This window comes from Paenibacillus sp. N22P23 (assembly GCF_059383735.1).
Window position 1 is genome coordinate 115,169 of the sequence record NZ_JBXENT010000003.1, and the last position, 57,671, is coordinate 172,839.

The following is a 57,671-nucleotide window of genomic DNA, read 5'->3' on the forward strand; positions in this document are numbered from 1 at the left end:
GAGCGCATGGTCAGACACTCGGCCGCCAACGGAATGGAAGAACAGTATCCGCTCCTTCAGCGCAAGCAGCAGCTCGTCGTAGCTCTCAATGCTGCTTCGGCCTGAAGCCTCAGCCAGCTTCGCGATATAACCGACGAAAGGCGCGCGATTAATCTCCAGTACCTTATCTGGACGGAACGAAGGCAGCACGCGGAAGCCTAAATCCGGTTCCTGTGCCAGCAGCACATGATGCTCCAGCGAATCGATCGGATCATCCGTCGTGCAGACCACTTCCACGCCTGCGTCACGAATGAAATCTCGTACAGCATAACCGCCGCCGCGCAGCTTGGCATTCGCCTTCTCCCAGATGACCGGTGCGTTCTTCTCATTGATCAGCTCTTCGATGCCGAACAATCGGCGAAGCTCCAGATGCGACCAATGATAGAGCGGATTGCCAAGCGTCATCGGCACCGTCCGTGCCCATGCCAAGAAACGGTCATAATCGCTGACCCCTTCGCCGCCGGTAATGTACTTCTCCTCAACACCATTCGCTCGCATTGCCCGCCATTTGTAATGATCGCCATACAGCCAAACTTCTGTCAGGTTGTTATAGCTTTTATTCTCATAAATATCCTGCTGACTCAGGTGACAGTGATAATCCAGAATCGGCATTGCCTTCGCATATTCATGATAGAGCCGCTTTGCTGTCTCGTTATGTAGTAAAAAATCATCATCCATAAAATTACGCATTGTCGGATGTACCACCTTCCACTAAAGTCCGTATCTCTTCTCAGCATAACGCAATATTTGCTGAATATCGTGACATATTTTGCTCAAAGTGATGGTTTATTCACCTATCTTGCGCTAAAGTAGAGATAAATGTATGCTAGGATCGCAAGGAGGATACCGAATGAAGCTCACCGTCGACGAACCGCTCTCCTATGGAGATGAGGAAGGCGATTTCTATATACAGCATGTGCATCGGACGAAGGCGTTTGGACGTAACAATCACTTTCATCCTACTTATGAAATCTATTATTTGGTGTCGGGGCAGCGTGTACATTTTATCGAGGACCGCTCCTACTCCCTTGCATCCGGTGACTTGGTGCTGGTGAACAAACAAGTCGTCCACAACTCTTCTGAGCTCGGTCCACCGGAACATGAACGGATCGTTATTAATTTCAGTGATGCCTTTCTGGGAACGGAGCATCCCTACTATGACCCGCTCCTGCTTCAACCATTCAGTCATAACGCGCTGCTGCTTAACCTCACGCCGCAAGAACAGTTACATATCCGACAGCTTCTTGGCAAAATGATCACAGAAGCCGCCGAGCAGCGGCCCGGCTTCGAAACCTATCTGCGGCTGCTGCTGACAGAACTCCTGCTATTCGCGGCAAGGCATCCCGGACCGACGTACTCCGAATCTACCAAACCCGAACAGCCGACTGCTCTCCATCACAAGATATCCGAGGTCGCCTTGCACATCAACGAGCATTATGACGCCAAACTTGCGCTTGCCGAGCTTGCCAAACAATTCTTCATGAGCCCCTATTATCTCAGCCGCAGCTTCAAGACCGTCACCGGCTTTACGCTAATCGAATACGTTCATTTGACGCGCATTCGCGAGGCGCAGCGTTTGCTCAAGGAGACTGATCTTAAAGTCATCGTCGTTGCGGAGCGCACCGGATTCGAGAACACGGGGCATTTTGACCGCATCTTCAAGAAATTGACCGGCATGACGCCGCTTGCTTACCGCAAAATGAATCCGTTATAAGCAAGTAAGCGATGGAATAGTTTTCCAAGTTCACGGAACGGCATAAAAGCCCACTTCCCACCTGTAACGGTTGTGACAGTGGTTATTTGGCCTAAAAAGCCAGGTTTTATTTTCTAACGGTTGCCAGCGGGCTTATTTTGACATTTTTCCAATAGAATCAATCATTATGCAGTGAATAACCACGCTCACAACCGTTAGCATTTTAAAAAGTGCTCATTTCATGAAATAAACACGCTGGCAACCGTTAAACATCAATAGGCCATAACGGAATCGAAATTGCGACCGAACAGCCGCTCATGACCGCAGTTATGCAGAACATGAAGAAGATTGCCCTCAGACAACCCGAAACGAAAAGAAACCCGACGTTACACAACGTTGGGTTTCTCTAAGATCGGACGCGATGGAAGAACTTCCTCCATCGCTCTCCCCGAGCTATTATTTCATTCGATACTCCCCGGCGCTCATCCCGGCATAGCTCTTGAACCGCTTATAAAACCAATCCAGCTCGCCATAACCGACAGCCTCTGCAATCTCGTACACCTTCTTATCCGATTGTCTGAGCAGCTCCTTCGCCTTCTCCATGCGCACCTTAAGCAGATAATCGTTGAACGACTCTTCTGTTCCGGCCTTGAATACCTTACCCAAATAATTCGGGTTCAAAAAAACCTGCTGCGCGATACTTCGTAAGCTGATGTTGGTGTGATACTGCTCCTGAACGAGCTTCTTCACCGTTGTAACCAGCGTGCTCGGCTGCAGCTGCTTGAGTCCGCATAACCGCGTTCGCACAACCATAGCCTTTCGGCTTACGAGAAGCTGCAGCTCCTCCATCGTCTTACATTTCATGACCCGTTCGTAATCGCCAAGCTCATACTCGAAGAGACCGTCGGCACTAGCGCCGAGCTCCCTGACAAGCTGCTGCAATTGGACGAGCAGCTCCAGCACGCTCTTACGAACGACACTTCCCGCTGCTTGCTCCGCTTTGAAGCCTTCCCATAAGCGAACAATAGCATCTTCTACCTGCTGCTCATCCTGCAAATTGGAAATCGTCTCAAGCACGCTTGCCTGCAGCTTCCCTGTACTTTGGAAACCACCGCCGCCGCCTGTATGCTCCATCGCATTTCTGCCAAGCAGGATCGAGCCGCTGCCCACCAGAAATTTTCCGTCGAGCGCTTCCTCTGCTGCGGCGAATGATAACGCGAGCTCTCTCCCATTTGAGGCCAGGCTCCCAACGCCGATGCTGATCGTTTCTTTCGCATTCACGGCAACGGCGTCCCTCAGCTTCCCAGCGAATGCTTGCAGCCCCTCACCTTCAAATTCGTCCTGCTGCCCCATGATGATGATGCCGTATCGTTCCTCGGTCATTTCGAACACCAGACCAAACCCGCCGCACAGCTCCTCCAGAATATTGCGCACCGCATAACGTTTCAGCTCAGCATCATGCTCGGTTAGTGCCATACTTGGCGAAGAGAGTGAATCCATCTCCACGAGCAGTGTACGAAGCGGCCCTGTTTCTATGCCGCTGCCAATGGCTCTTATCGCATCCTCGTACTCGCTTCGGCTGACCGGACCATGCGCAAGCTTCCGCAGCACTTGATCGCGAAGGGCAGATAAGCCCAGATGATGCTGTCGCTGAAACGACCTCTTCTCCGATATGCTCTGGCCAATCCGCTCCAAGATGGCGATTAATTCTTCTTCCTCGACAGGCTTCAACAAGTAATCATGGACGCCCATCTTGAGTCCTTGCCGTGCATATTCAAAGTCTTCATACCCGCTGAGAATAATGACGGGCACGTCCGTGAATTCCCGCAGCTTGGCAATCAACTCCAGCCCATTCATCGTTGGCATACGAATGTCCGTCAACACCAGCGAATAGTGGTTTCGCTGCATTAGCTCAAGCGCGCGTCGACCGTCTTCTGCCTCTGCTCTGATTTGGAAGCCGCAGGCCTCCCAATCAATGACATATTTAAGCGATTCTCTCGCGAGCGGCTCATCTTCCACGATTAGTACGCTATACATCTGTTTCGCCTCCATTATCCGCCTGCTGCATGGGAATGAATATCGTCACTTTCGTTCCTGCATCTTGCTCACTTTGCACGGTCAGCCCATAGCTGTCCCCATATCTGACCTTCAACCGCCGATTCACGTTGCGAAGGCCGATATTGGAGGTGACCTCCAGCGAATCCTGCTGCAAGCCGGCTTTAATTTCGGTTAGACGCTCGGGCGGCATGCCGAGACCATCGTCTTCTACGATGATATGAAGCGTCCCCTCCACCAACTCGCCTTTAATCTGAATGCGGGAGTGCGTCGGGCTCAGCTCTACCCCATGGGTGATCGCATTTTCAACCAATGGCTGAATGCACAATTTAGGTAAAGTAACGGCAAGCGCTTCCGAAGGGATATCGATGGCAAACGTAAATTTATCACCGAATCGATGCTGCTGGATTTGCAAATAAATCGAGATAAACTCCATTTCTTCGCTCAGCGTAATCGTAGGGCCGCCATTACGCAGCATCATGCGGAACGACTTCGCCAGAAGCCCAACGACTTTGGCCGTATCCCGCTCGCCTGCAATCAGCAGCTTGCCTCGGATCATATTCAGCACATTGAACAGAAAATGTGGATTGATTTGCGTCTGCAGCGCGTACAGCTCCACTTCCTTCGTCCGCAGTGCTTGCTCCTTCTGATCGATTTCCGACTGATACACCTCTTGGATGAGCTGTCCGACCCGCTGCACCATCAAATTGAACATTTGACCCAGCTGCGCAACCTCATCCTTGCCCTTTACCTCGACGAAACTCTGAAAATTATCCTTATGCACCCGCTTCATCCGAAACGACAGCTCTGTCAACCGGCGCGTCAACCCTACCGATATCGTTGAAATGAAGAGCGCAGAAACGACGATTGCCAGCAGGAACAAGAGAATCGAGAGCGAGCGAAGCTGTTCGATCTTCGGCATCAGCTCGTTAATCGGAATAAAGGTTAGTACCTTCATCCCTCGCACGGAGTTGTGAGATTCGAGCGTCTGAAACATAATCTGATAGCTGTTATGCTCATCCTCGTAGCTGAAGCTTCCCGCTGTTTCCTTTGTGATTTTCGAATAGAAAGGCAGCTCCTTTAATTGCTGAATCCCACCGGTCTGCGCACTGTCAATGAGCACTGTACCATCTGCCAGCGAGAAAATAAAACGCTTACTTTTACTCTCCACATTAATAAGCTCCGATAACACACGAAGCTGGATTTCAATCGAGACGACGTTCGGGGAAGCCGGGTCGAAATTGTTCATCCGTTTGCGGAAGCTGAACACCGGTTTATGCTCAAGCAGCGGTGTGTAAGGTCCGGTCCAGTAGCCGCCAATTCGATTATTGAACACCTTGCGGTACCAGTCGCTTTGCCTTGTCTCCTGATCGATCAGAAACACATTTGCGAATAGAAAGGTGGGGTTATCGGTATATAAGTTGAGATGAGAGATCGCTTTAGTCGCTTGGACGGCAGAAATAAAAGGCTGGTAATAGTCAAAATACGTATCGTACGCTTCCTGCTGATCCTTATATTGCTTCTGAAGCTTCTCATTCAAGGAAGAATTCAAAAATAAAGTGTTGGCATTCTCCTCATAGGAGCTAAGCTTGTTATCAAAGTTAGCACTTACCTGAGACAGAGAGAGTTCGGCATTCTCGATGATATGCTCATAGACCAAGTCGCTGCTGCGTTTCATGAGCACATACGTAAGTGAGCCCAGCAGAAGCAAAACAACGAATAAGTTGGCTACGATCAGCTTTGTCCGTATTTTCATGTCGCGGCTACCTCGCACCTTTCGTGGCTGTTCGTTTCTCACTCATTCGCTTTACCCAAGCTCATTTCCTCCCGCAGCAGCACGAAACATACTCCTTGCCCGCGGATGGCGCGAACAAGGAGTATGAATCATTTCTACAAGACGATTATTGGCCTAAAATAGCATTGTATTTGGTCGAAAAGTCAGCCCATAGCTGCGTATAAGCAGCTTCAACCTTCTTAAGACCGTTCTTATTAATAGCATCTGTCATATCGCTCCAATTGGAGTCGAACGCAGCATCATCCTTCGACATGATGACCTTCGGTAAGTACTTACGCCAAGTATCATCAATCTTCTGCTCTTCTACTTTAGTCGTATCCGGAGGCGTCAACTGCCAGATATAACCCGGCACATACTCAACCGGCGGCAAGAAATCTGCCCATACTTGCTTGCCGTACTTCGCCAGCACTTCTTTGGTCATGTCATCATAGTTGGCGATAACCATGTCTTTCGTAAGCGGTGTGGAATAATCGCCATCAGCCAGCTTCGCGCCATTGCCGATGCCAAACCAGGAGAAGTTGCCTGTTCCGATGCCGTGGAAGCCTTCTTTGTAATCCGTATCCGGATCTGCAAGACGCTGTTGAATCAGCTCCGGCTTCAGCACGCGATGACCGTCTTTCACATCGAAGTGCGTGCCTTCAATTCCCCACTGGGTTAGAATTTGCCCTTCATCGGAGAAGAGGAAATCAATCATCTGAATCATGCGCTCCGGGTTCTTCGCATTCTTGCTGATCGTCCATTGATAGCTTCCCGCTTGCGTCGGCGTCAGCGTGTTGGAGTGATCCTCCGTGCCTTCCGAGAAATAAATCGGTATATGGGCAAAAGCACGCTCCGGGTGACCCGAATTACGCAGCGAGGCTTCAGCGTCACCTAAAAACCAGCCCGGTGAATAAGCAGCAAGGACGCGGCCTTGTGCGGCTTTCGTTGCAATGTTGTCGAGCGAGAAAGCTTCTTTGTCGAACAGCCCGTTATTATACAGCTTGTTCAGGAATTTCAGGTATGCCTTGGATTCCTCAGAAACCGGATTGTACGTTACATTGCCGTTTGCATCAATTCGGGAACGGTCATGGTCAGGCAATCCCAGCGCATTGATGACCGGGTTGTTGAACTCAATCTTCATCGTCCAGCTGGCCATGGAAGCGGCGAACCCAATCGTATCCTTTCCGTCGATCTGCGGATGCTTATCGGCATAGGCTTTGATCACATCGTAGAGCTGATCGAAGGTTTTGATTTCCGGATAACCGGCTTCCTTCAGTACATCGTACTGCACGACGAAGTTTGCGCTGGCGTTGGCTGCCGCTTCTTCGCTCTTGTTGACGCCGGACAAGGAGTAGATATTGCCGTCTTTGTCTTTGAGCAGGTTGAAGTACTTGCCATACTTTTCTTTAATGTTCGGACCATATTTGTCGATCAGATCGTTTAGCGGAATAATGGCACCGGCATCTTTAAACTTCTGCGTGTAGTTGGCATCGAGAACAACGACATCCGGATAGTCGCCGGCCGCCAGCCACAGATCCCATTTCTGAAACTGATCGCCCACGGAGAGATCATATTTTAGTGACACGCCTGTTTTATCTGTAATCGCTTTCGTAATTGGCGTTTCCCATTTCAGCTTGTCATCTGCCGTGTTGATCGTAAACTCGATTGGACTTAAGTCCGGTGCAGCAGGCTCAGCAGTGGCATTATTGCCGGCAGCGGCCTCATCGGTCGTGCCATTGTTTGCTGCGTTATTCGTGTTCTTCGTCAATTCACTTGCTGCCCCGTCGTTATTATTGTTATTGGAGGAACCGCAGCCTGAGACAAGCGCTGCAAGTACGGTAATGATGAGTCCGAGTGTAAGTCTGCGTTTCAATCTTCTACCCTTCATCGTTAGACTCCCTTTCAATCATCGTTTTGTATATATCAACGGATCGATCGCTCCGTTTGATATCTTCTTAGATCTCCGGCTGCGCAGCCGGTTATTCCTTAATGGCAGCCAATGTGACGCCTTTGACGAAGTACCTTTGCAAGAATGGATAGACTAGTAGAATCGGCATCGTAACCACTATGGTCAGCGCGGCCCGAATCGTATCGGGATTGGACTGAATCGCTTTGCCGTCCACATGTTCATTCGCATTCGCTACTTGGCTTACACTTTGCAACAGTATCTTCTGCAGTTCGAACTGCAGCAGGCTTAGGTCCGGATTCCGGCTGGCATAGAGATTGTTATCAAACCAAGAATTCCAGTGGCCAACCGCGATAAATAACGTAATGGTCGAAATAACCGGCAAGCTGATCGGGACCACAATCCGAAACAGCGTCTGGAAGTCAGTCGCTCCGTCGATATGCGCCGATTCTACCAGTCCTTCCGGGAGCTGATCGAAGTAGCTGCGAATGATGATAACATTGAACACCCCGATTAAACCGGGAATGATATAGACGGCAAAATGATTCATTAACCCCAAGTTCTTGATCAGCAGATAGGTTGGAATGAGGCCGCCATTCACGTAGAGCGTAATGACCAAGATGACATTAAACGCTTTGCGGAATATGAATTGCTTGCGGCTTAGCGTATAGGCGATCATGACGGTACCCGTAACACCGAGCACAGTACCTAGTACGGTACGAATAACGGAACGGACAGCCGACCACGCGAGCGCATCATCACTCAATATCGCTCTGTAATTCATTAGTGTCCATTCTCTGGGCAGGAGCGTTATTCCTCCCTTCAAGGAATCGAGCGGATCGTTAAGCGACACCGCAATGAGGTTCAAGAAGGGAAACAAGGTTGCCATGCCGATGAGAAGCAGCAGCGTATAGTTAAAGGTGTTGAACGCATATGCGCCCCACGCCTGATTGCGATCCATGCTTAACCACCCTCCTTTTCTTGTCGGTGCTGAACTAGATTAATCGGCTTTGATTCGTTTTCTTGGCCAAATAATTGACGGCTAGCACCATCACTACGCTTACAACCGATTTAAACATGCTGATCGCAACCCCGAACGAGAAGTCTCCAAGCTGTGTCGAGTAGCGCAGCGCATACAGATCAAGCACCTCGGAATAATCAACGACGATCGGATTGCCAAGCAAATACTGCGACTCGAAGCCGCCCTGTATGATCCAGCCTACATTTAAGATAAGCAGTAGAATAGCGGTCGGCATGATGCCGGGAATAGAGATGTACCACATCTTCTGAAAGCGGCTCGCTCCATCGACCTCCGCCGCTTCATACTGCTCGGGATTCAGCCCTACCAAGACCGCTAAGTAGATGATGGTGCTCCAGCCCAGCTCCTTCCACAGGCTGACCGTCGTATGGATGAACCAGAACCATTTTTCCTCGCCCATGAAATAGAGTGGTTCCTGAATAATGCCAAGCTTCATCAGAATGCGGTTAAGCATGCCGTCATCCGGTGAGAGCATGGTGAGCGTAATGTTCGCAATGACGACCCAGGATACAAAATGAGGGATGTAGGTAATCGTTTGGATAACCCGCTTGAACCAGACGAACCTGACCTCATTAAGCAGCAGTGCCAGCGCAATGGCGCATACGAAACCGGCGATCAGCTGCAGCAGCCCCATCGCAAGCGTGTTGCGGAGTACATGGTAGAACTGCTCGTCTTGGAAAAGTGCGACGAAATTATCGAAACCGACGAAGGGACTCTGTTTGATCCCTTTGCCAAGCGTGTACCGCTGAAACGCCATAATCCATCCCCAGAGCGGGACATACGAGAACAGGACGATCAGGAGGACGAACGGAACAGACATGTAGATCAGCTGTCTTTGCATGATGACTTTCCTGCCGAAGCTGCGTTTGTTTGGTGCTGTATCTTGCCTAGTTGATGCCATTGATTTCACACTGCCGTACTCCTTTCTACCCTGTTTCTCATCCGTGTTGTTCTAGTTTTATTATGCAGGGGGCGCGCAGCACCAACAACCTGATAAACTGCAACTTATCACCCTAGTAGCGGGTGATCCTTGCGGAAGAGAAACACGCCATTACCAGGTAACTCGATCGTGCCCACTGCTATGGTTTGCTCCGTTGTAAGTTCATATAACGGCTCTATGAGCGTGATGGATTGACGGTCAGTACCATGATTGATTGCGAAAATATATTCCCGGCCCTCGCCGCTTACCCTTCGCGTGAGCTCGATGCTTTCGGGGACTTGGATGCCTTGAATCGGCGCTACATCGGCATCAGCGCAGATTCGATCCATAAGAGCATTCATTAAGGCAGGCTGCGGCTCCATGCCCAAGTAATAGGCGGCGCCTTGACCATACCGGTTGCATGTTGCGGCAGGCGATCCGGTGTAGTAGTCTTCGTTAAACGTGGCGATAGGTTCCGCCGTCTCGGGCTGGATGACGTCATACCAGGTCTGTGCGTGGTAGGCGTTATGTGGGTCATGGAGTAGAACGCTGCGCGTTTGACCTTCACGCAGAATGCCGTAGTCGGTAATCGAAATGCCCAGGAGCTCCCGATAAATGCCGGGCAGTGTTTGATCCGACATCCTGTTGTCCCACAGCCGGGAACCGGAACGGAAGTCGAGCAGAACTGTGCCGCCTTGCGCCGTATACTCGTAAATTCGCTGCTTGGCTTCCGGCTTTGACAGCATATAGTGCGGCAGGATGACGATACGATATCGGCCGAAATCCGCCTCATCGGACAGAAGATCAACCGGAATATGACGGTCATAGAAATAGCGATAATAGCCCTTGAGATGGCGGATATACCGGTGGCCCATGACCTGAGGCTGAATATCCATGACCCATTCATTCTCGTAGGAACGAATGATCGCGACTTCTGCTCCTGCGCAGCTGCCTTCGATGAGAGGCATGACTCGCTTCAGCTCCTCACCTACCTGCTTCACTTCTTCATACCGCCTGCCCGGAATGCCGTCATGCGGCAGAATGCCATGCCAGAACTGCTCCGCGCCGAAAAGACATGTCCGCCAGCGGAAATAGACGATCGCATCGGCACCGTGGGCGACCGAATGATAGGTCCATCTGCGAAGCTCCCCCGGACGCGGCGTTGGGAACATGATGTTGCCGCCGGGCGCGCCGCTTTGATGCTCCAGCACCCAGAAGGGGCTTTGCTTCACGCCGCGGGCCATATCGAGCTGAATTGCGCTTTCGCGGGGGTCCGGTTGATCGGTAAAACAAAGATTGGGATAGATGTCCCAGGAAGCGAAATCCAGATCCTTGGACAGCTCGAAGCTGTTTATCTCGTTCATCTCCGACCACATGTTATGGGTAACGGGCTGACTTGGGGCAAGCTGCTTCAGCAGGTCAAGCTGCCGCTTCTGATACGCAATGACGGAATCGGAAGCAAACCGGCGGTAATCGAGCTCAAGCCCCGGGTTATGCAGATGGAAGACGGTATACGCAGGAAGCACAATTTGCTCCCACTCGTTGTAGGTTTGGCTCCAGAACACCGTTCCCCAGCTTTCGTTAAGCCGATCGATGCTTGTATAGGTATGGCGAAGCCAAGTCTGAAAGGCTGCTCTGCAATAATCACAATAGCAATACACCGTATCGTTGCAGCCAAATTCATTGTCAGTCTGCCAGGCAATCACATTGGGATGCTCGCCGTAACGCTGCGCAACTGCGGTTACAATGCGATCCGAGGCTTCCATGTAGTTAGGATTGTTATAGCAATAATGCCTCCTGTTGCCGAAGCCCCGCGCAATGCCTTTGTTGTCCCTCATGTAGATGTCGGGGTGCTTATCCATGAGCCACTTCGGCGGAGCAGCGGTTGGTGTTCCTAAGATGACATCGATTCCTTGTCCCGCCAGTAGTTCGATGATGCGATCCATCCATGAAAAGTCGTAGCTGCCTTCATAGCGCTCAAGCTTCGACCACGCAAATTCGCCGATCCGCAGGACGTTCAACCCGGCTTCCTTCATGAGCTTTACATCCAGCTCCCAGCGTTCCTCCGGCCAATGTTCCGGATAATAACAAGCGCCAAATTTCATCTGCTTCCCTCCCCCTCGGTTGTCTATCTCATTATGGAGGAAGCGCTGCTGTGCCAAAACCTTATAAATCCAACCTTTTCACCATAGAAAATAGACCAATCCGGGGTTGGATTGGTCTATTCGCTGAAAAGTATTCCATTGTCGCATTATAAGCCACATTCCATATTCTTCATGCACGCTTCGGACCGATTTGTTCAGCTCTTTGTTGTCGAAACATTTTAGTAACTGCCGCTAGGCAGGCTCTGCCTGCCCGAGAAAGTTGCTCACGAAGTCTAACGGATGCCAGAGCGCCTATTCTCCCCTTTTTCGGCGTCCCAAATTTGTAACGGTTGCCAGAGAAGCTATTTCGTGATTTAGGTATGGTTTCCACCCGTAAAAGGACAAATAAGGTCTCTGGTAACCGTTAGAGAACATACATAGCCAAAAACGACCAAATAAGCGCTATGCCAACCGTTAGAATCAAGTGAATCTACCTCAGCTCCCATGCCTCCAGCCTATGAAGAACAGCATTTCCCCCGCGACTGAACAGACAAGTCCCCAAACTATCCGGCAGCGGATAGATTCGGTTCGTCATCGTTTTCTCGCCATCATTCGCAAATAGCTCCACTGACGAACGGTCGAGGAAAAGATGGAGCTTCAGCAGCCCGCCGTCCTGCGGCGTAAGCTGAACTTCACTGATTCCGCCATCGCCTTGACCGGCATGATCGCGGTTCACATAGAGCGTCCGGTCCGTAGCGCGGTAACCGACCTCGGTGTATTCGCTGCCGTCTGCCGAGCAGCGGAGTCTAAGGCCAAATTCGGCTGAATCTGAACGACCCGTGTCGAACAGTGCGATGATTTCCACTGCGTCTGATATGTTGCCCGGCAGCGCCACTTCCGTGCCTGCTTCGATCACCTGCGATTCTAAATCGTATCGCTCCCCCCGCAGCTTCTCCAGCTCTGGCACGGGAAGCATACGAATGCTGCCGTCCGGTTGCAAAATCAGCTCACGTGGAATTGTCATCGCGCCTGCCCATCCATCTTGCTGCTCGGGCATCGTCGCCCCCCACATATTCATCCATCCGAATAGAATGCGTCTTCCTTGATCGTCTTCCAGCGTCTGCGGCGCATAGAAGTCGAACCCGTAATCGAGTCGTTCCGCATGCATAGTCGTGAGCGTGCAGACTTCGTAGTCGAACGTGCCGGACAAATACATCGTCTTCGTTGCTCCCACGTTCATTGGGGAGACGATCAGCACATGATTCTCTCCGCCGCCTAGCGGGAACAGATCCGGGCATTCCCACATATCACCCTTCGAGCCATCGCTGTCAGCGGCAATCCCCACATAGCGCCACTGGTGCAAATCCGAAGAAGCATAAAGGCGAACATTACCTCGGCCTTCTATTCCGCTTCCAATTACCATGTACCAGGTATCTTCATGTTTCCATACCTTCGGATCGCGGAAGCCGAATAAGTTTTCTTCCGGCGGTCCCGGAATAACAGGGTTTGCTTCGCTTTTCTGGAAGGTAATGCCGTCATCTGAGCTGACAGCCAAGCACTGTACCTCCACAGGCGAATTGCCGGAAACATGTCCGGTGTACAACAGGGCAAGGGTATCGCCATCTACGACAGCGCTTCCAGAGAAGCAGCCGTAACCGCCGCTTTCGCCCTGATCATAGGGTTCTGAAGGTGCCAGCGCGACCGGAAGATGAGTCCAATTGACGAGATCCTCGCTCTTGGCATGTCCCCAGTGCATCGGTCCCCAATTCGGCTCGTACGGATAATACTGATAGAAGGCATGATAACTGCCCTTGAAGTAAACAAGTCCATTCGGATCGTTCATCCAGCCGGTTCTCGGCATCAAATGATAGCGAAGTCGAAAGCGATCCTCCAAGATCTGCGTGCTTCCTTCCTCCGTTGCTTGATTAGCCTTTGCAATGTGCTCTTCATGCTTCTTAGCTTGATTGGTTTCCATAACAGCCTCCTGCTCGAATGGGACTCCGTGCGCATGTACAGCAGCAACTTTTAACCGGATTATAGCATACTATTAACCTGGAATTACCTTTTTCCTACGTGGTAGTAGGACAGAAATGCGCGCTGTTCACGATAGCAGAGCACCAAAAAGGGAGCGCCGACTGCAACGAAAGCGGCATATCCTCTATCGCACTCCAAATCGGATTAGTTTGTACACTGAAAGCGGCATATCCTCTATCAGCGGAAAATCGGTGCGAGAAAGGTGCGAATATGGAGCGCCGACAGCAACGAGAGCGGTATATCCGCTATCCCACTCCAAATCGGGTTAGTTTGTACATTGAAAGCGGCATATCCGCTATCAACGTAAGACCATTGCGAGAATGGAGCGAATCTGGAGCTCCGCCGGCAACTGCAGCACCAAAATAGGGCAGCCCACAAACGGCTGCCCTCCCTATCACACACGATGCTGCACCGCATGTTTCGTCCGATATTCCATCGCCGAGATACCTTCCATCTCGCGGAACACGCGATTGAACTGCTTCGAATTCTCGAAGCCGACCTGCTCGCTGATCTCGTAAATCTTGTGCTCGGTTTCCTCCAGCAGCGACTTCGCCTTCTGTATGCGCACCCGCTTCAAGTAGACGACGAAGCTCTCGCCGGTAAACTCCTTGAACGCCTGGCTGAAATACGAGTAGTTCAGCGATACATGATTCGATACCGTCGCCATATTCAGGTCCCGATGATAATGCTCGTGAATGTAGCTGACCGCCTTCTTCATCTCCTTATGCTCGACATGCACAAGGCGCAGTCCTTTCACATAATCGTTTAACCGAAGCAGCAAATCCTCCACGCTGTGAAAATAATCATGAATCGTCTCGAAGTTATACATGCAGCCGACCTTCTTGTAGATCCGCAGAATTTCTACCGATTCCTCGCCGTACTGATTAAAGACGCGGTCAAACACAAGCTCGTTCAACTGCTTGCTGATTCCCTCGATCGACGCAATATCGAAGCCAGCCAGCTTCTTGGGATCAAGCAGCTCAGCAAGAATCTGCTTCATTTCCTTATCCCGCTCAGTTCCGAGCATATTCGCCAGACGCCGAATGTCTTCGATCGGCAAATGGCTCTCTTGATGGCGGACTCTCTTCCGGTCGAATAGCAGAAGCACCGGCTCTGCCGTTACCGCCTGCAAGAAGCCATATCTCAGAGCCTCGAGCGCTTCAGCATACGCTTGTTTAACTCCACCTGCACCAGACAACCGCTCGCTTACTCCGATTTGCCCCGATACGTGATGCTCCTTCATAAAGGCCAGCAATCCCCCCGGCCCCTCCGCCTCCTCGCAAATAACGACAAGCCGTTCATCCTTATCCTTGAAATAGAACCGAACTCCGCTAGAGCGAGAGGCCAGCAGCGCCTCCAACTGACCCGCTTTCCCGGAAGACAAACCGCCGCGAAGCTTTAGCAGTGCGATCACGTAACCACGCGCCTGAACCTGAGCCTGCCCCGGCCCATTATTCGCCCTCGCTCCAGCCCCCGCCTCCGAGGAATCCCGAGCTTCAACAAGCGCATCCCAGCCTGCTTTTGCACAACGTTCCGCAATTTCATTCTCCGTCAAATCCGGATGAAGAAAGATATAGTTCAATTGAGTCGCGAGCAGCTCATCCCGATAGTGATGCACTTCTCCCAGCCGCTCGTTTAGAGCCGCTTGCCTCTCCAGCTCACGCTCCACCCGATCAAGCGCCGTGAACAGTTCATCCCTTACAATCGGCTTGAGCAAATACTCCCGCACATCGTAGAGCATCGCTTCCTTCGCATAATGGAAATCATCATGCCCGCTTAGAATCATGACGACCGGCTTCTGCGCAAGCTGTGCCAATTCCCGAATCAGCGCCAGACCATCCATCCCCGGCATACGGATATCCGTGATAACGATCTCCACCTGACCTCCTTGGATCAGCCCGAGTGCTTCTTCCCCATCTGCTGCAAACAACATCTCATATCGTCCGGGATACCCTCGCTCAATGATCGCCTTCAGCCCGAGCCTGATATTACGTTCATCGTCCACAATCAGCAGTGTACGCATGTCAGGTCACCCCTCCGCTTAATATGAAATAGGGTACGCGCATAATGACGCGCGTATAAGCACCTTCCCTGCTCTCGACTAACAAGCCGTATTCTGTGCCATAAAATAATTGGATACGCTGATGTACATTACGCAGACCGATCCCGCTGCCTTCCGATTGCTTCTCCTGCTGTGCATAGGCATCCCGCTTGTTGATGGTGCCTCCCGTTTCTTCTTGGCTGATTTTCCGGTTCAGTTCCTCCGCCATCTCCGCTGTCATGCCAGACCCGTTATCTTCAATTTCGATGACGATACTGGAAGCAACAACCTCCGCTTTAATAGAGATGACAACGTTCCGCGCTTCCGATGGCTTAAACTTCATGCCGTGCTTGACGGAGTTCTCCACAATCGGCTGCAGCGACATCTTGAGCAGCTCTTGATCCAAGTAATCGGGCGGAATGTTGATTTGCAAGCTGACCGTATGATCAAACCGAACGTTCATAATCGCAATGTAGTTGGTAATATGTCCAAGCTCATCCTTCAGCCGCACGTACTCACTCGTCCACTTCAAGTTGTAGCGCATCATACCGCCAAGCGAAGTAAGCGCGTCCGAGATGACGGGTTGATTCTCGATTTCCGCCAGCATCTTAATATTCTCAAGCGTGTTGTAGAGGAAATGCGCATCGATCTGGTTCTTGAGCGTCCGCAGCTCAGCTTCCTTGGAAGCGGCCTGTTTCGTGACGGCTTCGGCGATGAGCGAATTGATTTTCTTTAACATTTTGCGAAAATGATGCGCTAGCTCTCCGACCTCGCCGCCGCCGCGGATCGTGAAATCGAAGTTGAAATCGCCCTGGCGGACCCGCTTCATGAAGTGAGCAAGCGTGTGCAATTTTTTCAAAATAAGCGCATTCAGAAAGTAAGTCGAAATCGACAGAATCGCCAGTAGAATAACGTTAGCCATGATGAGTTTATTACGTGTCTTATTGATATCCGCAAACACATTCTTCAGCGACACTACATTAAGCACATAGGCATCCAGCTGGTCGATATACATGTAGTTTCCTAGAAAGGGTGTATTGTTGTGGTTAAACAGGAAGTGACCTGTCCCTTGCGTGACATGCTGATTCAGCGCAGTGCGAACGTCTGTCTCCGTAAGACCCGTGCTTGTCAGAAACGGACTTCCGGCATCGCGAAACATTTTACCTTCTCCATCCATAACAAACATCTGTGACTGGCTTACATCCGTTCCATGAAACACACCTTGAAAGAAATTCGTCAGCAGCATATCGACCTGCATAATGCCGACATGGCGCCCTGCCGGATATTCAATCTCGCGCAGCAGCGAGAGCTTCGGTCTGGATTCTTTCGCATCGGGGACAAGTGAGCGAATCGGATCGCGGTCCATCCGGTCAAAGTACCACAGCTCCTGCCCGTTCAGCTCATTCACCTTCGAATACCAAGGGTCTCCTTGAATACGCCGCTCCAGCATGATGACAGGCCAAATTTCGTTAATCCGCTTATTATTGGAGAACAGCCGAATATGCTCGATGTTAGGATTATTAAACTGCAGGCGCAATATATTCGAAACGACTGTCGTATCGAACTCGATCAGCTCCGTAGCGTCGGGCTCACTCGTCCGCTCCAAATAATAGAGCACTTCTTTATCCGAGACCGACAGCTGCGCAGCCCGCTCCATCGTCTCAATGTTGTTGTTCATATTGACCCGCTCAATCTCTAGCGTGTTCTCGTACTTCTTAATAATGTCTTTCATATAATTGTCGTTGAGCTCTTTGAAAATATACAGCGAAATCAGGAGACTCGGCAGCAGCAGGATGAGGATGTACGAAATAAACAGTCGCTTCTGCAAGGACAGCTGTTCCAGCTTATAAATGATCGTTTCACGGCTGATCATGCGAGGTCTGTTTAGCAAATGAAATCACGTCCATAGAGTGGGATGAATGCCTAATCTCCAGTATAACGCACAAAACGAGCATGAACAGCCGGGCGGCAGCCCGCAGCCTAGAAGGGCGGCAGACTTCACCACTCTTCTTGGCCGAGGCATGCACCGCCGGCTGTTCGATTGCTAACTCATTTCGATTTCGTACTCTATTTCAGAAATTCTTTCAGCTTCGCTACGTTCTCTTCATATTTCTTCTGTTGGAACGCCTGCACCTTATCGAAGCCTGCATCCTTACGTTTCTCGATGAACTCCGCAAACGTTTTGTCGAAGTCCTCATCGGACTTGCTAAGCAGCAGCTTCGGAAGCGTTTTGCCCCACGTTTGAGCGATCTTCGTATTCGCAATCCCTTCCTCGGAGTTGCCCGTCGGATTGATTTGGTCGTATTGCGAGAAGCTTTGCGTTTTGCCTTTGGTCCAATCTTCCATTTGTTTGGACGGCTCCACGCTCGGCGGCGCCCACTTCAGGTTCATATTCGTATCCATCAGCATCCAGAAGGTGTACGACGCGCCATACTTCTTATCGAAGGAAGAACGATCTTTGTTCAGCAGCTCAAGTACTTCAGGCTTGAACACGTCTTTGCCGTCAGCTGTGTCATACGTTACGCCCGGCTCGCCCATGAACAAGTCTTTATTGCCTTCTTCACTTACAAGGTAGCTAAGGAAACGAATTGCTCTTGCTTTGTCTTTCACGTTCTTGGAAATGAGGGTTACTGTCCAGCCGGAGATGCCAGGGCCGGCAAGTGTCGGTTGATCGCCTGCATCATTGCCGGGACCGTCGATAGCAATATAGACAGAGTTCGGATCTTTGGCAAACAGGGCATTCTGTTGTGCGGCAAAATCACTGCGTTGGTACAGCATCGCGAAGTAACGGCCTTGCGCGATTTTCTCTTCCATTTGCGGACGTTTGTCGATGAAGATATCTTTCGCGAGTAGGTCCATTTCATTGGCTTTGCGGAATGTCTTGAGCCAGCTAACATATTCCGGATCTGTCACACGGTCATACAGCTTGCCGTCTTTCTCGTATGGAACAGCAAGGAAGTTCTGCAGATAGCCTTCGAGTGAACTGTTACCGTTCTCGCCAAACTCATGCAAGCCAAGCGGGATAAGCGGCTGTCCGTTTACGTCCGGGAATTTCTCCTTCGCTGCTTTGAGCGCGTTCAGGAATCCTTCCTTTGTACGCATGTCTGGTTTGCCAAGCGCTTCATACATATCTTTGCGTACGACGAACGTTTGGTTCGACGTGTAATCGCGTGCATATTTCTCGAAATCCTTCGGCGAGGACGATGCGTTCGGATAACCGTACACATTGCCGTCTTCTTGGGTGTACCAGGATGTCTTCGCAGGGTCCGCAACCTTGAAGAAGTACGGATCATACTGCTCTGCCAGCTTGTTCAGCGGTTCTACCAGACCGCCTTCGATCATCTTCTTCACGCCGTCCTCATACCAGCCAAGCGTGATGAAATCTGGAAGCGAGCCGGAAGCGATCATCGTATTCAGCTTCTCGTTCTCGTTACCTGCCGGTACGATGAAGTTGACGTTAACGCCGGTTTTCTTCGTGATGTATTGGGAGGTTGCATCTACGCCCCACTTATTCGGGAACCAAGAGAAGTTAAGATACCAGTCAAACGTGATCGGTGACGTGTCAGCTTTCCAGCCAGGCTCGTCAGCAGATACAGCGGGTTTGTTCTCTGCTTTGGTGTTGTCTGCCGCTGTGTTGTCCGCAGTATTCGCAGCTTTGTTGTTGCCTGCAGCCGCTTCATTGTTCTTATTATTGTTGTTGCCGCCGGAGCAAGCTGCCAGCGTGAAAACAAGCGCAAACACTGTCGTTAAAGCAATTAAGCGCTGAACCTTACCTTTTCTCATTTTCCCTACCCCTTTGCTTCGCTTATTATAATGTCTTTGCCGACTTGGAATCCAGCCTGCTAGGACGAATAACCTAACCCTTGATCGAGCCGATCATCAAGCCTTTGACAAAATACTTCTGTAAGAACGGATACACCAGCACGATCGGCAGCGTAGTGACCACCATCGTTGCGAGCTTAATCGACTGCGAGGTGACGCTCTTCGTAATGCCGCCCGGCATCGCCGCCATCATGATGTTCGAGCTCGACTGTGCGATAACCCGGTACAAGTACGTTTGAATCGGCTGCAAATCCATATTGTTGATATAGATCATCCCGGTAAAATAATCGTTCCATTGATACACCCCGTGGAATAAGGCGATCGTGGCGATAACCGGCATGGATACCGGAATGACGACACGGACGAAGATGGAGAAGTCATTGGCTCCGTCAATCTTTGCGGCTTCCTCAAGCCCTGTGGGAATTTCCCGAAAGAAGGCCAAGAAGATAATGAGATCAAAGAAGTTGAACATGGCCGGTATGATGTAGACTAGGAAGCTGTCGAGCATATGCAAGTCGCGAATGAGCAAATAGAAAGGGATGAGACCGCCGCTGAAAAACATCGTGATCGTGCCCATCAGCATGTAGATCTGTCGTCCAACCAACTCCCTTCTGGAGAAAGCGTAGGCAACCATTGCGGTGAAGAATACATGTGCCGGAACACCTATAACGGTCTTCGCAACCGTTACGCCCATCGCCAGCATAATGCCGGGGTTGTTGAACACGGCTTGGAAATTATCGAGACTGACCACGCGCGGCCACCAGTAGATGCCGCCGCGCATCGCGTCCTGCCCTTCATTGAAGGAATTGACGAGCACATACCAGATCGGATAGATCGTCACGAAGCAGATAAGCAGCATGCCGATCGTATTCACGGCATCGAATAGTGCCTCGCCGGCGGTTTTTCTTCGGAGTAGGGATGTATACATCAGTCGGCGCAACCACCTTATCTTTTAGAATAACGACGTATCGTTGAGCTTCTTCGACACTTGGTTTGCCATGATCAGCAAAATCAGCGCGATAATCGATTTAAACAATCCAACTGCGGCCGAGTAGGAGTAACGCCCGCTTAAGATACCGGTTTGATAGACGTAAACGTCGATTACGTTGCTCGCACTCTCATTGAGCGAGTTGCGCAGGACGAGAATTTGATCGAAGTTTGAAGATAGAATGCCGCTTACTGCGAGAATGAACAGGATCGTAATGGTACTTTTGATGCTCGGGAGCGTTACAAACCACATTTTCTGAAACCGTCCTGCCCCGTCGATTGTAGCGGCCTCATACATTTCCGGTGAAACCCCGGCGATTGCAGCCAGGTAGATAATGGCCGACCAACCGAGTTCCTTCCATATGTCTGATGTGATGACGATCGACCAGAAGTAGCTCGGCTCCGCCAAATAGCTGATCGGTTCATCGATGAAGCCAAGTGCGATAAGCAAGTTGTTGATGATGCCAACATCGGCGAGCCATGTTGTCAGGATGCCTCCGAGTATGACCCACGACAGAAAGTGAGGCAGGTAGGAGATCGTCTGTACAAACTTCTTCAACTTCAACGAGCGCAGTTCATTGAGGAAGAGGGCGAAGATGATCGGCAGCGGAAACCCGAGAACGAGCTTAAACATGCTCATGCCAACCGTGTTCCAGATGACGCCAGGCAGCTCATCGTCCTCGAGAAATTCTCGGAAATGCTGGAAGCCAACCCAAGGCGCTTCGTGCACGGAATGAATGATGTTGTACTCCTTAAAGGCGATTATGACGCTGTACATGGGAATATAATTGAAAATAATCATCCAGGCTACGCCCAGCAGCGCCATCACCTGCAAATACTTCTGGCCGATGATCTTGCGGATCACTTTCATGGCCTTGTCCTTCCGGCTTGCCGGCTGCTGCCTCGTGGGCAGCTCATAGCTCAGATTGGCGCTCATGCTGGCAGACCTCCATGGAGTTTATGGTTTTATGTAAGTGCTTTCATTCTTCTGAACTTATTGTAAGCCGGCGGGCAGTGGCAATATAAGGTCTCAAATTTTGCTTTCAGTCGCAAAATTTCAGGTTGTGCATCCCCTATGTGTTGCTCCCAGAGCTACTCTTCCCCACACACAACTGCTTTTTCATGCTGTTTTCGTGTTGTGCCGGCAGCTCGCTTATCTTGCATTCCGCGCCAATAACCCGTTGCCACACACTGAGCAATTCTAACGAACCACAGAAGCCTTATTGAGCCGACATTCGATGCTGCGAGAATCTAACGAACCGTAGAGGTCTTATTGTGGAAAATCCGGCTCCAAAATACCTATAAACCGTCAAATAGTGCCTCTACGATGCGTTAGAATTTTTATAAAGCTAATTTCGAGCAAATAAGGCCTGTACGATTCGTTAGAGCTTTTCGCATGTAAGTTGCCACTGCACGTAACTCGTATTCCGTGTGCTCACCCACTCCCAGAACAAAAAAAACAGCCCGGCGCATGATGAGATCATGCGCGCCGGACTGCCTTTTTGAATGAATCGTTGCTGGTTAGGTTGGTGCACTAGTTATTGCGGGTTCAGCAGGCTTTGCAGCCGCTCCTTGATGACCGGCCACTCTCTATCCAGAATGCTGTAATAGACGGAGTCTCTTACATAGCCGTTCGGATAGATCATATGGTTGCGAAGCACGCCTTCCTTGGTAGCGCCAAGTCGCTCAATCGCCTGCTGGGAGCGCGTGTTCCGCGAGTCCGTCTTGAGCTGGACGCGGATGGTGCCCAGCGTTTCGAAGCAATGCTTCAGCAGCAGATATTTGCATTCCGTATTGATGGATGTGCGCCATACCGAGGGAGTAAGCCACGTCGATCCGATCTCCAGCCCTTTGTTCGCGGTGGAGATATCGAAGAGCTTCGTGCTGCCAACGATGCGTTCGGTTGCCCGATCAATAATTACAAATGGAAGCGACGCCGGTTGTGACAATGCTTTCTCGACATCGGCTTTCGCATCGTCTATTGAAGCTATGCCTTTAGCGGTAAGTGTCCAAATCTCGGGATATCGACCTGCTTCATAGATGCCTTCGATATGCTCGAGTCCCATCGGAACCAGCTCAACTTTATTACCGGAAAGTGTAATCGGTTTTACATCCATACTGAAGTTCCCTCCGTGTTGCTTATTTTAGCCCAGCCCAGTTGGTTGGCTATTCATCTGCCTGCGCGAAATGCCAGCATACGCCTGCCGGATCAATGAGATGAATTTCCCGACGGCCCCATGGAAACAGCGTCGGCTCTTTGGCCCGGATCGGATATTTCCCGCTGCTTTGGATCGCTTGGATATGCAACCACCAGGCATCTAAATCGTCTACAGTCAGGTCGATCATGTAATTGTCCTGGAACGACTGGTTATTGTAATTTTGCAAAATAAATTCCTGCTCGGATAAACGGAAAATGACGATATCGTTATTGGATAATACGCTCTCGAAGCCAAGATCTTTAAAGAATTGCTGCGCCAACTCAAAATCGGCACCAGATGGAACAAATGGTCGTAACTTCATCGCTTTCATCTCGGGAATCCCTCCATGTCCTTGTGCTTTCCTATTTACTTATTGTCTTATTCGCATATTCGAGATCTAGGGCAAATCTCCTGCCACTATCTAGTATTTCCGCCACTTGTACGCTATACTGGGGCAAATGAATTCTAGTGATGATGAGGTGCACCTATGAAAATGAGTCCGCGATTGCTGCAGGTTGTGAGCATTTTCTTTATTGGTTACGGCATTATTGATATTTTGTTCGTCAATTGGGTGCTCGGCATTGTGCTGCTCATTATTGGTATCTACATGAATGTGGTGGCTGTGAAGAAGCGCCGTGAGTTGAAGAAACAGTAGGTATAGCAAGGCTGAAGCTGAGAGCATGATTCGTGCTCTCAGCTTTTTTAGTTTCCCGTTCGCAGCAATTGTTCCTCGAAAACGGATATACCGCTCTCGAAGTGGCTCAATCGCCGTTACCCGAGTAATATCGTTCTTTCTGTGAGCTGTTAGCGGATATGCCGCTTTCAGCAGCAAAACATGGCCGATTTGCTGCACTAAGCGGGTATACCGCTCTTGAATGTAGTATGGGGGTAGTTGGGCTTGTTGCGCAGTTGGCACAGTTGGAGGAGTTGGAGGAGTTGAGATAGTTGAGGTAATTGAGGTAGGCTGGTTGGGTTGTGCTGGTTGGTTAGTTTGACTGCTGAGAGTCGGGTTTTCCGACTCTCAGTTGCTTTTTCCTGTGTTTTTTCTGCTGAGAGTCGGATTTTCCTACTCTCGGCCTCCGCTACGAGCGGTGGTTTGATGGTTCGGAAGCTGAATTTCCAGTTACCAATAATTAACTCCGACTGGTGGCATACTATACGATGCTGCTTTGCTATTTCGCCGGAGGTGTGCGCCTATGAGAACTCCTTTTCTGATGATGCTGTTCGATGAGTCGACCGGCTTGTATCACCGTGATTTCTTCCAACCGTTCATCCAGTGGAAATTAGCCGATATGCCGCGATCCCGAATGAAGTTCACTGTTCTCACCATCGCCATCTACCGCATCGTCAAGCTGGACGCAGACCACGACGATGACCTCGTATCTGATAGCACTGCTGCACATGTAAGCTCCCTAATCGCGAATCAGCTGCGCGATACGGATTTCATTTTTGCAACCGATCAAGTCGGGCAGTTCAATGTCCTGCTCTCCTATTCGGGCGAGCGCGAAACGGAATTTTTTATGAAGCGCATTTACAATGTGCTCGCTAAACAATTCCCTGAAGCTGAGCTCACTGCCGGTATGGTCGAGGTTGCGCATGCGACGATTACTTTCGAAGAAATCGCGGAGGCAAGCGAGCAGGCGATTCAACTCGCACTGGCGACAGGTCCCGGCCGACTTGAATCGGTATCAATCACAGCGCGCCCTGTTACACAAATCGTGAAAGTGTCCATCATTGAAGACTCCGAAATCGCGCAGAGCATTCTATTCCATATGATGGAGGGGCTCGAGGTTTCCGGCATCCAGTTTCAACAGCAGATTTTTGAGGATGGCAGCAGCTTTATTGGATCGGAGTGGCATTATTCCGGGCATACGCAGCTTATTTTCCTAAGTGATATTCTCCCTGAACGAGACGGCATCGAGCTGCTCAGTGAGCTAAGAAGTATGCCCAATTCGAATAAATACATCATCCTGATGCTTGGCAGCAGAAATACAGAAAATGATACGATTTATAGTTTGGAGCATGGCGCCGACGACTACATTCCAAAGCCGTTTAATATTCGGCTGCTGGAAGCGAAAGTGAAACGAATGCTGGAGAGGTTGAAGTAGCATGTACAGCACAGCGGTTATCACACTTGGGGTATTTGCTTGCAGCCTGCTGGTTATAGCCAGCCTCATGCTCGTCTATATTTCAATTATTAAGGCGAAGGATCAACGATTGAATGCCTTGATGAGCACGTATGCCAAGAAATATGCTGCACGTATGTATATCTACTTGACCAAGGGAACTCTTTTTCGGGCACTCATCCCTTACTCCCAAGCAACATTCTATGCATCAGAGCAGCTTCTGAGCGAATATCTGCGCAATGTTAGAGGTGAAGACGTGACCAGCCGGGCCAAGCAATTCGCGGAAGCCCACTACACAGCACGATATCGCAAGCTCCTACGAAGTCGTAAATGGAGCATGCGGATGAATGTACTCTATCATGCGTCGGTTTTTGGAATGGAATCCCTGTTGGAAGACATCCTAATATTTAGAAAAAGCTCTCGCTGTACGCCCGACGAATATTATCAAATTTGCAAGCTGCTCGTTCAAGTCCGCCATCCGGAAGCGATTGAAGCCATACTCGGCATACCTGCTTCCATTTCGGATTTCGATTACAGGCAGCTCATCTCGATGATGTCAGATGAGCAATTCGCCTCCGCACTGGGCCAGTTCAGCCGACTTCCTGTGGCATTTCAGTACAGCCTCATCGACATGATCAGCACGCTGAACAAATACGAGAATCTCCCCTTTCTGGAGCAGCTATTATTTCAAAAGGAAGAGCCTCCTCACGACGCGGAGCTGCACATCAAGCTGTTGAAATCCATTGCGCAGCTTGGCTACACGGATCAGCCGGAGCGCTATCTCGCCTTTGCAGCTTCCGATCAGTGGGAAGAGCGGGCCATGGCCGCCAAGTTATTCGGTGCGCTGAAGAAGCCTGAGTTCACTCCGGCACTCAACAAGCTTATTGAAGACAGCTCATGGTGGGTCAGAAATCAGGCCGCGCATGCACTGCTCGGGATGAAAGAAGGAAAACAAATGCTGAGACTAATCGCCGAATCAGGTCATGATCGTTTCGCTCGAGATATGGCGAAGGAGACGTTAGGAATGGAGCAAGAATGGACATAACCTTGCTGTGGTTCGCGATCATCCACTTCTACAGCCGCTTTGTTCTGATATACATGCTGCTAGTAAGCGGGTTCTATCTGCTGATGTTTCTGTTCTCCTTCCTGTCGATACGCAAATCATACAAGCTCAATACATTGCGGGCGCATGAGGAGCTTCGCGACATTACGTTTACGAAGCCGATTTCGGTTATCGTTCCCGCTTATAACGAGGAAGCCGGCATTCTCGAGAGCGTCCGTTCCCTGCTTAGCCTGCAATATCCGCAAGTAGAGATCATCGTCGTTAATGACGGCTCGACGGATCAGACGCATGAGGTCATGATGTCGCATTTTCGAATGGTGCCAATCGACCGGGCTGTTCGCCAGCTTATCCCTTCCAGTGAGGTGCTGGCTGTCTACCAATCCACCCAGTTACCCCATCTCTACATGCTGAACAAAGTAAATGGCGGCAAAGCTGACTCCTTAAATGCCGGTATCAATTACGCCAGATACTCCTATTTCTGCTCGATCGACGGCGACTCTATTCTCGAACGCGATGCCTTTGTCAAAGTGATGAAACCGATTATAAGTTCAGGCGAGGATATCATTGCTGCGGGCGGTAACGTGCGAATTGCCAACGGATGCGACATCCAGATGGGTATCGTGAAGCGGATCAAGCTCTCCAATAAACCACTTGTCATCTACCAAGTCATCGAGTATTTACGTGCATTTCTTGTTGGTCGGATCGGGCTTAGCCGCTACAATCTAATGCTTATTATCTCTGGTGCTTTCGGAGTGTTCTCGAAGGAATGGGTCGTTTCTGCCGGAGGCTATTCCACCGAAACAGCAGGTGAAGACATGGAGCTTGTCGTAAAATTACAGCGTCTCATTAAAGAGCGGAAGGCGAATAAGCGCATCGTATTCGTCCCCGATCCCATCTGTTGGACGGAAGCGCCGGAGACCCTCCCTTTTCTGCGTAAACAGCGAAATCGCTGGCACAGGGGGCTGCTCGAGAGTTTATGGATGCACCGCAAAATGCTGCTAAACCCAAGGTACGGCTTTGTTGGCATGATCGCCTTTCCCTATTACCTCATCATTGAGCTGTTTGGTCCGATTGTGGAGCTTGGGGGGTATATGTTCATCATCCTGGCCTTGCTCTTCGGAGGCATCTCGATCGAGTTTTCGGTTCTTCTATTCCTTGCCTTCCTTCTCTACGGCTCCATCATTTCGTTACTAGCCTTGCTGCTGGAGGAGTGGAGCCTGCGAAAATATGCGGATAAGAAGGACATCTTCAAGCTCTATCTGTACGCGCTGACCGAGGTCATTTGGTTCCGTCCGTTGACCGTGATTTGGCGGGTGGAAGGCGTATTCCAGTTTCTCTTCGGCTATAAACACTGGGGCGAAATGAAAAGAAAAGGGATTTCATAATGCGACATTTGGATCTGTTCAACAAACGATCGTTTATGATCGGCTGCATTACGCTTGGCCTGCTGCTCGTCACTTCTCCATTCTGGACATGGGTGATGAAACCGAGTCATCCTCTGCGCGTGCTCATCGTGGACAAGACGGTGCCCAATCAATCCTACCGCAATCATGCGGGGCTCACTTGGCTGCTCAATAATGCAAAATATGTCCAAGCCTCGGGCAAACCTTATAATCCGGCAACGGATTATGTTGGCTTCAAACCGAGCAGCAACGGCGAGAGCTATGCCATTACGAAGATGCCTGCGAACCTGAACAGCTACGATATGATCTATCTTGCTGATCTCTATGGCGTGGATAAAGAAGAGTTCACACATAAGCAGCCGGGGGCAAAAGAGAGCAAGAGCTTGTACGGCGGCCTGCAGCGGGAGGAGTTCGAAGCCATCCGCCAAAAACTGCTGACCGCAGGTGGAACGCTCGTTGCCGAATATAATCTATTCGGTAAGCCGACGTCTGTGAAGATGCGCACAGATATGTATAGTCTGCTGAATGTGACCTGGAAAGGCTGGGTCGGCAAATATGTAGCGGATCTTGCCGGTATTGAGGTACCGAGCAATATTAAGCGCAGCTATCACATTCAGCACGGGGGCAGTGAATGGCCCTATAAGGAAAATGGCTACCTGTTTATGAACGAGTTCACCGAAGAGGTACTCGTCCTTACGAGAGAGGATCTTGCGAATGCGAGAGGAGGTGCACCTCAATTTGCATTCACGACCAAAGGCGAGTCCGAACTTAAGCTCAGCGGGCAGCAGGCTTATACCGGGTGGTTTGATATTATCGACGCTGAAGATGAGCATGAAGTGCTCGCAACCTATCACTTGCCGCTGTCGGATACAGGCCAAGCAAAGCTTAGCCGCCGTTATATTCCGCTTACTCTGCCTGCTGTTATCCACCATCAGAATAGGCGATACGGGAGCTACTATCTGTGCGGACAGTTCTCCACGAATACCGAGATTCCGGATATTTATCAAAGCACGATTCACACGACCCTGCGCAAGCTGCCGAATTGGCATGGCTCCGAAGGTGCTTTCTATTGGCGGATCTATGCCCCGTTGCTCAAAGCGATTGTCAGCCGTGGGATGAATCACCCCGAGGAGCCCGCCCAGGTTGAACATGCGCTAGCCGCTGAAGATGTCACGTACAACGTACGTCTAGCAGGCAACCATTTTCAAATCCTTCAACATGGAATATGGGTCGATTTTATCGTCAAAGGCGTTAACATCGGGATGGGCAAACCAGGTGCATTTCCGGGGAACGCCGCCATTGGACGCGACGAGTACTATCGGTGGTTCAAGCAAATTGCAGCCATGAACGCCAACTCCATCCGGGTCTATACCTTGCAGCCGCCGGCCTTCTACGAAGCGCTGTACGAATTTAACCGCGAGACGGATCATCCGCTGTATATGTTCCACGGTGCTTGGGTACTGGAGGATGCGCTGATAAGCACAAACAATGCCTTCTCGAATGAGGTTACCTCACCCTTCCATGAAGAGATCGTGAATGTCGTGAATGCCGTACATGGTCATGCGAAGCTGCCCAAGAAGTCCGGCCATTCCTATGGCAGCTATTCCTATGATGTGTCGCCGTATTTGCTTGGCTGGATATTGGGGATTGAGTGGGACCCGCATGCCGTTGCGAGCACGAATGCAGCTGCGGTCAATAAGCATAAACCGCAATTCTTGGGCAGCTATGTCTATACGCAAGAAGCCTCACCCTTCGAAATGTGGCTGGCGCAAGGCATGGAATACATAGCAGACTATGAGCGCCAAACTTACAACGCCTCGCATGCGCTTAGTTTCACGAACTGGCCAACGACGGATCTGCTGAAGCATCCGCTGGAATCGTTCGGCGACGAAGATATGGTGGCGGTGAACCCGAACCACATTTATACGAGAAGCAGCTACAAGCCGGGCTCCTTCGCCTCCTATCACATTTATCCGTACTATCCGGATTTCATTAACAATGAATACAAGGATTACGTCGATAAGTCGGGGGAAAAGGATAATTACGCCGGTTATCTCCACGCCCTGAAGGCAGCTCACCGTTTGCCGATTCTCGTCGCAGAGTTCGGGATTCCCGGTTCAAGGGGCATGACGCACCGCAATGTGCACGGCAGGAATCAAGGCCATCATTCGGAGCAAGAGCAAGGTGAAATGATCGCCGCTCTGTACGAGGATATGCTGTCTGAGGATTATGCGGGAGGTATGATTTTCTCTTGGCAGGATGAATGGTTTAAACGAACTTGGAACACGATGGAATACGACAATCCGCATCGGCGTCCATTCTGGTCGAACATTCAAACCAATGAGCAATACTTCGGCATGCTGAGCTTCGATCCGGGTGAGAACATCACTGCGATCAACGTTGACGGCGACACTCTGGATTGGGATGCGCTGCACATAGCGCCGCTCTACGAAGCAAACATTAACTACGAAGCATCCACCAAGGATCAGCCCAATCTCAAAGCGCTATATATGACCAATGACTTGAAGTATCTGTACTTGCGGCTCGATTATCGGCATTTGGATAAGGATGCGATTCATACCGCCGTTATGCTGGATACGGTTGATGGACAAGGGATTACGAAGCTGCCGAAAGGGATTCCGTTTACCAACAACGAAGTCGGTTTCGATTTCTATATCGATATCGACAGTGCCTCCTACGCGGAAGCGTTCATTGACAGCTATTACGACACTTTCTACTACCACTATGCCTACTTAAAAAAGCTGATCCCTACCGTTCCCGGTGTGAATAAACGCAATAACGGCAGCTACCATCCGATTCGTCTCGTTCTGAACAAAGGTTCCAAAATGCTGCTGGATAGCGGCAAGCTGCTCGTATATCCATTCGAGTCCTATCATACGGGGCTGCTCCGGCACGGCAACAGCAATCCGCAGTCGCATGACTACAACTCGCTTACGGATTATCACGTGAACGAAGCGCTTGGGATCATCGAAATGCGCATCCCTTGGCAGATGCTGAATCTCAAGGATCCCAGCCTGCACGAGGTGATCGGCGATCTGTGGACCTCCGGTCAAGGCTACGGCTCCAGCAAGACAACACGCGGATTCACCATGCTAGTTGCAGCCCAAACCCGCAATGGATATGAAACACTGCCGCAGCTTGATCCTGCTAAGCCGGTCGCCAAATCGATGCTTCACCTGTTCCAATGGGGTGAGTGGAATCAGCCGTATTACCATGAACGGTTGAAGCGGTCCTATTATATTTTACGCCAGGAGTACGGGAAGCAATAAGCCATACAACCACCAAAAGAGCCTCGTCAAGAACGTTCCAATCAACGTCCTGCGAGGCCTCTATTCGTTTCCGATTCGCATGAATATGTTTATCCATTTACTAGAAAAACACGATTGACATGTTACAAACAGTATCATAGAATAGGTATTGTTACATATTGTATCAAAAACTATCTGTGATGGAGGTTATCTCATGTTTAGTTCGACAAAACGTATCAAGAAGCTATCTTTCCTGTTTCTCGCTTTCTGCATGGTTTTCCTGCTGGCGATGCCGCTTCAAGCATCGGCGAAGCCGCGCGACGAACCGAAGAAGCCCGGGAAACTAACCCTGTCTCACCTGATTTACAAAGTGAATGAGAATGAGGGTTCGATTACCATTACCGTGAATCGAATTGGCGGTAAAGACGGGCAAGTATCGGTCAAGTACTGCAACTGCAGCTTGACGGCCAAAGCCGGCGAAGATTTCAACCATGTTTCAGGCGTTCTCGTATTTGGCGACGGCGAAACGTCAAAAACGTTTACGGTGCCAATCGTAGACGATTCCAAGAAGGAATTTTTGGAAGCGTTTAACGTCTACCTGAAAGACCCGACCGGCGGCGCAACGGTAGGTCCAATCTTCCTCTCTTTCGTTAACATCGTCGATAACGATAGCAAGTAATTCGTTTTAACAGGGCGGCTCCGCACGGCAGCTTAACGAACTGAGCCGCCTGATTCACTACTACCCGGATGGAGAGGGAAATCGCATATGCTTAGAAGAAGTATCGTTCTCCTGTTTTCGTTGTTCATAGCGCTATCTGCCGGAACGGCCGCCCATGCACAAGCGAAAAGCAAGCCAGCCCCAAACCCTATTATCCTAACTCTCGATGAACAGCTACAGCCCGGTCAGTTTACAGTAACCTTCTCAAGACCGATCAGTTTGAAGCATCTTGAAGCTAACTTTGCCATCCCGAATAAGAAAATCAAATGGTATACCGAGCAATACGGCGGGTACAACAAGTCCTATTACGGTGTTATCGACAATGCCGCCAAAGGGCTCGCCTATCCCGTTAAACTTGGCAAAGGGCTCGATCTTGCCAAAACCGCTGATCTCAGCCTTATGTGGCGCAAAGATTATATCGATGGCGAACTGGGCTTTTTCCTGGAAATCGGTACTTTCGAATTGACGACTACCACAAAAACCAGCGTTGAACAGCTCAAAAAATACATAAAAGCAAACGATGCGCCGGTAAACGTAGAGCCTGATTCGGAGAATGACGGATTCCACTGGATTATCACGATCCCGCATGCGCAGCCTTCCGTGAATTACGTCATTACATTTGCTAAACCGATCATTCTTTCCAATACCGTCTATAACTGGAGCCCGATACCGGTCCAGATTAAAGGCGCCAAGCTGGATCTGCCAGCCGGCACCATTCAGCTTACGCTTCATATGGATGCGGATCGTGAGCTGTCGCTTCGCGACTTCATCCTTACAGCAACACGCAATAATAAACTTATTGCACTCCAAAATGTAACCTACAGTAAAGAGGGAGTCCTCTCCTTCTCACCTATTACCGATCTCACGGCAGAAGAGAAGTTGTCGATCCAAATTGAAGGCAATCCTTCAAGCAGCGTGCAAGGAACCATTCAAGTAACGAACTAGTGATGCTTGACAAATGGAGGGATTAAGTTGGTGTTACAGCTCGGTAATACCATTGCAGAGTTACGGGAATCCAGAGCAATGAAGCAAGAAGACTTAGCTAGAACGCTGGGGATTTCCAGATCTACGCTCTCGCATTACGAGAAGAACAGAAGGAAACCCCCACTCGACATTATCGTTCTATTGGCTGCAACCTTCAACATCCCGCTAGAGCAAATTATCAACGCTCCCAAACAGGAGATGTAGAGGGTCTGCGTTCCGCACTATCGTTGCTTCTTACTCAGCTCGTACAGCGCAGTGGAGGCTGCCCCGCAGCCCCAGTCAAATATGGTAAATTCACCGACCGCAAGACCGTCGGAATGATTGACATTCTCCATATGAAAACCATAATCGCTTTCCTTCATATGGGGATGGACCTGCTCGTACCTTGCCTTCACATCCACGTTCTCCGGGCAGTACATCATATAGAACGATGCCTTCATCGCCCAATAGGCGCGGTATCGATAGGCTTCATTGCCTGTCGTTTCGTAGTAGCCCATGTAGATGCCGGCAAATAAGCTTTGTCTGGCGTCGTTCCATTCCGAGTCGCAGTTCATAACACCGAAGCCGCCAAGCGTAGGAACAGTGTGAAATGGCGGCTGCCAAATTTGTTGGTACAGCGACGCTTCAGCCAGTACGATCTGCCCTTGCTCCAGATAATGCGCGCTGCCCGTCAGCAGATACAGATCGCGCATCGCTTCGGCAGTCCAGTACATCCCGAAATTACACTGGCTGTATAAGCCGCTCCTTGCATCGCGAACGCCAGGCTGCTTCTGCTCCCACATACCGGCGCAAGACCAGTAGGTCTCGAAATCCTCCCAGCGTCCTTCCGCTATCACATGCTTCTCAAGGAAAGCCGCTGCACGTTCAGCCGCTTCAAGATACTCAGGCTCAGGCCGCAACCGGTACAAGCTGCACAGCAGCATAATATGTGCTGCCGTTTCCGAGCTGACCGTAAGATGCTCGGAGACTTCCAAGGTCTGCGGATGAACCCATGCCGGAAAGCTGCCGTCTTCTTCTTGCAGCTCAAGCAGTGTCTTCACATAACGGTCCGCATAGTCCATGATGCGCTCATCCTTGTGGATATCCCCGTACCACTTCAGCAGCCAGATGCTTGTCCAGGAGCAATCAAGCAAATGCGCATACTCATTCTGCCCCTTGGGAACGCGGGAATGGGACATGATCCAGCGTCCATCCTCCCACCGATTATCCGGGCCTGCCATATAACAAGCCGGGAACAGTCCGTTTGTCTGCGGCGCGGCAAGCGCAAAGGCCAGCGATTTCTCCGCCTTCTGCATCCAGTCCTGTTTGCCCCATGCCTTCCCCCACATCCAATAACCATACGCACTGCGAAGACTGCAGAACCAGGCTTGATTCCAGATGCTTTTCTTCTCGCGCCAAACATCCTCCTGTCCATAACCCGGCTGCTGCCGAGTCGTGACAATGAAGACAACGCCGCCGACTTCCTGCCCATCCAGCTCAAATTGCTGCCAGCTGACTGATTCCCACCGTTCGAACGCCCATTCGTAGGCGTACTTGGCGTAGCGCTCCAGCTCCTTGATCCCGCTGTCTGGCTCAACAACAGACATAGCAGAGGAAGCAAACCGTTCCCACAGGAAATGCTCGACCGGTCTATAATCACGCGACACATCTGCTGCCGATTTCGTCCACTCCACCAGAAAGAAGCTAAGTACAATCGGCGCCTGTACAGCACGCGGCTTCGGCTCCAGTTGATAGTAAGTATGGCCGGTATCGCGATAATCCGAGACCCCGTAATAGAGTGCATGTGCGGACAGATCGTAATCCATGATGTGAGGGATAACCCGGTTCGTTGCCGACAAATGTGTGAGATCAGGAATCAGCGCGCACATCTTCGACTCGTTCTCCAGAATAATAGCCGGTGAGCGAAACACGATATCGCCAATCGTCATCCCCTCAAGCGGGGTAAGATGTGTCTTCCAGCTAAGTTCAAGCTCCGCATCGACTGGCATAACGAGTTGAAATCCACTAATCAAGCCATCACTTCCAGGGGTTACCTGTACTTCTATGCGACTGCAGCTGTATGCAATGGACTCACTTTCATCAGATGTAATCGTAACGTGAACCCCTCCGCCATCCGCGGCGGAACCCTTCCATTCCGTTAAGACAGAATCAGTCTGATCAAGTCCATAGGTGTGCCATTCGTCATGCTCGAACCACCGGAAACCAAGCTGATTGCCAAGCCATGAACTAACCTTCATCTGAGGATCCTCCCTGCATGCTGATTCGATTGGAGTTACACGTCGCTGCGTTTTGGGCCGTCTGTTTCACCCATAAGCAAATCCTTAATCCGATCTTCCCTGCTTGGAAAGCTGGCAAACGGCTGCGAAGGCAGTGACTGATACCAGTAAGCAACCGCACAATAATCATCACTCAGCTCAAAATAACAGTCCTCCGCATCAGGCTCGCTTCCTGCCGCCCGGTACCTCGTAAAGTCATCTCCTAAATAAGCCTGTGCTTTCGCGCCTGAGCCATAGCCGATTTGCTGTACCGTAACCTTCAAGCTCTCTTGGAAATAGATTGGATCGCGGACATGGAAACGATAGATGGAATACAGGCCGTTGTCATGATCAACCAAAGGTGCCCCTTGATACGGTGTCAGCACCTCATCGAGTCCCCAAGCGGAGCCCATATAGTCCTCGGCACCTGTTCCGCAGATGGTCGGATAATCCGAATCGCCATCGATATAGAACTTCACTTCTCCCTCGCCCCACCAACAATCTCGGTAGATGCTGCGTACGCCAAGCGTCGTTCCGAGGTAAACGCCCCGCCCTTTAATGTTATCCGCGATGACGAAATCCTCATGCATCGGGCATGGATTACTTCGTTTGAATTGTGCATGAAAATAACCGGTCGACTCGTCCAGCTCATCGCCGCGCGTCACATCGAATTGATAAAACAAATGAGATACATCAGAGCTGGAGTCATTCTCGATGGTTACGATCGCCTTCTCCTTGAAGGGCATCGGAATCCAGCAGTTCAGCCCTTTCCCGCTCTGCATCGTGACGCAGTCGGATAACATCACTTTTTGCCGACCGTGCGCCACGCCGAAGAAGTCACCGATTGGCGCTTCTACGCTCGGGTGTGTCTGACCATCCCAATACATCCGAATAATGACGTTACGCATATGATCGATGTTGCCTGGCGGAAGCGTGATCCATATATGCCGAATCATCCCCGGTCCGACGCAATTGACCAGCTCGATTGTCTGACCTTTCCGGAAACCCTCGATACACGGCGAACCCTTCCGGCCATTCTGCGATTGCCCGCCAGCGCCGATTGCTCCTGTTTTATTTTCCGACGTAAATGCACGGCTCTCTATGTTCTTCAACTCATACAACATGCTGCAACTACCTCCTTCTCATTAGGGATATCATTGTTCCTCTACCTATTAATGCCACTACCTCTACCCCATTGTCTAGTAAAATAAAAAAGACCCCGAACCGGTTCAGCGAACACGCTTCGAAGCCTCTCCTTCCTTGCCAACTACTACTCTTTCACCGAACCCAGCATAATACCGCTAATGAAGTACTTCTGCATGAACGGATACACAACCAGGATTGGAATCATCGTGACGACCAGCTTCGCAGCGGTCAAGCTTCGGTTGGATACGGAAGCCATGCTCTTGATCTGCTCTACATCGCGAACTGTCGTATCGAACTTGACGACAAGCTGCTGGATATAGGTTTGAAGAGGGAAATCGTCCGTTGTCATGGAGTAAATCAAGCCATCATAGTATGCGTTCCAGTTGCCAACTACGACGAAGAGTGCAATGGTCGCCATAATCGGCATGGACAGTGGAATGTAGATTTGCAGCAATCTGCGCCACGGCCCTGCGCCGTCAATACTCGCGGATTCTTCAAGCTCAGCTGGGATATTCCTGAAATAGTTAAGCATGAGGATAATATTGAATTGACCGACGGCACCCGGAATGACAAGCGCCCAGATTGTACCAAGCATGTGCATGTCCTTCACAGTGAAGAACATAGGTACCACACTCGGTCCAAACAGCATCGTAGCGATAATAATCCACATGTATACGCCTCTGGAACGAAATACCCTCTTACTTCTCGACAGCGGGTAAGCAGCCAGAACAACCAGCACCATATTAATGATTAAAGCGAGAATAACCCGTTTGACCGATACGCCTGCCGCAGTCAGGATGGCGTGATCCTGGAAAATAGTCGTGTATGTTTTCCAGCTCAGGCCGAGCGGATAAATCGTTACAAGACCTGCCGTCGCTTTGGCGCTGTCGCTGAGTGAAATGGCCAGTATGTTGAGCAGCGGAACAAGTGTAATGACGGCCAACAAGGTCAGAATACCGTATATGATCGTGTTGGTGATAATATCGCTTTTCGTTAACCTAATTCCCATCTGTTTCACCCCAATCGTCTAGAACACCTTATATTCGCCATATTTTTCTGCCAGCCATTGCGAGATTAGAATAAATATAAAGGCAACTGCCGATCGGAACAGCCCTACTGCAGTAGCAAATTCATATTGATTGCTCTGGAAACCCATTCGATAAATATACGTGTCATAAATATCCGCCACTTGATAGACAAGCGGATTATACAAGTTGAAGATTTGGTCAAAGCCTCCGCTAAGGATACCTTGCAGACTTAGTATCAAAATCAGCACGACCGTACCTTTGATACTCGGCAGCGTAATATTGACCAATTTCGCCCATCTTGAAGCGCCATCTACATCAGCAGCCTCATATAAGTTCGGATTAATGGCTGTGAGCGCCGCCAAGAAGACGATGGCATTAAATCCGAAACCCTTCCACACATCCGTTAAATAAATGATGATCATAAACCAAGTGTTGTTATTGAAGAACATGGTCGGCTCGCCGCCGGTAATTTTGTGAGCCAAGCCGTTAATTAAACCATCAATGGAGAAGAAGTCTTTGAAAATCCCAGCCATAATAACCCACGATAGGAAGAACGGCAGATAGACGATCGTCTGTACGGATCTCTTGAACCATTTTTTCTTAATTTCGTGCAGCAGCAAAGCGAAAGCAAGCGCGCAAGAAATATTGAGGATGATTTTGACAATAGAGATCGTAATGGTGTTAATCGTAATTTGTTTAAACTCCGGTATTTGAAACAGCATTTTGAAATGGTCCAGCCCCGCCCAAGGGGATCCCCATATGCCAGCAATCGGATCGAAATATTTGAAAGCCATTATTGATCCAAGCGTTGGATAAATGCTGAAAATAGCCAATAGGACAATACTCGGAAACAACATGAAGTGATAGTGGATGGCTTCCTTGCTACGCACTCTGTTCGTCTTCAACATCATTCCACCTCAATTCGGATGAAACAAGTGCTGAGGCTGGGGGCAGCTCAGCACTTGTTAAAGAGTCAAAATCTGAATTATTTACCTACGATATCATTCACTTCAGCCGTGATATCTTTACCACCCATGTCGTTCCATAACTTAACGAAGCTATCGAACTCATCAATCGACTTCTTGCCTGTAATGATTTCAAGGAAGGTCTTCTTCTCCAGGTCATCCATGGAAGCTTTCTTCTTCTGCATCAAATCAGTCGAACCGATAAATGCCGGAAGTGTTTGTTGAACCGGATTTTTAACCAGACCTGCTGCGCCGACCGCGAATTGGTTAGCAAGGCTCCATAGCCCCATATCTGCAAACTTGTCTGTTGCTTTCTCGTAGTTCTGAATCGCTGTTGCTTGTGCTTTCGATTCTGGATCTGCTTTATCCATAGGCGTTGTACCGTTCAGAACATCTTGAATGGCTTTGTAACGTACTGTGATTTCATGCGGATCCTTCGCACTTACGCCAACTGGCAGCAAAGGCATTTTCGCATTCAAATATTTAGCGCCTTCGTCAATTGTAAGCTTGTTGTACCAATCCAGATGTTTCGTGTTCGCTTCTTGTGCATAGTTCAGCATCTTCATAATGGCTTCCGGATGGCTGAAGCCTTTCTTCACAACAACAAACGATCTAACTGCGCCGTAGCCTTTAGCATGTGCAACGCCGTCTACACCTTTCAGTACAGTCGCTTGCCAGTTTGCATTTTTATCGTTCTTGATGGAGTCTGGAAGCGGATACCAAGTGGACCACCAAGCGCCTTCAAAGATACCTGCTTTGCCTTTTGCGATCTGCTCAACCGACTTGTTGCTGTCATTCATGATGAAATCAGGCGCGATCATGCCCTCTTTGTACCATTTCGCCAATCGTTCCAGCGCGCCTTTCATTTCCGGCTGAACGGAACCATAACCTACGCTGCCGTCTGCTGTTTTCACCCATTGACCCGGATAGGAGTTGTACGCTCCGAATACGAAGTCAAAGGAGTTTGTGTCGGCGCCATAAATATTTTGTTGAGCAGGAAGCACGCCTGCACCGAATTTGTCTTTGAACGCTTTAAGCGCTGTCTCTACATCATCAAGTGTTTGCGGTTCAGGAAGACCTACTTGATCCAGCCAATCCTTACGTGTCCAAATGACCGGGATTGCAGTTTCAACGTCTGCGATGGATGGAATCGCATAGAGTTTGCCATCGGAGGATACCGATTCAAGTGCATCCGGTCCGCCTAGTGCGATGCTTTCTTTCAGGAATGGCGAAGCATAATCTTCATAGACCTTAGACAGATCCTCGATCATATCTGCTTTAATCAGCTTCTTCAAGATGCTCAGACCATTCGGATCCACGCTGATAGAAAGTACGTCCGGAATGTTATTAGCTGCAATCAGCAAGCTGACCTTCTGCTCGAAAGCAAAGTTCTGGTCACTTGTCGACCAAGCCATCTTCGGCTTCACATTCAAATTCTGTTCAAACCATTTCTGTACATCGTTATTCTCAAAGCTCTCTCCGGCAGGTGGTTTTGATTCTGCTGAAATCGAGATCCCTGTAGTGAATTCAACCAACTCGTCCATCTTGGCAAACGGATCAGGCTTCTCAGCAGGCGCAGTGTTTTCTGCTGCCGCGTTATTTGTGCCGGTTTCATTCGTTGCTGCCGCATTGTTTGTTGCTGCAGTGGTACCATTCTCGCTCGTGTTATTCGAATTACCGCATGCTGCGCTTGTCAACATTAATGCCGCGATCAGTGAAATCGATGCTGCTGCCTTTACTTTTTTGTTCACTTGAATCCCCCTTGACCTCTGTGAATTTGTTGTATTGCTTATCTCTATACTAAGCCTGAATTGCAGAAGGACGAGATAGACAATCATCATCAGCAACTGGGAATCCGGTTATCAAATGTACGCGTTTCCAATACAAATTTCATACTAGTTCAGCAAAATTTTCCCTTGTCGTTGAAAGCGCTTAAATGAATCGTTCAATGATTACCGATTCCGCTCCCGAAACTCGGTAGGCGTCATGCCGCAATGCTCGCGAAACAGCTTGCTGAAATACTTCTCATCTTGGAATCCCAGCTGGTCGGCAATCAAGTATACCGGTTTGCTCGTTTTGCGCAGCAGCGCTTCGGCGGATTGGATTTTCATATTCTTCAAGTATTCACTGAACGGCGTCCCCACGATATCCTTGAAGCACAAGCTGAAATAACCTCTGCTCATATTGACGGCCTTGGCGACCTCTTCCTGGTTGATGCCATGGAATAAATGCTCGTTCATGAATTTGACGGCGTTGTTGATACAGGAGACGACTTCCTCCGAATATCGTTTCCCTTGCTCATTCTTGAAGATCGGCGCATATTCGCTCCCGCTCCGCTCTTTGTTCTCGCGCCGGATGCGGCTCTCAATTCGCTCGAGCACATCGTCGAGCTTCTCCTTCTCCAGCTGTGTTTTCACAATATAGTCAATAGCGCCAAGGCGCATCGTCTCTTGAATGAACTCAAAGTCCTGATGGCAGGTCAGCACAACCACCTTCAGGTCTGGAAAACTGTTTCGCACTTCCTTCATGAGCTCGAACCCCGACATGCCCGGCATCGTCAGATCCATGAACATGACATCTACGCCATTGCCTTTCAGAAATTCAATCGCCTTATCTCCACTGCTCACATCACCGACGATCGTAAAACTGAATCTCTCCCACGGCAGTACGGATATAAGCCCTTTTCTCACATAGATTTCATCGTCTACAATTAAGGTTCTGATCATTGCAGTTCCTCCTTATGCGCTCTTCGAATGATGGGTAGGCGGAGCTTGAATACGGTTCCTTTGCCCTTCTCGCCTTTAATTTCCATTTCAGCCTCGTGACCGTAGTTCACTTCAAGCATGTATTTGACGTAGCTGAGTCCGATCCCCATTCCGACTTTCTTGTGTTCCTCGGATTGCGGCTCCAGCATTCGCTCAATGTCTGCATCGGTCATGCCTTCTCCACTGTCTTCCACTCTAATGATCAATTGATTGTCCTGTTCATACGCCGCGATCTGAATCGACCCGCTCTCATCCTTGAGCCCATGATAGATGGCATTCTCAACGATCGGCTGCATAATAAACCGCGGGATACTCACGTCCCCAAGCGCAGGATCAACCACGATCTGCACGTCAAAATGATAGGCATAGCGGATTCGCTGCAAATCCACATAATTCTGAAGCGCCTCCACTTCCTCGTTCAACGAGACGATGCCGCCTTCCTTACCCAGATTGTAATGAAGCACTCTTGTGAAGAGGGCAACCAAACGATCGATCTCATCCTGCCCGTTCATTCTTGCCAGCCACTGGACGGTATTCAGTGTATTATGCAGGAAATGGGGATTAATCTGATGCATGATTTTCTCCACTTCGATGACTCGTTTCTTGCGCTCCTTCTCCTCCAGTTCCTTGAATAAATCCGAAATTTTGATTTTCATATCGTTAAACTGAACTAGCAAGCTATCGAACTCTAGTATGCCGGTCATTTTCACCTTGGAATTGAATTTATTATGCGCAAGCAAAATAATCTCTCTATTAATCGTCCGCAGCGGCCGCGAGACAATTCTCCATATGGAGAGCCCCAGAAATAAACTGATGATGATCGAAAGTGCGGCGAACAGCGCGAATTTCCCAATCCATTTCTTAACATCCGCGCTATAGGCTTTCGTCTTCACGGCAGAGAGAATATACCATCCCTGCTCGCCCTTCTGTGAGAAGACATAATAGCCTTTCTTGATCGTATCTGATTTGCTCGTACTACTGAGCTTCTTCACATCGACTCGCTCACCAATCGCGAAATCCTCCGGAAGCTGGCTGTACATCACCTGGCCTTGATCGTTCAGCAGAATCGACGATACATCGAGCTTATACTGCTGCGATTTCAAGAGATCTTCAAACAGCTTAATGCCGGTCTCGACATAAACGTATAAATCGGCTCCCTCAATGAGGTTCACCTTGCGGGCGATAGAGAATACCTGCATATCCTTCGTCGTTTTCACGGTCATATGAGGTCCATAGAAAGTTGCGTTAATGCCATCCGCAAGCTTGGGCAGCAGCTCTAGGCTAAAACCGTCTGTCACGCTCTGATTCTCGAACATGACCTGATTCTTATTGGCATAATAGAAGAAAATAAGCCCAAGATCCGGTTTCGCGGCATTAATGAGCGAGATACTCTCAATGACCGCTTTCTTCTTCTCGTATTTGGTCAATATATCCTTGGTTTCAATAAAGGTTTCAATATCATCGGCTACGCGTCCGTTATACATCGCAAGCTGGAGCGCCGAGTCTTCTAAATTCGAGAATACATGATCCACGCTAATTTGGAATTGCTTCATATTGCTATGAATCCCATCATCGATATTCGTATTTAATAGTGAAATCATGGATACATACGAAATATATCCGATTAATGCTAGTGGAATGATAGAACTCAGGATTAAGAAGAAGGTAGCTCTGTTCTTCAAAGAGTACGATGATTTCGGCAACAATTGAGGTTCCCCCGCTCCTGATGTGTGGTTTCCAGTGATTGTTATTATTGTAAGTAATTCCGAAGGGAACCGTCAATCCGCCATATTACATCATAATCTTTCATTATTTTACATCATTCCACAGTTCCCTCCTATGAAGCAAGGCTGGCCTCGGTCCATTCGGACCAAGGGCCAGCCTTTGATGGATGCTGCTGTAATGCGATTACGACGGGAATACCAATGCGGTATGGTTGTTGCGGAACGCATTCGTCGCAGGCGTTAGCGTGCTGAAGTTGCCGGCCGAATCAACCCCATTCGAGGTCCAAGCCTGTGCTCCTTGCCAGCCGTTCAAGTAGCCGTTCTCGTAATCCTGCGTCAGCGTATGCCCGGATGTTCCTACGCCCGGCGTTTCGCCGAGCATCGCCGGCTTGCTGGTTTCGAGGCCGTAGGATGCAGGCGACATGTAGAACGGATTGCCCCAGTACTGCCCCATCCAGTCGTAGTAGTGCACCGAGTAGAAGTCGACTTTTGCCTTCGTGTTGTTCACTTGGGCTTGCAGTGCCGCATTGCTGATCTTATTGCCTTGTGCGCCGGACACGGTATCGCTGTTATACTTGATCATTGCCATGCCGACCGTCACAAGAATTTGGCTGTTGTTGTGAATCGCGACCGCAGCTTTGGCAAAGTAACGCTGAAGCACATTCCAAGGCAGCTGCCCTGCCGCCGCATCCTCATAGATCCAGTCCGGCTCGTTGGCCAGATCGATGGACCAGAGGTACGGATTGTTCTTGTAGCGGTTCACGAACGGAATAATGTAGTTATTCACGAAGGTATCCGTTTTGCTGCTGCTGTTAATCATGTTCCGCCATTTCGTGTATCCCGAGTGCGTGTTCTTGAAATGGTCAAACGAGATGAGCGTTGCCATAATATAAATGCCATTCTGCTGTGCTAGCTGGAACAGCGTATCCAGGTTGTTCCAATGGGCTGTCGTTGCGCCGGATACCGTGCCGTCAGCTGCGATGTTGATGCCGACTTCGCCGTCGCACGTAATCCAAACCCGCGTTGCATTGACGCCATTGTCATGCAGCGCTTTGAAATGATTGCCCCACCAGGTGGCGTTAAAGCTGCCGCCAAAATCATTCCAGGCATTCCATGGCGTATTCGCGGCATTCATCCAAATCCGCTTTCCGCCAGCCATAAACTGCGTTCCGGATACCGTAATACGGTCCCCGAACGCCGCGTTTGCCTTCTTCGGTACGAGCGTCAGCAAGGTTGCGAGCATACACATCACCATAAGCAAGGATAAAGTCCGACGAGTCGATAACGTCATTCCAATCACTCCCACGTTCATCAGAATAGGGTAGTCATCTCTTGCGTTAGCTAAGCTGCTAGTATGGCCATGCTGGCAGTTACATCAGACATTCCCCCTCTCATGAAAGGCCTCCGTCTTCAAACCGGCTCTATGCTGACTGCTCGATACCTCCCGGAAAATCAAACTTTTGATAACCTCGGATTAACCGCGGACAACGATTATCGTGTAGGTTTGCTGCGTTGTACCATCCGGTGCTGTTACTTTTACTAACACCGTGTTGTTGCCTTTCACCAAGCTGCTGCCGCCGGTAATCACTGCTGTGGCCGTAGGGAATGTCGGTAACGCGGTTACTTTAACCGACTTCGTACTCTTAGACACGTTTACCTTGTAAGTAAGTTTGTCAGGTAAGAAGCCCTGAATCGGTTTCCCGTCTATTAATAGTAAGCTTAGATTTGCATTGCTTGATTTCGCGCGCGTAACCGTAATCGTGTAGGTTTGCTTCGTGCCGTCTTCGGCCGTTACATGAACCATAACTCGGTTCGTGCCAATGACCAGCGTGAGCGGCTTGTCGATTACAATCTTCGCCTTCGAATCGGACGCATTAGCCGTTGCATACACCACAAGCGTGTCAAACGGTACCGTAATCGAATATGTCAGCTGCCCAGGCGTGAAGCCTGCAATCGTTTGTCCGTTTAAGCGAAGGTCGCTTAGCTTCGCATTGCTGGACTTCGGACGATTCACGGTCAGCGTGTACACCTTCGTGCTGCCGTTCTCTGCCGTTACCGTCACGGTTACCGCGTTGTCGCCGATCGCGAGCGCAGATCCGCCGCTAACCGCCACGGTTGCATATCCATCTGCCGCGGTAGCCGTCACCGCGACGGAAGTCGTTTCGTTCGGCACCTGTAAAGAGTAAGCTTGCGTATCCGCCGAGAAGCCTGCTACCGTGATACCATCGACCTTCAGGTCGCTAAGGTTAGCATTCTTGGAAATACCAGACGGGAATACCAATTCAGGATGCTGGTTGTAGAAGCTGCTTGCAGCCGGGCCGACTCTCGTAATATCACCAAGTCCATCTACGCCATTGGAGGTCCATGGCATCATACCCTGCCAGCCATTGGCATATGCACTGGCATAATCCTGTGTCAGTGTATGGCCAGTCGTACCTAGTGCAGCTGTTTCACCAATTACAGCCGGACGATCCGCTGACAGTCCGAATTGCTCCGGCGTCATGTACATCGGATTGCCCCAATATTGACCCATCCAGTCATAATAATGCGGTGACCAGAAATCAAGCTTTGCCTGCGGATTGCCGCCGACTTTAGCCATCAACACGTCATCGCCAACTTTATTGCCTTGGCAGCCTTCCGTACAGGTGTCGCTGTTATATTTGATCATCGCGACGCCTACTGTTGTAAGCACGCTGCTGTTGGCATGCACGCCAACGCTCATTTTCGCGAAGAGGGACTGCAGATTCTCCCAAGGAAGCTTGCTTTCCTCGAACACCCAGTCCGGCTCGTTCATAAAGTCAATCGACCACAGATAAGGGTTGTCTTTGTAACGATTCGTAAATGGAATGACGTAGTTATTGACGTAAGAGTCGATGTTAGCTTCGCTCATCAACATCTTTCTCCAGCTGTCATAGCTTGGATGGGAATTCTTCATATGGTCAAAAGAAAGCAGCGTTGCCATAATGTAGATGCCATGCTTCTGAGCCAGGTAGAACAAGCTGTCCAGATCGTTCCAATGGGCCGCTGTTGCACCAGACACATGCCCCTCCGCATCGATGTTGATGCCGACATCTCCGTTGGAAGTAATCCAAACGCGGGAGGAGTTGATACCATTCGCATGCAGCAGCGCATAGTGAGTATCCCAGAAGTCATAATCGAAATCGCCGCCGAAATCATTCCAGTTGTCCCACGGCGTATTGGCACCATTGAACCAAATTTCCTCGTTATGGCCGCCATAGAATTTCGAACCTTGGATTGAAATCGGATTGCCTTGACTTGAAGGAAGATCGCGAATGAGCTTAATCGTATAAGTCTGCTTGGTCAGATCCTTCGCCGTTACCTCTACAGTGACTGCATTTTCGCCAACAGCAAGATTGCTGCCTCCTGTAATATTCACGGTTGCATCCGCAGCAGTAGCAGCAGCTGTTACCGCAGCCGAAGTTGTACCGTTCGGAACATGAGCAATGTAGGAGAGATCTTTGCTTGTGAAGCCTGCTACTGTCGTGCCATTGACACGAAGATCACTTAAGCCTGCAGGGTTCGGAACTTCAACAGGCGTGCCGCCGAGAATGCCGATGCTGTCGATATAGACGCTGCCTGCAAAGTCGCCACTTGATTGCACTTGAACTCCGAATTCATTGAAAGGCGCCAAGGCATCTGCGGGAATGGTCAGTGTCAGCGTATTCCATGCATCCTTCGTCAAATTGTTGTACGGCACGAAGTTGCCTGTCCATGACCAGTTGCTGTCCATCATATAAGGCTGGACGCCTGCGATGGCTGCACCGCTCGGTACCCAAACATGGAATTCATAGGTGCTTCCTGCTTTAAGTCCGGCAGGTGAGCTCAGTTTTGCGAATGGTCCTTTGGAGCCTGTCACATTAAGTGTCATCTTCATCGATTGATTGCCTTGATAGGCCTTCTCCGTGCTGACAGCGAGCGTCGCACCTGATGTTCCTGTGAATCCTTGTGTATTCGTCTCGAAATTGAATTGAGCTGTATCTGCTACAGCATCAGCGCTTACCGGTACGACTATTAAGGCTGCCAGCATAGACAAGATGAGGAATAAGGCTATCTGTTTACGAAGCTTAATCATTCTTCATTCACCCCAACTAATGTAGTTTTAGTAGACTCCTTCAGGCTTAGCATCCACATTCCCGCTAGAATTCCCCCTCCCAACAACGTGAAGCGCTTACATTTTGGCTGAAAAATAAGGAGTCGATCGATTATCGCCCTGCAACTTTAAGTTTACAAAAAATACTTTTTGTAACATTCATGTTTACAAAATCATTTTATTCAATCCACTCTTCTGTTGAATTCGATTATAATCGATCAAAATTCTTCCTGTATATATGCAATTTTCAAATTTACCAATTGTTTAACTTACGTTCGCTCACCATTTTGTTTACTTACAAAATTAAGTTTTTGTTTATTGACAAAAAAGTTGGCTATCTTACAATGAAAAGAGAGATTCCAACATTGAAGGATGGATAACCGTGAGCAGAAAAATTACGACCAGTGATATCTCACTAGAACTCGGCCTTTCCCGGAACACGGTATCCAAGGCACTTAACGGCCATCCTAGCATCACCGCGGAAACCCGAAAGAAAGTCATGGAGCAAGCCATTGCGATGGGGTACAAGAAATTGAAGCCATCCGTCAGCGGCAGTGGCGGCTCCACCGACCCTACAGGCAGAGCACGAAGCATCGCCTATATCACCAAGAGTCAGATTAACCACGGGACAGGCTTCTGGTTGAATGTCTTAAGCGGTGTCGAGCAGATGATCAGCCATGACGGATATGAGATGAAGCTTAGCTTTATTAAGAATGAAGATATTGAAGCGCTTGAGCTTCCGGCTCTGCTCGCAAGTGATATTGCCGGCTTTATCGTTGCAGGCAGCTTCGACAAGCCTTATACAGAGAAACTGATGGCACTTCCGCATCCAAAGGTGTTCATTAACGTCCATCCTGATCTGCCGTTGTCCGAGCTGCAGGCAGATGTCGTCTTTATGGAGAATGAGGACAGCATCTATCAGATCACCAGGCATCTGATGAAACTCGGCCATACCGAGATCGGATTTATCGGTGAAATTCATTCTTGCCGCAGCTTCATGGAGCGTTGGTTCGGCTTCCAGCGCGCTCATTTCGATGCCAATCTGCCGATTCAGCCATCACTTTGCATTACCGTGCAGAACGCGGAGAGTTATCAGAACTATGAAGGAATTGCCCGTTCCTTAAAAGAGCTGCCGAAGCTGCCGACCGCCTTCGTGTGTGCAAATGACAAAATCGCTCTTCATGTCATTAAGTATCTCTTTGAAATTGGCAAGGCGGTTCCTCGCGATATCGCGGTTACCGGATTCGACCAGATCAGCGAAGCGGAGTTTCTTGGCTTCACACTTACGACCGTCGCACTCGATGAGTACCAACTCGGCCAACGGGCAACGGAGCAGCTGTTCACTCGAATGAGCAAACCGGACCGCACGTTTGAGACCGTACGTTTAGCGACCCAAGTCGTTATTGGGGAGAGCTCGTCGACTAGATAGCCGTACCATCAACAAAGGCTTCCCCCCTTTAGCGTTCAAGTGAACGCAGGGTGAGAAGCCTTTGTTAGTTTGTTTGTCTGTTTGTTTGTGACGCACGGCAAACCGTTAGTTAACCTTAACCAGCAAATGCGAGTATTTCTTAATCTTCGCTTTCGAAATCGGGACACTTATTCCCGCATCCCCCTTGAAATAGGCATCATTGCCGTAAAGGCCAACCTCGATCCGATCCACAAGAGGTACATTAACGAGACAGGATGGATGAAACAAATCATATCCAAGTGGTGTAAGTACTCGCTTATAGTGCTCCACGTTGACTAATTGCAAGTAGACGCCATCCATCGTTACAAACATTGGAATCCCCGGCTTATAGCTCGACTTCCCCCTTAACTGAGGCGTCACCCCCATATACAGCACTTCTGTGGCTAGATTCAAATTTCTGCAGATGACCTGGTTGTTGACCGGTTCCATTTTGACGCAGTAGACATAAATGGAGTCCGTTCTCTCGTTGCTTTTGTTGACCACCTATTGCATTCTACCTCCTATATTAATCACAATTCGCGACTTTCTTAGCTACTAGTATATGTTCACATAACGTGATTGTAAATAACAAAAGACTCTTTTCGAGTCCATCCGTTTTCCTCGACCCTAGGTTGTAAGCTATAATAGCAAATGATTGGATGACGTCATGGAGGTGAACGGATGCGTACGTTCGGAGAACGACTTTCTTACTTGAGGCATCGTAAAGGTTTGTCACAAGAGGAGTTTTCGAAGTTACTTTCGATAGGGAAAAGCACGTTAGGGATGTACGAGACGAATAAACGCGAGCCCGGCCATGATATGACATCCCATATTGCAGCATTCTTCGAAGTAAGCGTGGATTGGTTAACGAGAGGCAGAGAATTCACCTATACGCCGATGGCTTCTACGCAAGAGGAGATCATCATCAAGGACCTCGTGCAGCGCTATAATATTGATCTGACAAGAGAGCGCACCAGAGAGAAGCTGGAGAAGATCATTCAGCTTGTTTTTGAAGAAACGACATGATGATCGCATTCTGAATAAACGCAATGAGTTCCTCAGTCGGTACATCACGTAATTCCGGTATTTCTTTCTTCAGTTCTTCGATCATGTGCTGAACGTCTTCCATAGACTTCGACTTACCCCTTCGGCAGCTGTTCTTATAGTATTAGTATAAATCGATTTGCAAGATTTGGAATATCGATTCAGATAGGTCGATTGTTGTTGACATAAACTAGTAAAACATGGTAACAAAAGAGGCTTCCCCTCACGTTCCGTTGAACGTGGAAGGGAAGCCTTTTCTTGTGCACGAGAGCAAACTTCTTTTTGTTCTGTACTTCCGCGATGAGCACATGCTTAGTCGCATTCCATCTCTAACGGTTGTGACAGTGGTTATTTGGCCTATACCGACCTTTTTTATATGCTAACGGTTGCCAGAACGCTTATTTGAACGTTTTCCACTAGGAAGCGACCCATTTGCTCCAATTATCGTCTGCCACAACCGTTAGCCTTTCAAAAAGGCTTATTTTCATCAAATAGCCACACTGACAACCGTTAAAGTTATGTTCATGAAGCAGATATAAAAAAGGACCACTGCTTCTGCAGTGGTCCTCAAACTGTCGAGAACGTATCGGACAGCCTTACGCTAGAAGGTTACTTTGTAAAAGTATCCTTCTCTCATTTTACAGTTCGACTTTGCATTATGGCTTGCTAGGAAGTCCGTTCGCTTGACGAATGAGTGAGAAATACTGATCTGCTAGAACGACGTCATACTCCGGTCCGAGAGAATCGGTAATGGCTACAACATCCGTTGGCGTCAGGCTCCACGCCAGAAGGCCGAGGGAGATGAAGAGCGGCGATTTGCCATCCCATTTCGCTTTGGCATCGGCAAGTATGTTCTTGCCTTCGCTTACAGCGCTAATGCCTCTGATCGTCGAAACCGGCAGCCCGTTGCTGATTGTCACTTCGGAAGTATCACCCCAGCTTAAGAATACGCCAGATGGATTGTACTCCTTGAGGTATGCCGTACTTTTTGCATCACTGAGCGGGATATTCTGTCCGTCTACACGGTTAAGGATATAAGGAATGTCCATTCCGGTCTGTTTCAAATACTTCTTGCTGCTCTTCAGGAAATCCGCGAAAGAGCTGTCCGGCCAAGCATCCGGGTAGAAGTATCCGGCACCGGAAGGTCCGGCGATAATTTGATCATTCGCTGTCGCCGTACTCCGGAAGTAGTTCAGCATTACGGGAGCAGCATCGTATAACAGCGGGCTGGATGTCCAGTTGATCGGCACTTGACCGCGGCTTGGATCATCCCACAGAATACGCATCCGGTGTTGGTTATATTGAAGGTTGTCCCCTTCACTGAACGTATAAGAGACATAGATTTTGTTCTCCAGCTTCACCGGAGCCGGCGCTTTCGACTTCACGTCCTTCGGCTTGGAACCGGAGAACACGGTCAAATTGCTAAACCAGTCAGCCGCTAAGACATAAACACCGTGGTTGGAAGTGATTTCAACGCCGTTGAACTCGCCTTCCACATCATTGTTGAACCAGCCCAAGTAAGGCGTGCCCGGTTTCACATCCGAGAGGATTTTCTCAAAGAGTGCCTTCTGCTCTGGAACATTGGAATCGAGCCAGAACACCATTGCTTTATTGGCAACTGCGTAGTCGCGCAGGTAACCATATGGCTCCTTGGTCAGCGAAGTGAACGGCTTCTCATTGCTGGCACTTACTTTGTACTGGTTCCACATGTCTGCGGATACAACCAGCTCTTTCGTTCCAGCCGGCGGTGTAAATTTATACGTGAAGTAACGACCGTTATCGGCAAAACGATGACCGCCGCTGCCATCCGAAACTTGCGAGCTTTGCGGATCGTAGAGGAACGGTTCTTCCTCAGGCTTACCCGGAAGGAATTGTGCAATGACTTGGCCATCCGCTTTCACGGTAACCTCATGCACGGCAGCACCCCATCCGTCAGCCGGGAAAGCATCGCCGAACTTCACATAAACATCAGGCTTGCTCAAATATTTGCTCAAATCAAGGTCGTATACTTTGCGATTCGCTGCATCACGCTCTTCCGTCGGCTCCTGCGCGACCGTTTCGAAACGATCCGGCTGTTCAACCGGTACGCGCGCGGTTGTATCCGGACTAAGTCCGACGATCATCCTGTGCGTCGCATCTTTCCATAGATTCTCGTACTGCCACGTGTAAGCATCTAACCGGTCTTTAAATTTTCCCTGCAGATCCTCAATCACACTTAGGTTATATGGAGCAGCTTTCAACTGTTCGGCAAGCTCTGGGCTTACAGCCACGCCGTCTTTTAGCCCCGCCAGCGTAGTAGCAACGTTAATTGAATCCGGGACGGCTGGATCGTAAATAATGATGCCTTTGACTTCGCCTTTATAGCGCTTCAGAATATCCCAGTAGCTGTCATAGACACGGTAGTTTACATCGAGGTCGTTAAGCCATTTGAATTTACCTTCTTCTTTGTTCTCAAGCAGGTAAATCCGCGGCTGCTGCCGATTCACAATGCCCTGCAACGTACTGAACAACAGCTTAATGTCTCCCGGAGCGTCATAAATATCAGCAACATCGAGCTGCTTAGCCTGCTTGAAGCTCGGGAGCATTTGCTCCTTCGGCCAAGAAATCGATTGATTATTGGCTGCACCATTTTTCGTTTCCGAAGATTGGTTTGCGTTCGCCTGAGTGGATTCTGCGAATGTGCCGGACGAGAACGTCATCGTGCATACTAATGCCAGACTGATTGCGGATAGCTTTCGGATCATATTTACTTACACCTCTCCATTTTGGGATTGTAACGCTACTTCAGAATCATTTGCCCTGGAAATACTCACTTACCGCGTGCCGCGAAAATTTAACGAACCGTAGAGGTCTTATTGTGCCGGAATTTAGGGTTTCGAGAATCTAACGAACCGTAGGGGCGTTATTATGGGGAGATCGGCTACCCAATACCCAAAAACCATCAAATAGTGCTTCTGTGGTTCGTTAGCATTTTTTAAGAGCTATTTTTAGCCAAATAAGCGCCCTGCGGTTCGTTAGAGCATTCCGCAACTCGTATTCCGCGTGCTGAGTCGCTCTTAGCCAACGCATATAACAACGGCTTGCCTATCGTAAAAAAGCTGTCCTAGTTGCTTACAGTCACACCTCCTTAATAACCTCTGCTCGCAGCAACCAGAACTTTAACCTCATCTATATATTTAATATATCTTTTATAATAACACAATCGTTTCGACAAAATTTCCCATAAAAATAAACAGCTAGCCCTACATTTAGGACCGCTGAAGAGCGGGATAGCGATGGAGATGCGCATTGGATGAAATACTCCTACTAGGATCTCCGCCTCCGTCATCAAAAGCGATATCGGTTTCCATGTTCAAGTCGATGTGATAGCAACCTTTAAATGAAAGAGTGATGACAAATAGACATAAAGAAAAGACCGAGCCAGAGGCCTCGGTCTTTTCCATTTACGATGAACACACTAGATTATTTCAATTAGCGTCTAGTACAATGCCTCAATCTGAACACCGCTAGGACTGTTATCATAACGGAGCAATAACGTCATACTATCCTCATCCCAAACGCAAACCACTTGCGACTTCGAACCATCCGCACCAGTTAGAATGACCTGCTGCGGTTCACGCGGACAAAGGAAGCGTGCAGAAGCCTGAATCCCTTCCGGTCCTCGAGCCGTGAACGCAAACCCTCCGTCCCGCTCCTCAATCTCATCGATTCTAGACGCCGCAGCAATTAGCTGCACGCCCTCTCCCGCTCTGCTCAGATCATAGAGCAGCGCTTGTTGACCCGGCTCTACCGTTACCTCATGAAGCACAGGAAGATCAGCGCTCAGCAAATCCACATACATACCGCTTAACACGAATGGCTGCGTGTTGACCGACTCTTCCAGCACGGCAGCTACAACATAAGGACCACGGCGCAGCGCCAGGCTGTTCATTGTTTCCCACTGCGAGACAGAGACAGATGCTTCTTGTCCTTGCGAGCTTCCCGCTGCCGCAAGAGCTCCTCTGACTACCTCGCGCAGTCGCTCGGCCACATCGGCGTGAAGCGCGCAATCGGCAGGGTGAACATTCAAATAAGCCACGCTTCCTCGGCCAACCGAATAAACACCAGGCTGCAAGGAGGCTCCCAAGCCCAGACAAGTGAATAGATGCTCCATCGGGGAGGCATACTTCTTCGCTCCCTGGTTCCACCACTCACGAACGAGGTGGAAGTCGTCGCTGCCATCACCTACATAGATGAGCGCTCCCCCATCCTTCACCCATTCCGCCAGCACGTTATGAAGACCTGCTGATTCCGGCTTCATATACTCATAACTAAGCACGAGTGCCTTGTAGTCATCCAGATACCCCGCGAATCTTCCGGCGTTATCCAGCTGTACAGGCCGCACTGCCGCACCATATTTCAACAAAGGCAAAGTCAAACCATAGAATGGCGACCAATCGAGCAGCTCCATAAATTCACTTCCGAGCGCCGAAGCCACTTCGGTACCGTCATATTTGAACGCAGTCGCCTCTTCGCTCCAGTCCGGATGATTGCGCTGGAACATGGCGGAATCCGCCAGCAGCACGCCGATTTGCAAATTCGAAGTCAACCACTCCGTGTCCGGCTGATCCATGTCTGCCAGCGTATTTAGCACAATCTGCAGCTCTGTCGCATAGGCAGCCGGAATGTTCACGCGCCCCTCTTCACCTTGTTTCGGATAGGTGCCTTGATAGATACGTCTAGGCCAAGGACATACCTCGTACCGGCTTACATGCGGATGCAGAAGCGAGGCAACCAAGGTCCGAATATAATTCTGGCGGTAATCCTCCCAAGTATGCTTCGGATCATCGGCAATCGGATCATGTAAGAACCACATCCGGCGGTCTGTCCCGCGAACAAGCTCCTGCATAATGCCATATTCCAGAAAAGCCGTCTCGAAGGTACGTTCCTTACGCACACCGTTATAAACATTCGGCGTCTGAGCCGTCCCCGTCCATACTTGCGCAATATAACCATCAATGCCCGGCAGCTCCAATAGCTTCGACTCTGGGCTGACAATCCGCCACTGCGTATAGTTAATCAGACTATGTGTCGGCACATAGAATCGAATATTCCGGTCGTACTTGACCTTTCCGTATTCCTTAAGCGAATTACAAATCCGGTCCAGCGTACGGGCATAGAGATGTACTTTCAGCTTTGATGCCCGATATTGCGCATCAACCGTCGCATGCGGCGGCTGCCAAGGCTCCCGGTAGAAAATTTCCCACTCTCGCTTGAACGCATCCGAATAGCCGCCTTCCACCCAGAACTCCGGTTCTTCCAAATGGATCGCTTCCACGCCTGCATCCACAGCAACGCGGATCTGTTCGGTTAGGAAATCTGCATAAGCAATCGTTGGTACCATATAAGGAATATCCACGGAGGTGCCGTGAATGATATGCTCGTTTCTACGATTCTTCTGCGCTTCATCCCAGTGCGTTCTGCCATCCACTTCACCGTTTAGATAGTGCTGATAACCTCCCCAAGATACGCCGGTCATCAGATGCACCACATAACCCTTTTCCTTCCACGCACGAATGCGTTCCTTCAAGTCTCCGCGAATCCCGTACACCATGACAAAATCAGTCTGCAAATCATACGACGGATGGTACGGTCCACCCTCCTGAAAACCGGTTAATTCGCTCGAGCGATCTCTTGAAATTAAGGACACGGCTGCATGCCTCCTTCTATAAATAAATCAAAAGGGAAGGTTTTCCCTCCCCTTTCTTGTTATGCATTCAACTTGATGCGAAGCGTCTTAATCTCAAAAGGTTGGAATGCCAGCTCTGCCGATGTCGAATTCTCCTGCAAAACAGCGAGGGGATTCTCCAGCAGATCGGTCTCTTCGATCGATAGACAGGTCAGTCCGAAATTCACCTTCGTCCGCGCCCGTGTACCCGAAGCTTCGTACAACCGGATGATAAGATGCTCGCTATCTTCCGCTTTCTTGACAGCCTCGATCATCACATGCGGATTATCGACTTGCACCAAGGAGCGCAAATCGGAACGTCCTGCCGCAGACCCAGCACCAGCCGACTGCACGACGGTAAGCGGTGTATTCAATTCGTAGCCTTTATGGAACACCTTCGCCTGAACGAAATCCCCCTGATGCGGATAGATTGCATAAACGAACTTGTGCTCAGCCCGGTCGCAGACAGGATCCGGGTAGCCGGGGCTCCGCAGCAAATTCATATCCAGCACGTTTCTCTCCGCACTGAAGCCGTACTTGCTGTCACTAAGCAGCGCGACACCATAATCTGGCTGCGATAAGTCTATATATTGATGTGCGCAAATTTCATCTCTAACGAACTCTACCATCGTATTGCGCGTTGTCGGCCGTTTCAAATAGCCGAACTGAATCTCGCAATTGACGTGCTCCGACATCACGCTGACCGGGAAGGAGGTACGAAGCATTTTCTCCGACTCCTGCCAATCCACCTTCGTTTCGAACTGAATCGTCGTTCCTTCTTCATCTAATACAATTCGCTGTTCCAGCGCTGACGCACCGAAACGATAGCTTTGCACAAGCACCGCTTTCGAACCCGAAATGGAAGCTGAGGAGCTTTCAAGCTGCATCGTGCCCGCTACTGTATCCCTGTAATCGCGCGGGAAATCCCATGCATCGCCTTTATCATGATAGATCGTCAGCACGTTAGCATTCTTACCGGCTTCAATAGATTCTCTGCCCGCAACTTTGTCATAGATCGATAGAATGCTCCCATCCGGAGCAAAAGCAACTCGCAGATTGCGGTTTTCAAGTAATGATTCATCTGCGTGCAGTTCTAGTGGAGCCTGTCGCAGGTCGTTATCCACACAACGCATCTCTTCCGAGAGTGCAATAAAGCCCATTGGCGGCACTTTCACAGCGTACTGGACGCCATTCTGTTCCACCAGCTCATCACGTTCCCATGGCAGTGAATTGACAACAATTGCTTGCCTGCTTGCAATGCCGGACAGACCCGCAACGTTCGCATAGGTTTGCTCGATCATCTCTGCCACTCGGGTATGAAGGATTTCATAGCGGGCCAGCGATTCATCAAACACGCGAGTAATCGAAGAACCCGGCAGGATATCATGGAATTGATATAACAAAACTTCTTTCCATACTTCATCTAGTTCTGCTGTCGGATAAGCCTGCGTCTGGCCACCGAGCGCAAGCGCCAGCGATGCCGCAAATTCCAGCTCCCGCAGCGACTTTTCCATTTTGCGGTTATACCATTTGTTTCTGGCCTGCGATGTCAACGTCCCTTGATGCTTCTCCAAATACAGCTCACCGCGGTACGTTTGGAACTTCGGTCCTTCCTCCGCAAGTTTCTCGAAGAAAGACAGAGAAGATTCCTGAACGACCGGCGGCAGTCCGAGCAGGTTATGCTCTCGCGCCAAACGCTCTAAGTGTTCTTCTCCAGGGCCTCCGCCGCCATCCCCGATGCCAAACAACATTAACGCATGTTCGGAAACATTGCGGTCGAGATAGCTGCTCTCAATCTTGGCAAGCGACCTCGGTGCTCCAGGGCTATTATAAGTATCCTCAGGCGGCAGATGAGCAAGCACTTTACTGCCATCAATACCTTCCCAATGAAAACTATGATGCGGATGCGTGTTGTATACGCTCCATGACAGCTTCTGCGTCATCATGTAGTCGACGCCGGACTTCTTCAGAATCTGTGGAAGACTCGCGTTATAGCCGAATACGTCGGGAAGCCACAGCACCTTCATCTCCTGGCCAAACTCATCCTGGAAAAACTTCTTCCCATATAGGATCTGCCTAACCAATGCTTCGCCACCGGAAATATTCGTATCCGGCTCCACCCACATTGCGCCTTGTACTTCCCAGCGCCCCTCCTTCACTCTCGCCTTAATCTGGTCGTAGAGCGTCGGATAATACTCTTTCATCCATTGATATAGCTGCGGCTGACTTGCGCCGAACACATAATCGGGATACTTCTCCATGTTGCGAAGTACGGTCGAGAACGTCCGCGCCCCCTTGCGAATGGTCTCCCGAATCGGCCATAACCACGCCAAATCCATATGTGCATGTCCAATGGCGCTTACCGTTATCGTTGGATCTCCCCCGCGTTTGGCAAGCTGCTTGGCTAGAATCTCCCTAGCTCGCGCAACGGTTTCATCATTAATGACTTCAAGCACAAGCGCCGACTCGTACAGACTTTGAATAACGCGATCTTTCCTTGCGCCGGCATCCGGCACTTGCTCCGCCAGCTCCAGCAGCACCTCATAGTCATAATAGAGGCGACGGGTTTCGTCGTTGCATATTGCAATATCCGCTTCTTTGAGCGTACCGCTTCGATACTTCCCGAATAAGTCATTGCACCCTGCATCAGCCCACAAGTCGATCGTTTCCCCGGCAGCAGACTCACTAACATCCACCACACGTTTGCCCGGCAATCCCAGGCTGAAATCAAATTCGGAGTTAATGTTGGTGAGTCCTTGATACGGCGATCCTTCGCGATCCACCAAGCACAGCTCACCGTTCACATCAATAAGCAGCACAACCTTCTTTCCGGCAGCACTCTCCGGTACGCGTCCTTCGAATCGAAACCAAGCGCAATCCCATAAATGGCCCCATTTATCGCCCGGCTTTACTTCCAAGTATTCTCCGGATGTACGTTCTGAATAAGGTACCGGCTCCTTAGTCACCCATGCTGAAACGGTCAAAGATGCGATCGGTTCATAGATGGCGTGTCGAATTCTCGGCAAGAGCCCTTTTGCCTTATCCAGTATTATTTTCTTAGTCTCGTAGGGCATTACGGTCCCTCCCCATTCCCTGAAAGTTATTAAGAAAGAGGACTGACAAACACAGTCCTCTTCGTCTTTGGTTCTATTTATTTGGTTACCAATTCAGCACGCTTCTGAGCATCATCGAGAATGGCTTTGATGTCGCCGTCTGTCATGAGCGATTTCACTGCCGCATCACCAAAGATTTGCCAAGCCTTCGAGTTGTCTTTCGCAAAGGTTGGAAGACCTTGAACGTTGCCGATCATCGCTTGATAGTGCAG

42 protein-coding genes (2 of these 42 running past the window's edge) are annotated in these 57,671 nt (G+C 49.7%); 12 read left to right on the forward strand and 30 right to left on the reverse strand.

The window, feature by feature from the left end; all coding sequences use genetic code 11:
- Positions 1-729, reverse strand: the 5' portion of a protein-coding gene (gene uxaC / locus AC506A_RS15980; RefSeq protein WP_495462010.1) for a glucuronate isomerase. 681 nt of this gene lie to the left of the window's left edge; 729 of the gene's 1,410 nt are visible here — the first part of the coding sequence; the start codon lies at positions 727-729; its stop codon lies off the left edge, out of view.
- A 160-nt stretch (positions 730-889) separates the two neighbouring features.
- Between uxaC and AC506A_RS15985 the strand changes: the two genes are divergently transcribed.
- Positions 890-1,753, forward strand: coding sequence for a helix-turn-helix domain-containing protein (locus AC506A_RS15985; RefSeq protein WP_495462011.1), 864 nt, complete (start codon positions 890-892; stop codon positions 1,751-1,753).
- A 435-nt stretch (positions 1,754-2,188) separates the two neighbouring features.
- On the opposite strand, the gene AC506A_RS15990 is transcribed toward AC506A_RS15985, so the two are convergent.
- The 9 genes from AC506A_RS15990 to AC506A_RS16030 all read right to left on the reverse strand — a co-directional run bounded on the left by AC506A_RS15990 (position 2,189) and on the right by AC506A_RS16030 (position 17,475).
- Positions 2,189-3,769 (reverse strand): response regulator transcription factor, encoded by a 1,581-nt coding sequence (locus AC506A_RS15990; RefSeq protein WP_495462012.1) that lies wholly within the window; start codon positions 3,767-3,769, stop codon positions 2,189-2,191.
- Complete coding sequence (locus AC506A_RS15995) at positions 3,762-5,543, reverse strand: sensor histidine kinase (RefSeq protein ID WP_495462013.1); 1,782 nt, start codon at positions 5,541-5,543, stop codon at positions 3,762-3,764. Before AC506A_RS15995 ends, AC506A_RS15990 begins: the two co-directional genes overlap by 8 nt.
- A 145-nt stretch (positions 5,544-5,688) precedes the next feature.
- Positions 5,689-7,449 (reverse strand): extracellular solute-binding protein, encoded by a 1,761-nt coding sequence (locus tag AC506A_RS16000; RefSeq protein ID WP_495462014.1) that lies wholly within the window; start codon positions 7,447-7,449, stop codon positions 5,689-5,691.
- 91 nt (positions 7,450-7,540) lie between these two features.
- Positions 7,541-8,428, reverse strand: coding sequence for a carbohydrate ABC transporter permease (locus AC506A_RS16005; protein WP_495462015.1), 888 nt, complete (start codon positions 8,426-8,428; stop codon positions 7,541-7,543).
- Between the two features lie 34 nt (positions 8,429-8,462).
- Positions 8,463-9,407 carry an ABC transporter permease gene (locus AC506A_RS16010; RefSeq protein ID WP_495462422.1) on the reverse strand — a complete coding sequence of 315 codons (945 nt, stop codon included), beginning with the start codon at positions 9,405-9,407 and terminating at the stop codon, positions 8,463-8,465.
- 107 nt (positions 9,408-9,514) lie between these two features.
- A complete protein-coding gene (locus AC506A_RS16015; protein WP_495462016.1) occupies positions 9,515-11,530 on the reverse strand; it encodes a beta-galactosidase in 2,016 nt (671 codons plus the stop codon).
- A gap of 469 nt (positions 11,531-11,999) precedes the next feature.
- Positions 12,000-13,484: a glycoside hydrolase family 32 protein gene (locus AC506A_RS16020; RefSeq protein ID WP_495462017.1), complete on the reverse strand. Its 1,485-nt coding sequence runs from the start codon at positions 13,482-13,484 to the stop codon at positions 12,000-12,002.
- A 453-nt stretch (positions 13,485-13,937) separates the two neighbouring features.
- A complete protein-coding gene (locus AC506A_RS16025; RefSeq protein WP_495462018.1) occupies positions 13,938-15,566 on the reverse strand; it encodes a response regulator in 1,629 nt (542 codons plus the stop codon).
- Position 15,567: 1 nt separating this feature from the next.
- Positions 15,568-17,475, reverse strand: coding sequence for a sensor histidine kinase (locus tag AC506A_RS16030; protein ID WP_495462019.1), 1,908 nt, complete (start codon positions 17,473-17,475; stop codon positions 15,568-15,570).
- A 28-nt stretch (positions 17,476-17,503) separates the two neighbouring features.
- On the opposite strand from AC506A_RS16030, the gene AC506A_RS16035 reads away from it, so the two are divergent.
- A complete protein-coding gene (locus AC506A_RS16035) occupies positions 17,504-17,632 on the forward strand; it encodes a hypothetical protein (RefSeq protein WP_495462020.1) in 129 nt (42 codons plus the stop codon).
- A gap of 19 nt (positions 17,633-17,651) precedes the next feature.
- On the opposite strand, the gene AC506A_RS16040 is transcribed toward AC506A_RS16035, so the two are convergent.
- The 5 genes from AC506A_RS16040 to AC506A_RS16060 all read right to left on the reverse strand — a co-directional run bounded on the left by AC506A_RS16040 (position 17,652) and on the right by AC506A_RS16060 (position 22,922).
- Positions 17,652-19,367, reverse strand: coding sequence for a type 2 periplasmic-binding domain-containing protein (locus AC506A_RS16040; RefSeq protein ID WP_495462021.1), 1,716 nt, complete (start codon positions 19,365-19,367; stop codon positions 17,652-17,654).
- Between the two features lie 73 nt (positions 19,368-19,440).
- Positions 19,441-20,334 (reverse strand): carbohydrate ABC transporter permease, encoded by an 894-nt coding sequence (locus AC506A_RS16045; RefSeq protein ID WP_495462022.1) that lies wholly within the window; start codon positions 20,332-20,334, stop codon positions 19,441-19,443.
- Positions 20,335-20,358: 24 nt separating this feature from the next.
- The gene (locus tag AC506A_RS16050; RefSeq protein ID WP_495462423.1) at positions 20,359-21,264 is read right to left on the reverse strand and encodes an ABC transporter permease; all 906 of its coding nucleotides are present in this window, start codon (positions 21,262-21,264) and stop codon (positions 20,359-20,361) included.
- A 667-nt stretch (positions 21,265-21,931) separates the two neighbouring features.
- Positions 21,932-22,510, reverse strand: coding sequence for a GNAT family N-acetyltransferase (locus AC506A_RS16055; protein WP_495462023.1), 579 nt, complete (start codon positions 22,508-22,510; stop codon positions 21,932-21,934).
- Positions 22,511-22,559: 49 nt separating this feature from the next.
- The gene (locus AC506A_RS16060; protein WP_495462024.1) at positions 22,560-22,922 is read right to left on the reverse strand and encodes a VOC family protein; all 363 of its coding nucleotides are present in this window, start codon (positions 22,920-22,922) and stop codon (positions 22,560-22,562) included.
- 156 nt (positions 22,923-23,078) lie between these two features.
- On the opposite strand from AC506A_RS16060, the gene AC506A_RS16065 reads away from it, so the two are divergent.
- The 8 genes from AC506A_RS16065 to AC506A_RS16100 all read left to right on the forward strand — a co-directional run bounded on the left by AC506A_RS16065 (position 23,079) and on the right by AC506A_RS16100 (position 32,358).
- Positions 23,079-23,246: a hypothetical protein gene (locus AC506A_RS16065; protein ID WP_495462025.1), complete on the forward strand. Its 168-nt coding sequence runs from the start codon at positions 23,079-23,081 to the stop codon at positions 23,244-23,246.
- Between the two features lie 541 nt (positions 23,247-23,787).
- The gene (locus tag AC506A_RS16070) at positions 23,788-24,699 is read left to right on the forward strand and encodes a response regulator transcription factor (RefSeq protein ID WP_495462026.1); all 912 of its coding nucleotides are present in this window, start codon (positions 23,788-23,790) and stop codon (positions 24,697-24,699) included.
- A 1-nt stretch (position 24,700) separates the two neighbouring features.
- Positions 24,701-25,762 (forward strand): HEAT repeat domain-containing protein, encoded by a 1,062-nt coding sequence (locus tag AC506A_RS16075; protein WP_495462027.1) that lies wholly within the window; start codon positions 24,701-24,703, stop codon positions 25,760-25,762.
- Positions 25,753-27,165: a glycosyltransferase family 2 protein gene (locus tag AC506A_RS16080; RefSeq protein ID WP_495462028.1), complete on the forward strand. Its 1,413-nt coding sequence runs from the start codon at positions 25,753-25,755 to the stop codon at positions 27,163-27,165. The genes AC506A_RS16075 and AC506A_RS16080 overlap by 10 nt, the downstream gene beginning before the upstream one ends.
- Positions 27,165-30,473, forward strand: coding sequence for a hypothetical protein (locus tag AC506A_RS16085; protein ID WP_495462029.1), 3,309 nt, complete (start codon positions 27,165-27,167; stop codon positions 30,471-30,473). The genes AC506A_RS16080 and AC506A_RS16085 overlap by 1 nt, the downstream gene beginning before the upstream one ends.
- Before the next feature lie 193 nt (positions 30,474-30,666).
- Positions 30,667-31,131 (forward strand): Calx-beta domain-containing protein, encoded by a 465-nt coding sequence (locus tag AC506A_RS16090; RefSeq protein WP_495462030.1) that lies wholly within the window; start codon positions 30,667-30,669, stop codon positions 31,129-31,131.
- 87 nt (positions 31,132-31,218) lie between these two features.
- Entirely contained in the window at positions 31,219-32,115 is an 897-nt protein-coding gene (locus tag AC506A_RS16095; protein WP_495462031.1) for a hypothetical protein, read from the forward strand.
- 30 nt (positions 32,116-32,145) lie between these two features.
- The gene (locus AC506A_RS16100) at positions 32,146-32,358 is read left to right on the forward strand and encodes a helix-turn-helix transcriptional regulator (protein ID WP_495462032.1); all 213 of its coding nucleotides are present in this window, start codon (positions 32,146-32,148) and stop codon (positions 32,356-32,358) included.
- Between the two features lie 17 nt (positions 32,359-32,375).
- Here AC506A_RS16100 and AC506A_RS16105 read toward each other — a convergent pair whose 3' ends face one another.
- The 9 genes from AC506A_RS16105 to AC506A_RS16145 all read right to left on the reverse strand — a co-directional run bounded on the left by AC506A_RS16105 (position 32,376) and on the right by AC506A_RS16145 (position 46,130).
- Positions 32,376-34,391, reverse strand: a complete 2,016-nt coding sequence (locus AC506A_RS16105) for a hypothetical protein (RefSeq protein ID WP_495462033.1) — start codon at positions 34,389-34,391, stop codon at positions 32,376-32,378.
- Positions 34,392-34,426: 35 nt separating this feature from the next.
- On the reverse strand, positions 34,427-35,533 hold the full coding sequence (locus AC506A_RS16110; RefSeq protein WP_495462034.1) for a glycoside hydrolase family 172 protein: 1,107 nt from the start codon (positions 35,531-35,533) through the stop codon (positions 34,427-34,429).
- Positions 35,534-35,679: 146 nt separating this feature from the next.
- Positions 35,680-36,564 (reverse strand): carbohydrate ABC transporter permease, encoded by an 885-nt coding sequence (locus AC506A_RS16115; protein WP_495462035.1) that lies wholly within the window; start codon positions 36,562-36,564, stop codon positions 35,680-35,682.
- An 18-nt stretch (positions 36,565-36,582) separates the two neighbouring features.
- On the reverse strand, positions 36,583-37,488 hold the full coding sequence (locus AC506A_RS16120) for an ABC transporter permease (RefSeq protein ID WP_495462036.1): 906 nt from the start codon (positions 37,486-37,488) through the stop codon (positions 36,583-36,585).
- An 80-nt stretch (positions 37,489-37,568) separates the two neighbouring features.
- The gene (locus AC506A_RS16125; protein ID WP_495462037.1) at positions 37,569-39,299 is read right to left on the reverse strand and encodes a type 2 periplasmic-binding domain-containing protein; all 1,731 of its coding nucleotides are present in this window, start codon (positions 39,297-39,299) and stop codon (positions 37,569-37,571) included.
- A gap of 201 nt (positions 39,300-39,500) precedes the next feature.
- Positions 39,501-40,274, reverse strand: coding sequence for a response regulator transcription factor (locus AC506A_RS16130; RefSeq protein WP_495462038.1), 774 nt, complete (start codon positions 40,272-40,274; stop codon positions 39,501-39,503).
- Positions 40,271-42,019, reverse strand: a complete 1,749-nt coding sequence (locus tag AC506A_RS16135) for a sensor histidine kinase (protein ID WP_495462039.1) — start codon at positions 42,017-42,019, stop codon at positions 40,271-40,273. The genes AC506A_RS16130 and AC506A_RS16135 overlap by 4 nt, the downstream gene beginning before the upstream one ends.
- A 202-nt stretch (positions 42,020-42,221) precedes the next feature.
- Entirely contained in the window at positions 42,222-43,328 is a 1,107-nt protein-coding gene (locus AC506A_RS16140; protein WP_495462040.1) for a glycoside hydrolase family protein, read from the reverse strand.
- Positions 43,329-43,511: 183 nt separating this feature from the next.
- Positions 43,512-46,130, reverse strand: a complete 2,619-nt coding sequence (locus tag AC506A_RS16145) for a cadherin-like beta sandwich domain-containing protein (protein WP_495462041.1) — start codon at positions 46,128-46,130, stop codon at positions 43,512-43,514.
- Between the two features lie 400 nt (positions 46,131-46,530).
- On the opposite strand from AC506A_RS16145, the gene AC506A_RS16150 reads away from it, so the two are divergent.
- A complete protein-coding gene (locus tag AC506A_RS16150) occupies positions 46,531-47,577 on the forward strand; it encodes a LacI family DNA-binding transcriptional regulator (protein ID WP_495462042.1) in 1,047 nt (348 codons plus the stop codon).
- Positions 47,578-47,682: 105 nt separating this feature from the next.
- On the opposite strand, the gene AC506A_RS16155 is transcribed toward AC506A_RS16150, so the two are convergent.
- A complete protein-coding gene (locus AC506A_RS16155) occupies positions 47,683-48,099 on the reverse strand; it encodes a hypothetical protein (protein WP_495462043.1) in 417 nt (138 codons plus the stop codon).
- A 177-nt stretch (positions 48,100-48,276) separates the two neighbouring features.
- On the opposite strand from AC506A_RS16155, the gene AC506A_RS16160 reads away from it, so the two are divergent.
- Positions 48,277-48,621, forward strand: a complete 345-nt coding sequence (locus tag AC506A_RS16160) for a helix-turn-helix domain-containing protein (RefSeq protein WP_495462044.1) — start codon at positions 48,277-48,279, stop codon at positions 48,619-48,621.
- Here AC506A_RS16160 and AC506A_RS16165 read toward each other — a convergent pair.
- The 5 genes from AC506A_RS16165 to AC506A_RS16185 form a co-directional block, all read right to left on the reverse strand.
- The gene (locus AC506A_RS16165) at positions 48,590-48,724 is read right to left on the reverse strand and encodes a hypothetical protein (protein WP_495462045.1); all 135 of its coding nucleotides are present in this window, start codon (positions 48,722-48,724) and stop codon (positions 48,590-48,592) included. The genes AC506A_RS16160 and AC506A_RS16165 overlap by 32 nt on opposite strands.
- 571 nt (positions 48,725-49,295) lie before the next feature.
- Positions 49,296-51,383, reverse strand: coding sequence for a GxGYxYP domain-containing protein (locus tag AC506A_RS16170; RefSeq protein WP_495462046.1), 2,088 nt, complete (start codon positions 51,381-51,383; stop codon positions 49,296-49,298).
- 734 nt (positions 51,384-52,117) lie between these two features.
- Positions 52,118-54,328 (reverse strand): hypothetical protein, encoded by a 2,211-nt coding sequence (locus AC506A_RS16175; RefSeq protein WP_495462047.1) that lies wholly within the window; start codon positions 54,326-54,328, stop codon positions 52,118-52,120.
- Between the two features lie 59 nt (positions 54,329-54,387).
- Positions 54,388-57,420, reverse strand: a complete 3,033-nt coding sequence (locus AC506A_RS16180) for an alpha-mannosidase (protein WP_495462048.1) — start codon at positions 57,418-57,420, stop codon at positions 54,388-54,390.
- 77 nt (positions 57,421-57,497) lie between these two features.
- A protein-coding gene (locus AC506A_RS16185) for an extracellular solute-binding protein (protein WP_495462049.1) crosses the window boundary here: on the reverse strand, positions 57,498-57,671 show its 3' end. Its footprint extends 1,293 nt past the window's final position; the window shows 174 of its 1,467 coding nt (coding positions 1,294-1,467); its start codon lies beyond the right edge, outside the window; its stop codon occupies positions 57,498-57,500.

Excerpts from the sequence above, each read along its gene's own strand:
- AC506A_RS15985 (WP_495462011.1), top strand. The coding sequence starts at position 890 with ATGAAGCTCACCGTCGACGAACCGCTCTCCTATGGAGATGAGGAAGGC.
- AC506A_RS15990 (WP_495462012.1), bottom strand. The coding sequence starts at position 3,769 with ATGTATAGCGTACTAATCGTGGAAGATGAGCCGCTCGCGAGAGAATCG.
- AC506A_RS15995 (WP_495462013.1), bottom strand. The coding sequence starts at position 5,543 with ATGAAAATACGGACAAAGCTGATCGTAGCCAACTTATTCGTTGTTTTG.
- AC506A_RS16000 (WP_495462014.1), bottom strand. The coding sequence starts at position 7,449 with ATGAAGGGTAGAAGATTGAAACGCAGACTTACACTCGGACTCATCATT.
- AC506A_RS16005 (WP_495462015.1), bottom strand. The coding sequence starts at position 8,428 with ATGGATCGCAATCAGGCGTGGGGCGCATATGCGTTCAACACCTTTAAC.
- AC506A_RS16010 (WP_495462422.1), bottom strand. The coding sequence starts at position 9,407 with ATGGCATCAACTAGGCAAGATACAGCACCAAACAAACGCAGCTTCGGC.
- AC506A_RS16015 (WP_495462016.1), bottom strand. The coding sequence starts at position 11,530 with ATGAAATTTGGCGCTTGTTATTATCCGGAACATTGGCCGGAGGAACGC.
- AC506A_RS16020 (WP_495462017.1), bottom strand. The coding sequence starts at position 13,484 with ATGGAAACCAATCAAGCTAAGAAGCATGAAGAGCACATTGCAAAGGCT.
- AC506A_RS16025 (WP_495462018.1), bottom strand. The coding sequence starts at position 15,566 with ATGCGTACACTGCTGATTGTGGACGATGAACGTAATATCAGGCTCGGG.
- AC506A_RS16035 (WP_495462020.1), top strand. The coding sequence starts at position 17,504 with ATGCCTAATCTCCAGTATAACGCACAAAACGAGCATGAACAGCCGGGC.
- AC506A_RS16040 (WP_495462021.1), bottom strand. The coding sequence starts at position 19,367 with ATGAGAAAAGGTAAGGTTCAGCGCTTAATTGCTTTAACGACAGTGTTT.
- AC506A_RS16045 (WP_495462022.1), bottom strand. The coding sequence starts at position 20,334 with ATGTATACATCCCTACTCCGAAGAAAAACCGCCGGCGAGGCACTATTC.
- AC506A_RS16050 (WP_495462423.1), bottom strand. The coding sequence starts at position 21,264 with ATGAAAGTGATCCGCAAGATCATCGGCCAGAAGTATTTGCAGGTGATG.
- AC506A_RS16055 (WP_495462023.1), bottom strand. The coding sequence starts at position 22,510 with ATGGATGTAAAACCGATTACACTTTCCGGTAATAAAGTTGAGCTGGTT.
- AC506A_RS16060 (WP_495462024.1), bottom strand. The coding sequence starts at position 22,922 with ATGAAAGCGATGAAGTTACGACCATTTGTTCCATCTGGTGCCGATTTT.
- AC506A_RS16065 (WP_495462025.1), top strand. The coding sequence starts at position 23,079 with ATGAAAATGAGTCCGCGATTGCTGCAGGTTGTGAGCATTTTCTTTATT.
- AC506A_RS16070 (WP_495462026.1), top strand. The coding sequence starts at position 23,788 with ATGAGAACTCCTTTTCTGATGATGCTGTTCGATGAGTCGACCGGCTTG.
- AC506A_RS16075 (WP_495462027.1), top strand. The coding sequence starts at position 24,701 with ATGTACAGCACAGCGGTTATCACACTTGGGGTATTTGCTTGCAGCCTG.
- AC506A_RS16080 (WP_495462028.1), top strand. The coding sequence starts at position 25,753 with ATGGACATAACCTTGCTGTGGTTCGCGATCATCCACTTCTACAGCCGC.
- AC506A_RS16085 (WP_495462029.1), top strand. The coding sequence starts at position 27,165 with ATGCGACATTTGGATCTGTTCAACAAACGATCGTTTATGATCGGCTGC.
- AC506A_RS16090 (WP_495462030.1), top strand. The coding sequence starts at position 30,667 with ATGTTTAGTTCGACAAAACGTATCAAGAAGCTATCTTTCCTGTTTCTC.
- AC506A_RS16095 (WP_495462031.1), top strand. The coding sequence starts at position 31,219 with ATGCTTAGAAGAAGTATCGTTCTCCTGTTTTCGTTGTTCATAGCGCTA.
- AC506A_RS16105 (WP_495462033.1), bottom strand. The coding sequence starts at position 34,391 with ATGAAGGTTAGTTCATGGCTTGGCAATCAGCTTGGTTTCCGGTGGTTC.
- AC506A_RS16110 (WP_495462034.1), bottom strand. The coding sequence starts at position 35,533 with ATGTTGTATGAGTTGAAGAACATAGAGAGCCGTGCATTTACGTCGGAA.
- AC506A_RS16115 (WP_495462035.1), bottom strand. The coding sequence starts at position 36,564 with ATGGGAATTAGGTTAACGAAAAGCGATATTATCACCAACACGATCATA.
- AC506A_RS16130 (WP_495462038.1), bottom strand. The coding sequence starts at position 40,274 with ATGATCAGAACCTTAATTGTAGACGATGAAATCTATGTGAGAAAAGGG.
- AC506A_RS16140 (WP_495462040.1), bottom strand. The coding sequence starts at position 43,328 with ATGACGTTATCGACTCGTCGGACTTTATCCTTGCTTATGGTGATGTGT.
- AC506A_RS16145 (WP_495462041.1), bottom strand. The coding sequence starts at position 46,130 with ATGATTAAGCTTCGTAAACAGATAGCCTTATTCCTCATCTTGTCTATG.
- AC506A_RS16160 (WP_495462044.1), top strand. The coding sequence starts at position 48,277 with ATGCGTACGTTCGGAGAACGACTTTCTTACTTGAGGCATCGTAAAGGT.
- AC506A_RS16165 (WP_495462045.1), bottom strand. The coding sequence starts at position 48,724 with ATGGAAGACGTTCAGCACATGATCGAAGAACTGAAGAAAGAAATACCG.
- AC506A_RS16170 (WP_495462046.1), bottom strand. The coding sequence starts at position 51,383 with ATGATCCGAAAGCTATCCGCAATCAGTCTGGCATTAGTATGCACGATG.
- AC506A_RS16180 (WP_495462048.1), bottom strand. The coding sequence starts at position 57,420 with ATGCCCTACGAGACTAAGAAAATAATACTGGATAAGGCAAAAGGGCTC.